General features: G+C 63.7%; 50 protein-coding genes and 1 pseudogene (1 of these 51 running past the window's edge). 23 read left to right on the top strand and 28 right to left on the bottom strand.

Annotated features, from left to right (window positions below; translation table 11 throughout):
- Positions 1-211 carry the 3' end of a UDP-glucuronic acid decarboxylase family protein gene (locus LB515_RS25430; protein ID WP_224709346.1) on the top strand. The gene continues 728 nt to the left of window position 1, outside the view, so 211 of the gene's 939 nt are visible here — the last part of the coding sequence; the start codon falls outside the window, past its left edge; it ends in the stop codon at positions 209-211.
- 80 nt (positions 212-291) lie between these two features.
- On the opposite strand, the gene lpxK is transcribed toward LB515_RS25430, so the two are convergent.
- The 6 genes from lpxK to LB515_RS25400 all read right to left on the bottom strand — a co-directional run bounded on the left by lpxK (position 292) and on the right by LB515_RS25400 (position 5,956).
- Positions 292-1,320 carry a tetraacyldisaccharide 4'-kinase gene (lpxK, locus tag LB515_RS25425; protein ID WP_224709357.1) on the bottom strand — a complete coding sequence of 343 codons (1,029 nt, stop codon included), beginning with the start codon at positions 1,318-1,320 and terminating at the stop codon, positions 292-294.
- Positions 1,321-1,394: 74 nt separating this feature from the next.
- The gene (gene waaA, locus LB515_RS25420; protein WP_095767820.1) at positions 1,395-2,711 is read right to left on the bottom strand and encodes a lipid IV(A) 3-deoxy-D-manno-octulosonic acid transferase; all 1,317 of its coding nucleotides are present in this window, start codon (positions 2,709-2,711) and stop codon (positions 1,395-1,397) included.
- Entirely contained in the window at positions 2,708-3,487 is a 780-nt protein-coding gene (locus LB515_RS25415; RefSeq protein WP_095767821.1) for a lysophospholipid acyltransferase family protein, read from the bottom strand. The genes waaA and LB515_RS25415 overlap by 4 nt, the downstream gene beginning before the upstream one ends.
- Positions 3,488-3,492: 5 nt before the next feature.
- Positions 3,493-3,738: a DUF4170 domain-containing protein gene (locus LB515_RS25410; protein WP_041002569.1), complete on the bottom strand. Its 246-nt coding sequence runs from the start codon at positions 3,736-3,738 to the stop codon at positions 3,493-3,495.
- Between the two features lie 75 nt (positions 3,739-3,813).
- The gene (locus LB515_RS25405) at positions 3,814-4,623 is read right to left on the bottom strand and encodes a 3'(2'),5'-bisphosphate nucleotidase CysQ (protein ID WP_140840939.1); all 810 of its coding nucleotides are present in this window, start codon (positions 4,621-4,623) and stop codon (positions 3,814-3,816) included.
- Positions 4,610-5,956, bottom strand: coding sequence for a TldD/PmbA family protein (locus LB515_RS25400; protein WP_224544757.1), 1,347 nt, complete (start codon positions 5,954-5,956; stop codon positions 4,610-4,612). The genes LB515_RS25405 and LB515_RS25400 overlap by 14 nt, the downstream gene beginning before the upstream one ends.
- Positions 5,957-6,240: 284 nt before the next feature.
- Between LB515_RS25400 and LB515_RS25395 the strand changes: the two genes are divergently transcribed.
- Positions 6,241-8,061 carry a glycosyltransferase gene (locus tag LB515_RS25395; RefSeq protein ID WP_224709345.1) on the top strand — a complete coding sequence of 607 codons (1,821 nt, stop codon included), beginning with the start codon at positions 6,241-6,243 and terminating at the stop codon, positions 8,059-8,061.
- The gene (locus tag LB515_RS25390) at positions 8,058-9,164 is read left to right on the top strand and encodes a glycosyltransferase family 2 protein (protein WP_224709344.1); all 1,107 of its coding nucleotides are present in this window, start codon (positions 8,058-8,060) and stop codon (positions 9,162-9,164) included. The genes LB515_RS25395 and LB515_RS25390 overlap by 4 nt, the downstream gene beginning before the upstream one ends.
- Before the next feature lie 2 nt (positions 9,165-9,166).
- Here the strand turns inward: LB515_RS25390 and epmA are convergent, their stop codons facing one another.
- On the bottom strand, positions 9,167-10,207 hold the full coding sequence (gene epmA / locus LB515_RS25385) for an EF-P lysine aminoacylase EpmA (RefSeq protein WP_224709343.1): 1,041 nt from the start codon (positions 10,205-10,207) through the stop codon (positions 9,167-9,169).
- Between the two features lie 129 nt (positions 10,208-10,336).
- Between epmA and efp the strand changes: the two genes are divergently transcribed.
- From efp to LB515_RS28295, 7 genes and pseudogenes are all read left to right on the top strand, one after another.
- Positions 10,337-10,906, top strand: a complete 570-nt coding sequence (gene efp, locus LB515_RS25380; RefSeq protein ID WP_095767917.1) for an elongation factor P — start codon at positions 10,337-10,339, stop codon at positions 10,904-10,906.
- Between the two features lie 413 nt (positions 10,907-11,319).
- Positions 11,320-13,023 (top strand): type I secretion system permease/ATPase, encoded by a 1,704-nt coding sequence (locus tag LB515_RS25375; protein WP_224709342.1) that lies wholly within the window; start codon positions 11,320-11,322, stop codon positions 13,021-13,023.
- Positions 13,024-13,049: 26 nt separating this feature from the next.
- A complete protein-coding gene (locus tag LB515_RS25370) occupies positions 13,050-14,381 on the top strand; it encodes an HlyD family type I secretion periplasmic adaptor subunit (RefSeq protein WP_224529346.1) in 1,332 nt (443 codons plus the stop codon).
- A gap of 238 nt (positions 14,382-14,619) precedes the next feature.
- Complete coding sequence (locus LB515_RS25365) at positions 14,620-15,801, top strand: hypothetical protein (protein WP_224529169.1); 1,182 nt, start codon at positions 14,620-14,622, stop codon at positions 15,799-15,801.
- A 448-nt stretch (positions 15,802-16,249) separates the two neighbouring features.
- Positions 16,250-17,458 (top strand): calcium-binding protein, encoded by a 1,209-nt coding sequence (locus tag LB515_RS25360; RefSeq protein WP_224709341.1) that lies wholly within the window; start codon positions 16,250-16,252, stop codon positions 17,456-17,458.
- Positions 17,459-17,783: 325 nt separating this feature from the next.
- Positions 17,784-18,167 carry a VOC family protein gene (locus LB515_RS25355; protein ID WP_224529348.1) on the top strand — a complete coding sequence of 128 codons (384 nt, stop codon included), beginning with the start codon at positions 17,784-17,786 and terminating at the stop codon, positions 18,165-18,167.
- A gap of 59 nt (positions 18,168-18,226) precedes the next feature.
- Positions 18,227-18,352: pseudogene (locus LB515_RS28295) on the top strand (DUF899 domain-containing protein); the annotation flags it as partial.
- 169 nt (positions 18,353-18,521) lie between these two features.
- Here LB515_RS28295 and LB515_RS25350 read toward each other — a convergent pair.
- On the bottom strand, positions 18,522-19,187 hold the full coding sequence (locus LB515_RS25350) for an ArsR/SmtB family transcription factor (RefSeq protein WP_224709340.1): 666 nt from the start codon (positions 19,185-19,187) through the stop codon (positions 18,522-18,524).
- Between the two features lie 105 nt (positions 19,188-19,292).
- Here LB515_RS25350 and LB515_RS25345 point away from each other — a divergent pair, with 105 nt between their 5' ends.
- The 3 genes from LB515_RS25345 (at position 19,293) to LB515_RS25335 (ending at position 22,479) form a co-directional block, all read left to right on the top strand.
- On the top strand, positions 19,293-20,024 hold the full coding sequence (locus LB515_RS25345) for an MBL fold metallo-hydrolase (protein WP_224709339.1): 732 nt from the start codon (positions 19,293-19,295) through the stop codon (positions 20,022-20,024).
- A complete protein-coding gene (locus LB515_RS25340) occupies positions 20,021-21,283 on the top strand; it encodes an MFS transporter (RefSeq protein ID WP_224709338.1) in 1,263 nt (420 codons plus the stop codon). Before LB515_RS25345 ends, LB515_RS25340 begins: the two co-directional genes overlap by 4 nt.
- Positions 21,284-21,390: 107 nt before the next feature.
- Entirely contained in the window at positions 21,391-22,479 is a 1,089-nt protein-coding gene (locus LB515_RS25335; protein ID WP_224709337.1) for an acyltransferase family protein, read from the top strand.
- Positions 22,480-22,504: 25 nt separating this feature from the next.
- Here LB515_RS25335 and LB515_RS25330 read toward each other — a convergent pair whose 3' ends face one another.
- The 3 genes from LB515_RS25330 to LB515_RS25320 form a co-directional block, all read right to left on the bottom strand.
- The gene (locus LB515_RS25330; protein ID WP_224709336.1) at positions 22,505-23,146 is read right to left on the bottom strand and encodes a DUF5074 domain-containing protein; all 642 of its coding nucleotides are present in this window, start codon (positions 23,144-23,146) and stop codon (positions 22,505-22,507) included.
- 96 nt (positions 23,147-23,242) lie between these two features.
- Entirely contained in the window at positions 23,243-24,247 is a 1,005-nt protein-coding gene (locus tag LB515_RS25325) for a zinc-dependent alcohol dehydrogenase family protein (RefSeq protein WP_224709335.1), read from the bottom strand.
- Positions 24,248-24,280: 33 nt separating this feature from the next.
- Complete coding sequence (locus LB515_RS25320) at positions 24,281-25,501, bottom strand: helix-turn-helix domain-containing protein (protein WP_224709334.1); 1,221 nt, start codon at positions 25,499-25,501, stop codon at positions 24,281-24,283.
- A gap of 120 nt (positions 25,502-25,621) precedes the next feature.
- Between LB515_RS25320 and LB515_RS25315 the strand changes: the two genes are divergently transcribed.
- The 4 genes from LB515_RS25315 to LB515_RS25300 all read left to right on the top strand — a co-directional run bounded on the left by LB515_RS25315 (position 25,622) and on the right by LB515_RS25300 (position 28,579).
- Positions 25,622-26,371 (top strand): DUF899 domain-containing protein, encoded by a 750-nt coding sequence (locus LB515_RS25315; RefSeq protein ID WP_224601632.1) that lies wholly within the window; start codon positions 25,622-25,624, stop codon positions 26,369-26,371.
- Positions 26,372-26,474: 103 nt separating this feature from the next.
- Positions 26,475-26,717, top strand: coding sequence for a hypothetical protein (locus tag LB515_RS25310; RefSeq protein ID WP_224601630.1), 243 nt, complete (start codon positions 26,475-26,477; stop codon positions 26,715-26,717).
- A 117-nt stretch (positions 26,718-26,834) separates the two neighbouring features.
- Positions 26,835-27,893: an aminopeptidase gene (locus LB515_RS25305; protein WP_224709333.1), complete on the top strand. Its 1,059-nt coding sequence runs from the start codon at positions 26,835-26,837 to the stop codon at positions 27,891-27,893.
- A 38-nt stretch (positions 27,894-27,931) separates the two neighbouring features.
- Positions 27,932-28,579: a class I SAM-dependent methyltransferase gene (locus tag LB515_RS25300; protein WP_224709332.1), complete on the top strand. Its 648-nt coding sequence runs from the start codon at positions 27,932-27,934 to the stop codon at positions 28,577-28,579.
- Positions 28,580-28,649: 70 nt separating this feature from the next.
- Here LB515_RS25300 and LB515_RS25295 read toward each other — a convergent pair whose 3' ends face one another.
- Positions 28,650-29,582, bottom strand: coding sequence for an AraC family transcriptional regulator (locus LB515_RS25295; protein WP_224709331.1), 933 nt, complete (start codon positions 29,580-29,582; stop codon positions 28,650-28,652).
- Positions 29,583-29,657: 75 nt separating this feature from the next.
- Between LB515_RS25295 and LB515_RS25290 the strand changes: the two genes are divergently transcribed.
- The 3 genes from LB515_RS25290 (at position 29,658) to LB515_RS25280 (ending at position 32,924) form a co-directional block, all read left to right on the top strand.
- Positions 29,658-30,485 carry an oxidoreductase gene (locus LB515_RS25290; RefSeq protein WP_224709330.1) on the top strand — a complete coding sequence of 276 codons (828 nt, stop codon included), beginning with the start codon at positions 29,658-29,660 and terminating at the stop codon, positions 30,483-30,485.
- A gap of 147 nt (positions 30,486-30,632) precedes the next feature.
- Entirely contained in the window at positions 30,633-32,093 is a 1,461-nt protein-coding gene (locus LB515_RS25285) for a phospholipase D-like domain-containing protein (RefSeq protein WP_224709329.1), read from the top strand.
- A 24-nt stretch (positions 32,094-32,117) separates the two neighbouring features.
- Positions 32,118-32,924: an endonuclease/exonuclease/phosphatase family protein gene (locus LB515_RS25280; RefSeq protein WP_224709328.1), complete on the top strand. Its 807-nt coding sequence runs from the start codon at positions 32,118-32,120 to the stop codon at positions 32,922-32,924.
- 12 nt (positions 32,925-32,936) lie between these two features.
- Here the strand turns inward: LB515_RS25280 and LB515_RS25275 are convergent, their stop codons facing one another.
- The 7 genes from LB515_RS25275 to LB515_RS25245 all read right to left on the bottom strand — a co-directional run bounded on the left by LB515_RS25275 (position 32,937) and on the right by LB515_RS25245 (position 42,712).
- Complete coding sequence (locus LB515_RS25275; RefSeq protein ID WP_224709327.1) at positions 32,937-34,895, bottom strand: glycoside hydrolase family 127 protein; 1,959 nt, start codon at positions 34,893-34,895, stop codon at positions 32,937-32,939.
- An 18-nt stretch (positions 34,896-34,913) separates the two neighbouring features.
- On the bottom strand, positions 34,914-35,771 hold the full coding sequence (locus LB515_RS25270) for a carbohydrate ABC transporter permease (RefSeq protein WP_224709326.1): 858 nt from the start codon (positions 35,769-35,771) through the stop codon (positions 34,914-34,916).
- Positions 35,771-36,691, bottom strand: coding sequence for a carbohydrate ABC transporter permease (locus LB515_RS25265; RefSeq protein ID WP_140840882.1), 921 nt, complete (start codon positions 36,689-36,691; stop codon positions 35,771-35,773). Before LB515_RS25265 ends, LB515_RS25270 begins: the two co-directional genes overlap by 1 nt.
- Positions 36,692-37,021: 330 nt before the next feature.
- A complete protein-coding gene (locus LB515_RS25260) occupies positions 37,022-38,269 on the bottom strand; it encodes an ABC transporter substrate-binding protein (RefSeq protein ID WP_095767848.1) in 1,248 nt (415 codons plus the stop codon).
- A gap of 75 nt (positions 38,270-38,344) precedes the next feature.
- The gene (locus LB515_RS25255; protein ID WP_224709325.1) at positions 38,345-39,394 is read right to left on the bottom strand and encodes a LacI family DNA-binding transcriptional regulator; all 1,050 of its coding nucleotides are present in this window, start codon (positions 39,392-39,394) and stop codon (positions 38,345-38,347) included.
- Positions 39,395-39,699: 305 nt separating this feature from the next.
- Positions 39,700-42,285, bottom strand: a complete 2,586-nt coding sequence (locus tag LB515_RS25250) for a tetratricopeptide repeat protein (protein WP_224709324.1) — start codon at positions 42,283-42,285, stop codon at positions 39,700-39,702.
- Between the two features lie 106 nt (positions 42,286-42,391).
- Positions 42,392-42,712 (bottom strand): hypothetical protein, encoded by a 321-nt coding sequence (locus tag LB515_RS25245; RefSeq protein WP_224601610.1) that lies wholly within the window; start codon positions 42,710-42,712, stop codon positions 42,392-42,394.
- Between LB515_RS25245 and LB515_RS25240 the strand changes: the two genes are divergently transcribed.
- The gene (locus LB515_RS25240) at positions 42,647-42,865 is read left to right on the top strand and encodes an Hpt domain-containing protein (RefSeq protein ID WP_224601805.1); all 219 of its coding nucleotides are present in this window, start codon (positions 42,647-42,649) and stop codon (positions 42,863-42,865) included. The genes LB515_RS25245 and LB515_RS25240 overlap by 66 nt on opposite strands.
- A gap of 50 nt (positions 42,866-42,915) precedes the next feature.
- Here the strand turns inward: LB515_RS25240 and LB515_RS25235 are convergent, their stop codons facing one another.
- The 6 genes from LB515_RS25235 to LB515_RS25210 all read right to left on the bottom strand — a co-directional run bounded on the left by LB515_RS25235 (position 42,916) and on the right by LB515_RS25210 (position 50,608).
- A complete protein-coding gene (locus tag LB515_RS25235) occupies positions 42,916-44,343 on the bottom strand; it encodes a glycosyltransferase family 2 protein (RefSeq protein WP_224544730.1) in 1,428 nt (475 codons plus the stop codon).
- Positions 44,340-45,377: a HEAT repeat domain-containing protein gene (locus LB515_RS25230; protein WP_224544729.1), complete on the bottom strand. Its 1,038-nt coding sequence runs from the start codon at positions 45,375-45,377 to the stop codon at positions 44,340-44,342. Before LB515_RS25230 ends, LB515_RS25235 begins: the two co-directional genes overlap by 4 nt.
- 2 nt (positions 45,378-45,379) lie before the next feature.
- Positions 45,380-47,134: a YaiO family outer membrane beta-barrel protein gene (locus LB515_RS25225; protein WP_224709323.1), complete on the bottom strand. Its 1,755-nt coding sequence runs from the start codon at positions 47,132-47,134 to the stop codon at positions 45,380-45,382.
- Positions 47,134-47,526 carry a response regulator transcription factor gene (locus tag LB515_RS25220; RefSeq protein WP_224709322.1) on the bottom strand — a complete coding sequence of 131 codons (393 nt, stop codon included), beginning with the start codon at positions 47,524-47,526 and terminating at the stop codon, positions 47,134-47,136. The genes LB515_RS25225 and LB515_RS25220 overlap by 1 nt, the downstream gene beginning before the upstream one ends.
- Before the next feature lie 248 nt (positions 47,527-47,774).
- Entirely contained in the window at positions 47,775-48,161 is a 387-nt protein-coding gene (locus LB515_RS25215) for a response regulator (protein WP_224544726.1), read from the bottom strand.
- Positions 48,162-48,166: 5 nt separating this feature from the next.
- Positions 48,167-50,608, bottom strand: a complete 2,442-nt coding sequence (locus LB515_RS25210; protein ID WP_224709321.1) for an ATP-binding protein — start codon at positions 50,606-50,608, stop codon at positions 48,167-48,169.
- A 234-nt stretch (positions 50,609-50,842) separates the two neighbouring features.
- Here LB515_RS25210 and LB515_RS25205 point away from each other — a divergent pair, with 234 nt between their 5' ends.
- Together LB515_RS25205 and LB515_RS25200 are read left to right on the top strand one after the other, a co-directional pair.
- Complete coding sequence (locus LB515_RS25205; protein ID WP_224709320.1) at positions 50,843-52,150, top strand: outer membrane protein; 1,308 nt, start codon at positions 50,843-50,845, stop codon at positions 52,148-52,150.
- Positions 52,151-52,267: 117 nt separating this feature from the next.
- Positions 52,268-52,807, top strand: a complete 540-nt coding sequence (locus LB515_RS25200; RefSeq protein ID WP_224709319.1) for a dihydrofolate reductase family protein — start codon at positions 52,268-52,270, stop codon at positions 52,805-52,807.
- 192 nt (positions 52,808-52,999) lie between these two features.
- On the opposite strand, the gene LB515_RS25195 is transcribed toward LB515_RS25200, so the two are convergent.
- The 3 genes from LB515_RS25195 to LB515_RS25185 form a co-directional block, all read right to left on the bottom strand.
- Positions 53,000-54,301: an HlyD family type I secretion periplasmic adaptor subunit gene (locus LB515_RS25195; protein WP_224709318.1), complete on the bottom strand. Its 1,302-nt coding sequence runs from the start codon at positions 54,299-54,301 to the stop codon at positions 53,000-53,002.
- A gap of 1 nt (position 54,302) precedes the next feature.
- Positions 54,303-56,315 (bottom strand): type I secretion system permease/ATPase, encoded by a 2,013-nt coding sequence (locus LB515_RS25190; RefSeq protein WP_224709317.1) that lies wholly within the window; start codon positions 56,313-56,315, stop codon positions 54,303-54,305.
- 31 nt (positions 56,316-56,346) lie between these two features.
- On the bottom strand, positions 56,347-57,671 hold a 1,325-nt coding region (locus LB515_RS25185; protein WP_224709316.1), incomplete at its 5' end, for a hypothetical protein.

The raw sequence follows: 57,671 nt of genomic DNA, 5'->3' as shown, positions 1-57,671 counted from the left end.
CACGATCCTGGAACTGGCCGAACTTGTATTGAGCCTTGTCGGCGGCAAGTCCAAAATCGAGTTCAAGGCCCTGCCGCAGGACGATCCCCGCCAGCGCCAACCCGACATAGGTCTGGCGCGGTCGACGCTGGGTTGGTCTCCTCGCGTCGCTCTCGAGGATGGGCTCACCGAAACGGTTCGCTACTTCCGCCGCCTCATCAACGGCAATTGACGGCGGGCGCGCCCCTTTAAGTCTTTGTCTTCATGCATGTCGTTATCGCAAAACCGCTGCACACTTTTGCGCGACATGCATTAGCCCCGCATCTTGCGCAGGCGCCAGGCATCGAGCGTCTCGTCGACGATGCGTTCGGGCACATGATCGAGCTCGAACACGGCCTCGATGTCGAGCACGTCCAGCTGGGCGAGGAAACCGGCAGGCGTCTCGCCATGGCGCAGCCGCGCGGCGTCCTTTGCGGTGGTGACGAGGCGCAGCCCCTCCTGCCGCGCTAGCGCCAGCAGGTCGGCAAGCTCGTCCTGGGCGTAGAAATGATGATCCGGAAAAGCGCGCGACTGAGCCACTTCGCCGCCCGCGCCGCGCACCGTGTCGAAGAATTTCTCCGGATGACCGATGCCGGCAAAGGCCAGGAAGCGGCCGCCGGCGAAACGCGACGGGTCGGCCGGCTCGACATGCGCCAGGAAGATCGGCCTCCCGGCGCGCGCCGCCTGGCGCACGACGCCGTCGGCGGCGGTCCCCTCGCCCATCTTCAGCAAGCCGCTGGTGAAGACGAGTTGGTCGACGACCTTGGCGCGGAGAGGCCCGCCCGGGATGACGCGGCCGTTGCCGATGCCGAAGCGGGCGTCGACCACGACCAGCGCATAGTCGATATGGACGCGCGCCGACTGGAACCCGTCATCCATGATCAGGAAATCGCAGCCACGTTCTTCGATGAGCACCTTCGCACCGGCGGCGCGGTTGGCCGTCACCGCGACGGGCGCATGCTCGGCCAGGAGCAGCGGCTCGTCACCGACATGCTTGGCGGCGTCGTGATGCGCATCGACGACATGAGGCCTGGCGAACGAGCCGCCATGGCCGCGCGACAGGAAGCCTGGCGTGAGCTGCATGCGCTTGGCCTGCTTGGCCAAAGCGATGGCGACCGGTGTCTTGCCGCTGCCGCCGACGGTAAGGTTGCCGACGCACAGGACCGGCGCTGCGACCTTCTCGCGCGGCGCGTGGCGCATGCGACGGCCGGCGACCAGCCCGTAGATCGCCGATGCGGGCGACAGCGCAAGCACGCGCCAGTCCGGCTTTTCCCACCAGAAGGGTGGCGCTTCGCTGGTCATCGCGCCTGCCCCATGCGTCTCGGCTTCGCGCATGGACTTTTCCAAAAATCGGATCCGATTTCTGGGGTCATGATCTAGCGCCCGTTTGCGCCTTTCAGGCGCGCCTTGACGACCAGAGGCTGGATATAGGGCTCCAGCGATTTCAGCGTGCGGGCAAGCGCGCCGCGCATTTCGTCGACGGTGGCGGCACCCGCCGCCATCATCTCGTGGCGCGCCACTTCGTTGGTCAAAAGGAAATTGACGGCGCCGGCCAGCATGTCACGGTCGCGCACCAACTTGGCGCCGCCGCTGTCGAGCAGGCGCTGATAGGCCTCGCGGAAATTCTGCACGTTACGCCCGGCCAGCACGGCGGTTTCGAGCATCGCCGGCTCGAGCGGGTTCTGGCCGCCTTGCGAAGTCAGCGAGCGGCCGACAAAAGCGATCTCGGTCAGCCTCAGATAAAGGCCCATCTCGCCGATCGTGTCGCCGAGCAGGATGTCGGTATCGTGGGAGATGCGGTCGCCCTTGCCGCGCCTTGCCACGGACAGGCCCATGCCGGAAATCTGCGCGGCCAGCGCATCGGCGCGATCGGGGTGACGCGGCACGACGATGGTCAAGAGCCCGTGATGGCGCCTGTGCAGGCTTGCGTGGACCTCCGCGGCCACGACCTCCTCGCCATCATGAGTCGAGATCGCAGCCCAGGTCGGACGGCCGCCGATCTGGCGCTGCAGGGTGGCTAAGGCCCGCTCGTCGACCGGCGGCGGGTTGGTATCCACCTTGAGGTTGCCGGAAACGGTGACCGGCCGGGCGCCCAGCGCGCGGAACCGCTCGCCGTCGACATCCGACTGGGCGATGACGTGGGCAAGATTCTCGAACAGCGCCTCGGCAACGCCGGCGCGCTTCTTCCAGGACATGAAGGAGCGGTCCGACAGCCGGCCGTTGACCAGAACCTGCGGCACGTTGCGGGCGCCAAGCTCCAGGATGGTCATCGGCCAGATTTCCGATTCGGCGATGATCGCCAGTTCCGGCCGCCAGTGATCAAGAAAACGGCTTACCGCGGGCTTGAGATCGAGCGGCACATATTGGTGGATGATGCGGCTGCCGAGGCGCTCTTCGGCGACCTTGGCCGAGGTCACGGTGCCCGTGGTCAAAACGATGTTGACGCCATAGTCGAGGATGCTCTCGACCAGCGGCACCACCGCGATCGTCTCGCCCACGCTTGCGGCATGGATCCAGATCACCGGTCCTTCCGGACGGGGACGGCCGGCGATGCCATAGCGTTCTCGGCGGCGGACACGATCCTCCTTGCCGCGCGAGGCGCGCCAGGCGACATAGGGGCCAATCAGCGGATAGGCGGCCGCCCCCGCATAGCGATAGGCAGTCAGGGCCGCACGCGCCCAGCGCTCGCTCATTTGCCGCCGTCCACGAGGCGATAAGCCTCAGCCGTCGCGGCGTTGAGGGAGGCCGTGACCTCCTGGCGCTTGCGCTCCATCTCGGCGTCATCGGCATCGGCGGGCACGAAAACAGGCTGGCCCACGATGACCGCGGAGCGGCCGAACGGCAGGTTGATGGTGGTCTTGTCCCAGCTCTTCTCCAGCACCTTGCGGCGGCTGGTGGCGATGGCCGATGGCAGGATCGGCCGGCCGGAAAGCCTTGCCAGGAGAACGATGCCAAGCCCAGCGTCGCGCGGCGTGCCATTCGGAATATCGGCGATCATGGCGACGTTTTTGCCGGTGGCAAGCGCCTTCCTCAGCGCGATCAAGGCCTTGGCGCCGCCCTTGTCCAAATGCCTCGAATTGTCGCGGCCGCCGGAGCCGCGCACTGCCTCGATGCCGAATTTCTCGATCATCAGCGCCTGGAGCTCGGCGTCGGCGCTGCGCGAAACCATGGCGACCAGCGGCCGGCCCTCGGGGTAATAGGCAGGGGTCAAAAGGTGCTGGCCGTGCCAGAGCGCGATGATGCCCGGCTCAAGATGCGCATAAGCGCCGCCGGCTACCCGGGTCGAGCCTTCGACGAGCGGGCTGGTGACGCGAATCAACCGCAAGAACCAGGCGAACAGGCTGGCGATGAAGTTCTTGACGAAACTCGACTGCGCCAAAGGCTCGCGGATGCGCCGCCACAGCGTGCGCGTTCCGCCGCGTCTGGCGGCGCGCGGCCGAGTCGCCCCTTTCACCGCTTCATGCTCCATCGACGTCAACCGCCGACCTTCGATTCTGGATCGAGCAAGCGGTGCAGATGAACAACGAAATAGCGCATATGAGCATTGTCGACACTTGCCTGCGCCTTCGCCTTCCAGGCGGCGTGCGCCGATTGATAGTCGGGATAGATGCCGACAATGTCGAGCGCGTCCAGGTCGCGAAACTCGGTTCCACCCAGCTTTTTCAGCTCGCCACCGAACACCAGGTGCAAAAGCTGCTTCTTTCCGTCTTCCACGGCCATGCCGATCCTTCGCAGATTCATGAATTTTGTGAAACGTTTAGCCCAAAGCAGCCGATTTTGGAACTGCGGGCCGACTCACCCTTGGTCAATCCCAGCGATCACCCTGGCGAGCACGCCGAGCAGCTCGCCGCTGCCCGCGGCGAGCGCACCATGGTTGATCACCTCGCCGGCATAGCGCGGCGGCTTGCCGGTGCGGTCGAGCAATGCTCCGCCCGCCTCGGCAAGGATGAGGTCTGCGGCGGCGATGTCCCAGTCATGCGCGCTCGGCTTGACGAAGGTCGCATCGAGCTTTCCGGCGGCGATCATCGCCAGCCGATAGGCAAGCGAAGGGATGTAGGCCGTCCGCCGCAGCCTGTCCTGCCATGCCGGCGGCATCAAGTCGACCAGCGGCTTGGGTCCGCCGATATCGACGCTTTCGCCCAGCGGGCGCACATAGATACGCTTGTCGTTGAGATAGGCGCCCTCGCCCGGCAGCGCCCAATAGGTCTCGCGTTTGGCCGGGCATTCGAGCACGCCGGCGAGCGAGCGCCCGTTCTCGACCACTGCGACGCTGACACACCAGGAATGCAGGCCGTCGAGAAAGCCGCGCGTGCCGTCGATCGGGTCGACCACGAAGGTGCGGCGGGCCGACAGTCTGGCATGGTCATCGGCGGTCTCCTCCGACAGCCAGCCATAATCCGGACGCAGCCGGAGCAAGGTCTCGCGCAGGTAGGTATCGGCGGCGTGATCGGCCTCGCTCACCGGCGAGGTGCCGCCCTTCATCCACACCTGCGGGTTCTTGCCGAAATAGCCCATGGCGATTGCGCCGGCTTCGCGGGCGGCGTCGCGCAGCAAAGCAAGATCGTCGCGGGCCTCGCTCGAGGTCAATTGGTCAAGCGCCGGCAAGGGTCATCCCTTCGATCAGGAGCGTCGGCGCCGCGGTGCCGAAATTACGGTCGAGATCGTTCGCCGGAACCATGTTGAGGAACATGGCCTTCAGGTTCGAGGCTATCGTGACCTCGGCGACCGGATAGGCCAATGCGCCGTTCTCGATCCAGTAGCCGGAAGCGCCGCGGCTGTATTCGCCGGTCACCATGTCGACGCCCTGGCCGAATACCTCGGTGACATAGAAGCCGCTCTTCAACGACGCGATCAGATCTTCCGGCGAGCGCTCGCCGGGCTCGATGGCAAGGTTGGTCGAGGACGGCGAAACCGACGAGCCGCTGCGCGAGCCGCGCCCGTTGGTGACAAGGCCGAGCTCGCGCGCGGCCGAGGTGGACAGGAACCAGTGATTCAAGATGCCCTTCTCGACCATCAGCAGCTTCTCGCCCTCGATGCCCTCGCCATCGAAGGGGCGCGAGGCCTGGCCGCGCCGCCGCAAAGGCTCGTCGGTGACGGTGATCGCGGCCGACGCCACCTGCTTGCCCATCATGTCGCGCAGGAAGCTGGTCTTGCGGGCGACCGCGGCGCCGTTGATGGCGCCGGCGAGATGGCCGGCAATGCCGCGCGCGACGCGCGGATCGAACACTACGTCGACTGGGCCGGTCTTCGCCTTGCGGGCGCCGAGGCGGCGAACGGTACGTTCGCCCGCCTTGCGGCCGATCTCTTCCGGCGTGTCGAGGTCGGCGAAATGCTGGCGGGACGAGAATTCGTAGTCGCGTTCCATCGCGGTTCCCTCACCCGCAATGACGCTGGTCGAGCGCGAGAAGCGCGAGGCGACATACTGACCGACAAAGCCATGCGAGGTGGCGAGAACCATACCACCCAGGCCGGCGCCGGCGCTGCTGCCCGAGGAATTGGTGACGCCCTTGACGGCCAACGCCGCCGCTTCGGCGGCAAGTGCAGCTTCCTTCAGCTCGTCTGCCGATACCTCTGTCGGGTCAAAGAGGTCGAGATCGCGCAAATTGCGGGCAAGCAGCGCGGGGTCGGCGAGGCCCTGGAACGGGTCTTCGGGCGAAACCCTGGCCATCGCCACGGCACGCTCGGCGAGCGCCTTCGGGTCGGATGCGGCGGCGGTGGCCGAGACGCTCGCCACACGCTGGCCGATGAAGACGCGCAGCGACACGTCCTCGCTCTCCGACGATTCGGTGCCTTCGACCTTGCCCAGCCGAACCGACACGCCGGCCGAACGGCCGCGCACCGCCACCGCGTCGGCCGCATCGGCGCCGGCGCGCCTGGCGGCCTCGACGAGCGCCGCGACGCGATCGGTCAATTTCGCTGCGTCGAGCTTATCGGTCATGCGTTTGTTCCTGTGTGTTCACGCAGTCTGTCAGGTCGGGATCACGCCCGCACCCATCCATTGATGCTCACGCACCGTCTGCGGATGCTCACGCACTATCTGCTGGATGCTCATGCACCATCTATTGTTCCATTGCCGCTTGTGCAATGGGCTCAGGACAATCAGGATACCGCGGCCAAACCGTCCAAAGCGACCGGAAGGGGTTCCGATCGCTGGAACAGTGTCTCGTTCTGACGAAATGGGCTTGGCCGCGCGCGCTTCGCCGCCGGGCTAATGGGGGAAGGATGGATTATTTTGTCGACGGAGAGTTTACCCATGACTGGACCTCCCATCACCTGAAGCTTTGGGAGGAGCTTCTCGGCGACAAGGCCGGCACGGCGACGGCTGTGCTCGAAATCGGCTCGTTCGAGGGGCGTTCCGCGCTTTTTTTCCTGCAATTCCTGCCAAAATCCCGCATTACCTGCGTGGATAGCTTCCAGGGCAGCGAAGAGCATCTCGAGCCTGGCTCGAAGCATGAATCTGATATGGCCGAGGTCGAACGACGCTTCGACCGCAACCTCAAGCGCTTCGCCGGCCGGGTCGAGAAACGCAAAGGCCATTCGTTGACGATCCTGCCAGGCCTTGCCGGCGAAGGACGGCTGTATGACGTGGTCTATGTCGATGGCGACCATTCCGCCACCTCCGTTTACAGCGATGCCCGACTGGCCTGGGACGTGCTTGACAATGACGGTGTCATGATCCTGGACGATTACCGGTGGGGGCCGGATCTGCCGATGGCCAGGCGTCCCCAGGCAGGGATAGAAGCCTTCCTGAGCCAGGTCGCCGGGGAATACGAGCTGTTGCACCGGGGCCAGCAGATCGTCATTCGCAAGAGCGAGATCGTCGCGGCCAAGTCATTCACGATCGCCGGCCGCGACATTGACGGGCTCGCCGGCGGCGCGCTGTCGCCGCCGCTGGTCAGCTTCGTCGTCATCAACTGGAATTACGGCGGCTATGTCGGCGCGACGATCGATTCCATACGCAGACAGGACTATCCGCATTTCGAGTGCATCGTCATCAACAACGGCTCGACCGATGACAGCGCGCAGGTGATTGCCCGGCATGTCGAAGGCGATCCGCGTTTCCGGGTGGAGACGCTGGCGCAGAACCACGGCCAGCTCGGCGCCGCGCTGTGGGCTCTGGACAAGGTGAACGGCGGATTCGTCACCTTCGTGGACGCGGACGACGTGCTGTTCGACAACTACGCTTCAACGCACATTCAGGTGCATATGGCATTGCAACGAAGCGTCGGTTTCACTTCGGCCAACGTCGCAGAGATGGACTCGACAGGCAAAGCCCTGACGGCCTCGTACCAGCAACTCCGGCTGAACAGACCGGGCGCGCAGCGAGGCCTCCGAGGTGAGCGGACCGTGCTGCGACTGCCGACCGTCTCCCCGTCGCAATACCGGCTCCTCGACGCCAGCACGGCGACCATACCGCGTGCGCACGTCGGCTGGTTCTGGGCGCCGGGCAGCGCCAACATGTTCCGCACCTCGGTCCTGCATCTGCTGCGGTTGGACGATGGCAGCAAACCCTTGATGACGTCGGCCGACGGCTATTTCAATACAATATGCCATGCGGTTGCCGGCAGCGCGTTGATCGACATGCCCTTGTCCGGCTATCGCCTGCATTCAAGCAATTATTTCGCCACCGGCGAAAGCGTGGAGGGCATTCGCACCGGGACCAGGGAATACGCGGCCAAATTGCGGAAATTCACATATGAAAGCGTCAAGTATCTGATCGAAGGAAGCGAAAGGTTCGACTGGCTTTTAGGGGACGAGTTCTGGCCGGTCGTGGACCGGGTCACACGAGAAAACCCCGACAGGTTGCGCGACTATTTCAGCGACGAGATCGCGGTCGAGATATTCAAGCGCAACGCGCTGCAATTGAGGTCTGTTTTCGGTGCCAGGAGGTTCAGCAGAGAGGTGCTGGCCCGGTTTTCTGGAGCCCAGGCAAGATCCATCCTCAGAGCCGGTTTCGGAGGCCGAATTCCAATGCGCGTCCTCTCGAAGTCGCTGTTGCGCGATGTCCGCATCTCTCTGAGGATCGGACGGAAGCGACAATGACCGCGCCGAAGATCAGCTTCGTCATCATCAACCACAATTACGGCCAGTATGTCGGCCAGGCGATATCGAGCGTTCTGTCGCAGGATTACGCCGAGTTCGAATGCGTTGTCCTCGACAACGCCTCGACCGACGACAGCCGCGATGTCATCGCGCGATTCGAGAATACCGACCCCAGGCTGGCGTTTGAATATCTGGATGACAACCTGCACCAGATGGGCGCGTTCCTTCACGTTCTGGATCGCCTGGCGGGCGAATTGGTCTGTATCGTTGACGCCGACGATTTCCTGTTCGCGAACTTCGCGGCCTTTCACGCTCAGCTTCATTGCGATTGCCCGACGATCGGCGCCACGTCGGGCGGCGTTCTTGAAACCGATCATGCCGGGCGGCCGCTGTCTTCTGGTTTCGCATGGTTGCTGCACCGCAGAGTGGGCAGCCCCCTTGATCCCGACCGTTCACACTCAGATCACATGATTCTGGGACGACGGGAGCGCGAGCTGCTCTGGCAACAGTCCACGGTGATAGAGCCTCACGAAGCCGGCTGGCACTGGTCGCCTGGTACGGCGAACGTGTACAAGCGGCATTATCTCGTCCGATGCAAGCCATCCCTGGCTGTGGTCGGCAATGCCGCGACCGACAATTATTTCATGCCGTTCGTGCATGCCTTGGCTGGTTCGGCCTGCATAGACCTTCCGCTTTCGGCCTACCGAATTCACGGAGGCAACGTGCATGGCGCGCAGCCCTCCTTGCCGAACTTGAGGACATTCAGCAAAGCCGCCCATCAGCGTTCGCGCGTGCGGCGAAATGCTATGGTGCGCGAACTGGCCTCACGTGCCCGGGATTTTGTGTCGACACACGGACATGCTTTCTGGACCCTGATGGATGCTCCCAGCGTGCCGGACGGGATTTCGTTGAAGGCATATTTCAACGACCCTGCAATTCAGGATATTTTGGCTGATCACTTCGACGAGATCCTGGCAGCATGCGGAGAGGCCGAGACGCGCGAGGCGTTACGCGCTCGCATGGGGCGCAAAGGCTATAAGCAATTCCTGGCCTTGCAGGGTCAGAGAAAATCCCGACCTGACTCGAGTGCCGACGGCGGCTAAAATCACGCCACCGGCGCCCAGATCACGTCGTCGACCCTTGCTGCCCCCGTCGCCAGCATCACCAGCCGATCGAAGCCGAGCGCCGAGCCGCTGGCTTGCGGAATGATGGCCAAAGCGGCGAGGAAATCCTCGTCCAGCGGATAGCGCTCGCCATAGACGCGCTCTTTCTCATCCATCTCGGCGGCGAAGCGGCGGCGCTGTTCGGCTGCGTCGGTCAGCTCGCCGAAGGCGTTGGCAAGCTCGACGCCGCAGCAATAGAGCTCGAAGCGCTCGGCGATGCGCGGATCTTCAGCGCTCGGCCGGGCGAGCGCCGCTTCCGAAATCGGATAGCCGTATAAGATGGTGGCCCGCCCCTGCCCAAGCACCGGCTCGACTTTTTCGACCATCACCCGGCTGAACAGGTCGGCCCAGTTGTCGTCGGGCGCAGTGCGCAGGCCGGCGCGGACCAGTGCATCGTGAAGGGCGTCGCGGTCGGTGCTGCCGTCGGCCGATACGGTCGCGAGCAGGTCGATGCCGGCATGGCGCAGGAAAGCCTCCGCCACGCTCAGCCGCTCCGGCTCGGCGAACGGATCGGCCTCGCGGCCGCGAAAACGGAAACTCTTGGCGCCGGCTTTTTCCGCGGCGAGCGCCAGGAATTCGGCGCAGTCGGCCATCAGACGCTCAACTGTATCGCCGACGCGGTACCATTCAAGCATGGTGAATTCGGGGTGATGCAGCGGCCCGCGCTCGCGGTTGCGCCAGACCGGGCCGAGGCTGAAGATGCGTTCCTCGCCGGCGGCGAGCAGCTTCTTGCAGGCGAATTCCGGCGAGGTGTGGAGATAGAGCTGCCGGCGCGATGCGTCGGGCCCGATCGCCTCGGTGACGAAGGCGGCGAGATGCGCCTCGTTGCCCGGCGAAACTTGCAGGGCCGAGGTCGTCACCTCGACGAAATCGCGCTGCGCGAACCAGCCGCGCAGGGCGGCGGCGATGGCATTGCGCGCCATCAGCCGGGGCCGGCGGTCGGCATGAATATGCGGCGTCCACCAGGGCGAAGCGGCGGTCATGGGCAGGAAAATCGCCCGACAGGCTGGCGGTTCGGCGCAAGATGCGCTAGGGCGCACGCGATGGCCGCCGTCGCCGCTTCGCGGAAATCGACGCTTGCAGGCCGAAAAACTCGAACGGGATCGAATATCGTGGTCAAGGTCATCGCCAGTTCCTTACGCAAAGGCAACGTCGTCGATAAGGACGGCAAGCTTTATGTCATCCTCTTTGCCGAAAACATCCACCCTGGCAAGGGCACGCCGGTGACCCAGCTCGACATGCGCCGCATCGGCGACGGGGTGAAGGTCTCGGAGCGCTACCGTACGACCGAAATGGTCGAGCGCGCCTATGTCGAAGAGCGCGAGCACACCTTCCTCTATTCCGACGGCGAAGGTTTTCACTTCATGAACCCGGAAAGCTACGACCAGGTCGTGGCCTCGGAAGCCGTGGTCGGCGACATGGCGCCCTATCTGCAGGAAGGCATGGCCGTGCAGCTCGCGCAGTTCAACGGCGTGCCGATCTCGCTGGTGCTGCCGCAGCGCGCCACCTTCGAGGTGGTCGACACCGAGCCGGTCACCAAGGGCCAGACGGCGTCTTCGTCCTATAAGCCGGCGATACTCTCCAACGGCGTGCGCACGGCCGTGCCGCCACATATCTCGGCCGGCACGCGCGTGGTGGTGATGACCGCCGACGGTTCTTACGTCGAGCGCGCCAAGGACTGAGATTTTAGGGCGATTTGAAATGGCTCGCCTGAGCACAGGCGGGCCTGCAATCACCATAGTTGGCTTTTTTGAACCGTATCCGCCAGTTTCGCCTGCTGACGATCGCTTTACGCCTCACTTCAGCCGCGCGAACCACGAATGCCGACACCCGAAAGCTGAAATAGTGTTGGCACCAAAGGCCCGCGCCGCCTCATGTGCATCTGCTGATTGCCCAAATACCCAGCGCACGCTGCGTTTGTAAAAGGCAGTTACACCCCGAACGTTTAGCGAAAGGCGAGGCACGCTTGTATCGCCGCATCATTCCTTTGATGGATTTCAGAGGCCAAAAAGCAAGATAGCGTGCGGCGCGCGGAACGGGCGCGGTCGCCGTCATGCAAATAACCAACAAACAGGCTCCTGCTCTGCAGGCAGTGATGAAAGAGGCCAAACGCGCCATAACGCCGCTCATCTGGTTCAGCGGCGGCATCAATATATTGATGCTCACCAGCTCGTTCTACATGCTTCAAGTCTACCACCGGGTGCTATCCAGCCACAGCGTGGAAACTTTAGCAGCGCTGTCGTTGATGGCTTGCGCGGCGATCCTGACAATGGCAGGGCTCGAAATGGTACGCGCCCGCCTGCTGTCAACCGTAGGCGCCTGGATGAACTCGAGGCTGGCCCCAGTCCTGTTGACCGCGTCAGTAGAGCAGTCGGCCGCCACGCCGGGTCAAGGCAGCACACGGTCTCTGCGCGATCTCGACCAAGTGCGGAATTTCTTCACCAGCCCGAGCATCTACCCAATCCTCGACGCACCGTGGGCGCCAATCTTCTTCATCGCCATCTTCTTCATGCATCCGTGGCTCGGCTGGTTGGCGCTGGCCGGCGGGTGCGTGTTGTTTGCGCTGGCATTGCTCAACGAACTCACCACCCGCAAACCGCTGACAGAGGCCGGCAACGCGCAGGCACGGGCTTTCACCCAAGCCGAGTCGGCAGTCCGCAACGCCGAGGTCGTCCAGGCCATGGGCATGCTGCGGCCGTTGCTCGACAGTTGGCAAGATCAGCAGGATGAAGTGAGCGCCGGACAAGTCGCCGCCGGTAACCGCGCCAGCGCCATCGCGTCTGTCGCACGTTTCTGGCGGATGGCCTTGCAAATGGCGGTGCTCGGCCTCGGCTCTTACCTGGTGCTGCAAAACGAGGCCTCTCCCGGCATCATGATCTCATCCTCAATCTTGATGGGTCGCGCGCTGGCCCCCGTAGAGCAAGCGATCAGCACGTGGAAGGCGACGCTCGGGGCACGCGCCGCTTACAAGCGTCTTACCGCGTTTGTCGGCCAACGCCCTGAGGCCAAAGCAGTGTGGTCTTTGCCACGCCCACAAGGAAAGGTCGAGGCAGAGAGTATTGTCCTCGCCCGGCAGGGTGGCGGCGAGCCTGTCTTGAAAGGCGTGAGTTTCCAACTCAAGCCCGGTGAAGTGATGGCGCTCATCGGCCCGAGCGCATCCGGCAAGACAAGCCTGGCCCGCGTTCTCGCCGGCGCTTGGCGCCCATCAGCCGGTCGCGCTTTGCTCGACGGCATGGACGTCGCCGAGTGGCCCGCCGAGGACCGTGGTCGGCACGTCGGGTATTTGCCGCAGGACATCGAGTTGTTCGCCGGCACGATCACCGAGAACATCGCCCGCTTCGCGAAGCTCAGTCCCGCGGTCTTCAACAGCGTGATCAAGGCCGCGCAACTGGCGGGCGTTCACGAATTGATCAAGGGCTTGCCGAAAGGCTACGAAACTCAAGTAGGGGATTCAGGCGCATCGCTGTCAGGCGGACAGCGCCAACGAATCGGGCTGGCGCGGGCACTCTACGGCGATCCGACACTCATCATCCTGGACGAGCCGAATTCCAACCTCGATCGCGAGGGCGAAGACGCCCTGATGGCCGTGATCGGCGCGGTCAAGGCGACGGGCACTACGATGATCCTAATCGCACACCGCCCAAGCATCATGGAGAAAGTCGACAAGGTGCTGGTGCTCAATCAGGGCAGACAAGAATTATTCGGGGCGCGTGACACGGTCTTCAACGAACTCGCCGCCCGCGCCAGGAGAGTGGCTCAGCTGCCCAACACCACTCACGTCACGGCGGTCACGTCATGACCCGCGCAAACCCAGCAGACAACGATATGAACATAGTCGCTCTCCCCCAGCCACTGCCACCCCCGCCGACGTTGCAACCGCTCCGTCTCAGAGCCGTCACGAACGCCGGTTTCTCAATCATGTTCCTGTTCTTCGGCGTGGCCGGCGGCTGGGCGGCCCTGGCACCGCTCGACAGCGCGGCGGTGACGACCGGAGTGGTCAAGGTCGACGGCGACCGCAAACTCATCCAGCACCTCGAGGGCGGCATTATCGCCGAACTGGACGCCGTCAACGGCGATGTCGTCAAGAAAGGCAAAGTCCTCGTCCGCCTCGACCACACGCAAGCCAAGGCTCAACTGGACTCGATTCAAAACAAGATCGCCACACGAGAGGCGCTCGTCGCCCGTCTCCGGGCCGAACGCGACGGCAAGGACACGATCGAGTTCGACCAGGCATTGCTCGACAACCCGGACCCTGCCGTCAAGGACGCGGTGGCCACCCAACGTGACGTCTTCAACGCGAAGCACCGCAACCTGAAGGACGAGAAGGCAATCCTCGACGAACGCCGCCAGCAGGCCGCCGAGCAAATTACCGGACTGCAACAGCTTATCGCGACCGAGGACAAGCGGATCGCGGCATTCGCGAATGAGAACAAAGACCTCGAGACTTTGCTCAGCAAGGGGCTCACCACCCGCGAACGCAACCTGACGCTCACCCAGGAACAACGCCAGACCGAGGGAGAACGCGCCACGAATGTCGCATCGATCGCCCGCGCCCGCAGCTCTATCGCCGAGATCGACATGCAAATCCTCAACCTTACAACTCAACAACTGAACGAATCAGTTGACGAATTGAGCAAGGTCGAAGCGGAGCTGTTCGACTTCCGGCAGCAAGCGCGCGCGGCCGAGGATGTCCTCAAGCGCACCGACATCACCGCGCCCGTCGACGGAATCGTAATGGACGTGAAAGTCCACACGGCGGGCGGAGTGGTGAAACCCGGCGACACGCTGATGACGGTCGTGCCGCTCGGCGAGAAGCTGGTCATCGAGACCATGGTCAAGCCCGAGGACGTCGAGACGATCGCCCCCGGCCAGACAGCCTATGTCAGCTTCCCGGCCTTCGCCAAATACAACCTGCCGCAGCTAGACGGCATCGTGGAAACGGTGTCGGCCGACCGGTTGGTGGACGAGCGCACCAACGCTGCTTACTTCGCCGCGACGGTGGTGATCGACAAGAGCGAACTGGCCAAGCTCGACGGTCGCAAGCTGCTGCCCGGCATGTCGAGCGAGGCCATGATCAAGACCGGCACCCGCACCGTGCTGGCTTATCTCGCCGAACCGCTCACGCAAAACATCCGTCGCTCATTGCGTGAGAAATAATGCAAACATCAGTGGCTCACATGCGTATCCATGTCATAACAAGGGAGGATCCAGATTAAAGACAGAAGTTTACACCTCGCTCATTTATGTCCATACCCACACTACAGAGTTATAAATCGCACAATTGCGTGTGCAGTAGGGAGGAAATACCGTGGCGAAAAATCCAGTAATTATAACAATAGGCCCCGATTTCTCACTGTCAGCGGCCAGCGTCGACCTTAACTTGCATAACCACACAGTGCAGCTCGAAGAGAACCCTCCGAGCGCGGCAGTCGTCGACGAGTCCGCTTACTTCGCCGGCAGTAACGGCATCGCCTACACCACCGACTTCACCAACCCCACCGGGGATTATCTCCGTGTTTACACCGGCTCGGAATTCTCGGACCGAATGATCGGCGACGATCTCCTCAACCATCTTCTCGGCGGCGGCGGCAACGATTTCATGTACGGCGGCGGCGGTGACGATTGGATTGAAGGCGGTGACGGTAGCGATTCTATTGCCGGTGACGCCGGCGACGATTCCCTCTACGGCAACGCCGGCGACGACACCATCAAAGGTGGTGACGGTAACGACTTTATCAGAGCCGGTGACGGCAACGATATCATCAACGGCGGGGCCGGTGATGACGCCATCTATACCAGTGACGACAGCCAAGCCCACTACTCCCCCGGTGTCGACATAGTCAATGGCGGTGGCGGCAACGATTTTATCAGGGCCGGCCGTGACGGCGGCATATTCAATGGCGACGCTGGCAACGACACCATCACCGGCAGCGAGGGCCAGGACACTATCAACGGCGGGGCCGGCAACGACACCCTCTACGGCGACAACGGCGCTATGAATCGCAACAGCACCGACACCATCCACGGCGGTGCCGGTGATGATTATATCGAAGGTGACGTCATGTTTCTCCCGTCCGGCAGAGCTAACTTCCTGTACGGTGACGGGGGCAACGACACCATCGTCGGGTTTATCGGTGACGACACCATCAACGGTGGGGCCGGCAACGACACTATCGAAGGGGGTAGGGCAAATTTCTCGATCAATTCCGGCAGCGACACCCTGACGGGCGGCGGGGGTAGCGACACCTTCGTCTTCCACAGCCACACCTTCGTCGCCGGCCAACATGACGTCATCACCGATTTCAAACACGGTGACGATAAGTTCGACCTGAGGGACACTCACGACACCGCGTTCCTGCAAGGCCCCAACTTTGACTCGGCACAGTCGGCTATCGATTATCTCCACGCGCACAATCTCTCTGCCGAGAGTACAGTAGTAAAGGTCATCGACGGTTCTGCCGTCGACCTCGTCAGTTTTAGCGACGACGCCGGCACTCTCGACCTCAACGTGTCGGTAAGCGCATCGGCGGCGGCGCATATCACACAGGCGGACTTCCTCTTCGGCGCTCTGGTGTAACCTACAGTGAGGGGCGGCGCACAAGTCGCCCCCCAACACCTGATAGTGAGACACACGTATGCGGACAGAGGTAGGGAGTGCGCGGTTTAGAGGGTGCCCGAAGCGGTATCAGAGCCGACCTGGCCGCCTCCATACACCTCGGCCTCGGGCGGCGATAATACAGACGGCTTCCAAATCTCCGACGGGCTCGGCGGCGTGGACAAAGTCTGCTGCCGGGTATGTCAAGCGAGGCCATGATCAAGACCGGCACCCGTACCGTGCTGGCTTATCTCGCCGAACCGCTCACGCAAAACATCCGTCGCTCATTGCGCGAGAAATGAAATCTTCGACAGCTCCGTACGCATCCTTTTCACAACCAAGGAGAACCCAGACCAAAGACACATATTTCATATCCGCAGTGTAGCGCCACAACGCGCACAATCTTGTGCACAACAGGGAGATGAATACCATGACTAAAAAGCCAGTCTTAGTATCAGTCGGCCCGGATTTCTCGCAGTCGACGGCGAGTGTCGATCTGAATCTGCACACCCAAACAGTCCAACTCGAAGAGAACATCCCGCCGAGCGCGACAGTCACCAACGAGGCAGCTTATTTCGCCGGCGGGACCGCATACACCACCGACTTCACATACACCGGCACCTGGTTCGGTTCGGCTTTCTCCGACCGAATGATCGGTGATGATCTCACCAACCTATTTTCCGGTGGCCCCGGCAACGATTTCCTCCACGGCGGCGCCAGTGCCGACGCCCTCAACGGCGATGACGGCAACGACTTTATCACCGGCGGGGCCGGGGATGATCTTCTCGACGGCGGTGCCGGCAACGACACGATCAATGGCGGCGCTGACAACGACACACTCCGAGGCGGGATCGACAGCGACGTGATTTACGGCGGCACCGGGGACGACACTATCTACGGCGGCAGCGGGATTCGCCCGAGCGACGGTCAGGATCACACTCCCGGCGACACGAACGACACACTCTACGGCGGTGCCGGCAACGACACGATCTTCGGCAACGCCGGGGACGACTATATCGAGGGCGGTGCCGGCAACGATACCCTCTACGGCGACGACACCGCCACCTCCCCCACCAGCGGTAACGACACTATCCACGGCGGTGCAGGCGATGACGTGGTAGAAGATAGTCGCGGTACCAACACCCTGTACGGCGATGCCGGGAATGACTTGATATTGGGTGGAGACCAGAACGACACCATCTATGGCGGCAAAGGCGCCGACATCATCCTCGGCGGCGCAGGCGCGGACTGGATGTCGGCGAACAACGGCGTCACCACGGGGGACGGCGCCCGGGACACCTTTGTCTTCTTCTCGGGCGAATCATCGGCGACCGTGCAGGACACCATCCAGGGATTCAAGCATGGCGAGGATAAAATCGATCTGCATGAATCGCGGCACGTCGCTTTGATCCTTAACGACGCTCCCGGTAGTAGCGGAACTTTCGCCTCGTCTCAGGCAGCTCTCGACTATCTTCACGCACACAACATATCCGCCGAGGGAGCAGTGGTGAAAGTCGACACCGGCAGCAGCGGGCTCATTGTCGGTTTCAGCGACGACGCCGGTACAATCGACCTAAACGTGGCGGTGGGCGAGACGGCGGCAGCTCACATTACCGAATCAGACTTCCTCTTCGCGTAGAAAGTTGCGCCTGTAAAACTTGCAGTGGAGTACGAGCGCCAATTTTCGGTTACTGAGGTCAGGCCTTTTGGAGCGCGGCGCTCCGGCGGGGCAGCTGCGTAATGCCGATAACAGAGAGCTTCCCGACGCCGATCGAGAAGGCTGGCTGGCTGGCTGCGCGATTATCCCGCCGCGGTAGACGTGCAGGGTGGACAATGAAACGCGAGGATAGGCACTGCAGAACTAAGCGGGCAACGGTCAGCACGGTCGTCCGCCGTCTGTCAGCGACGACAGCAACAAAGTGGTGACCTTGGCCCCAAAGCCCAGCTTGGCTAGAGTTCGAAAGATGCTGGACGCCATTCACCACGTCGCGCTTATCTGCACCGACTACGATCGGTCGCGACGGTTCTATGTCGAGCTCCTCGGCCTGGACCTGATCCGCGAGGTCTATCGGGAGGAGCGGCAGTCCTGGAAGGCCGACCTGCGGATCGGATCCGCCCAGCTGGAATTATTTTCCTTCCCGGCCCCAGCGCCGCGGCCGTCTTATCCAGAGGCGACAGGGCTGCGGCACTTGGCATTTGCTGTGGGGAACCTCGACCTCGTAGTTGCGCGCCTGGAGGCCGCCGGCGTTGCCGTAGAGCCAATCCGGATCGACCCATATACGGATCGGCGCTTCACCTTCTTTAGCGACCCGGATGGATTGCCGTTGGAACTCTACGAAGCGCAATAAAGTGCCGTCTATACGACAGTCTGGGTATCGCACGACGGAACCATTCGGCGGCGGAGCTGGGTTTCGAGTCAGCCGATCCAGGCAAAGACCCGACAACCGAGCCGGACCTGATGATGCTGTGGAACGTCCTGGACTGGACGCCGGAAGGTCGCGGGACCGACTGGTACCCGAAGGTCACCCACTAAGCGGTCGAGATGGTTGGCCAGGAGTCTGGCGTTGCGGAAAAGGGTGGAGACCTGCCAATCCGCTCACGGCTCCGCTTAAGGCATTCGCGATGTTGTCATCAAGCGTCTGCAACTGGCGCTCAGTGGCACGTCGACGCGCGAGCGTTCGGCGCTGTCCAACTGGCCACGATCAGGTAACCACTTCCACCGGCAGGCCGGCGGCTTTCCATTCCGGCATGCCGTCCTCCAGCCGGCGCGCCGAATGGCCGAGCGCGCGCAGCGCAGCGACCGCCTCGAAGGACATCACGCACCACGGGCCGCGGCAATAGGCGACGATTTCGCGGCCGATAGCGGCGTCGGCTGACCAGGCCCTGACTTTCCCCAGCGGGACATTGATGGCGCCCGGCACATGGCCGAGCGCGAACTCGTCTGCCGGGCGGACGTCGATCAGCGTCACTAGTCCGTCGCGCATCAGCCTCTCAAGCTCGTCGCGCGTGACCGGCCGCATGTCGTCGCGCGCGTCGAAATAGCCGCGCACGATGCGGTCGACCTCGGCGAGCTGCCGCTCGGCAACGCCGCGCACGGCGGCGAAGGCGGAAAGCACGCTGTCATCGGCGAGCGAATAATGCACGAACTTGCCGTCGCGCTCGGCCGAGACGATGCCGGCGCGGCGCAGCGCCTGCAGATGCTGCGAGATGTTGGCGACGGGCCGGCCGAGCTTCGCCGCGAGCGCCTCGACGCTGCGCGCGCCTTGCGCCAGATGCTCGATCAATTCCAGGCGCAGCGGATGCCCGAGCGCCTTGGCGACGATCGCGAACTGCTCGTACAACGCCTGTTTCGGATTGCGGATTGACATCGACCTTTCTGCCGTCATTCAATGGAATAATTGAATGACGGTTTCGACCATTGCTGTCAAGCAGAGCGGCTCCCCGGGGCGCAGCCGCTCGTTCGGAGGAAAGCGATGATTGTCAGGCAGTTCCTGCACACGGACCCGGTTGCGGCCTCCTATCTGTTCGGCTGCGGCGGCAAGGCGTCCGCGGCGGTCGTCGATCCTGTCGGCGACATCGCGCCCTATGTCGAAGCGGCGCGCGCGACGGGCATGCGCATCCTCTATGTCGTCGACACGCACATCCATGCCGACCACATCTCGGCGGGGCGCGCGCTCGCCGAGGCGACCGGCGCGGAATACGTGCTGTTCGAGGGTGCCGAGGCAGACTTCCTGTTCCGGCGCGTCAAGGACGGCGAGATGCTGGAGCTCGGCAATGTGACGGCGACGGTGATGCATACGCCCGGCCATACGCCGGAGCATTTGAGCCTTCTGGTCACCGACCGGACGCGGGCGAGCGAACCTTGGTTCGTGCTCACCGGGCATACGCTGATGGTCGGCGATCTCGGCCGCACAGAGCTTGCCTCGAGCGCTGAAGACGGGGCGCGCGCGCTGTTCTCCTCCGTGCGCCGGCTGAAAGAATTGCCCGACCATATCGAGGTGCTGCCCGGCGCCTATTCGGGTTCGGTCTGCGGGAGATCGCTGAGCGGCAAGCCGACATCGACCATCGGCTTCGAGCGGCGCTTCAACAAGGCGTTCCGCATCGAGGACGAGGATGAGTTCATCGCCGCCATGACCGCCGATATCCCTCCCTCGCCGCCGGAGGCCGCCCGGACCCGGGCGCTCAACGCCGGAGCAAAATCTTGAGCGCAGCGGCGTCGGCCGTCGCGCTCGGCCTCAAGGCCAACTGGAAGCAGTTTTCGCTCCTGGTGCTGATCAACGCCTTCGTCGGCGGCATGGTCGGCATCGAGCGAACCGTCGTGCCGCTGATCGGCGCGGAGGAATTCGGCGTCGCATCGACCACGCTCGTCACGTCCTTCATCGTCAGCTTCGGCGTGGTCAAGGCCTGCGCCAACCTCGTCTCCGGCCCGCTTGCCGACACATGGGGCCGCAAGCGCGTGCTGATCCTCGGCTGGCTGTTCGGCCTGCCGGTACCCTTCATCATCATCTGGGCCCCGAGCTGGGCCTGGATCGTCGCCGCAAACGCGCTGCTCGGCATCAACCAGGGGCTCGCCTGGTCGATGACGGTGATCATGAAGGTCGACCTGGTCGGGCCGAAGTCGCGCGGGCTCGCCGTCGGTCTCAACGAGTTCGCCGGCTATCTCGCCGTCGGCGTCACGGCCTTCCTCACCGGCTATCTCGCCAGCCGCTACGGGCTGCGTCCAGTGCCGATCTATCTCGGCGTCGGCCACGCGGTCCTCGGCGCGGCGCTGTCGATCCTGCTCGTGCGCGACACCCGCGAGCATGTGCGGCTGGAGCTGGCCAACCATCCAAAACAGGCTTCGCCGCTGAGCTTCCGCGAGATCTTCATGCTGACTTCGTTCGGCGACCGCAATCTGTTCGCGGCCTCGCAGGCCGGCCTGGTCAACAACCTGAATGACGGCATGAGCTGGGGGCTGTTTCCGCTCTTCTTCGTCGCCAACGGGCTCGGCGTCGAGCGCATCGGCATCCTCAAGGCGGTCTATCCGGCGGTGTGGGGCATCCTTCAGGTCGCCACCGGGCCGTTGAGCGACCGATGGGGCCGCAAGGGGCTGATCGTCGCCGGCATGTGGGTGCAGGCGGCGGGGCTTCTCTTGACCGCCCTGACGCGCGATTTCGGCTGGTGGCTGCTGGCAAGCCTTTTGCTCGGCCTCGGCACCGCGATGGTCTATCCGAGCCTGATCGCGGCGGTGTCGGACGCATCGCACCCTTCCTGGCGGGCGCGCTCGCTCAGCGTCTATCGCTTCTGGCGCGACCTCGGCTATGCGATCGGGGCGCTGTCCGCCGGCCTGATCGTCGACTTCTTCGGCTTCGTCGCGGCGATCGCGGCCATTGCCGCATTGACCTTCCTGTCGGGCGCGATCGTCGCGGTGACGATGCGCGAGCCGCGTTCCGCCACCGTGGTTCCGACATCGGGCGATCGTTGAGACCGCCTCGGAAACGAAGGCCGTGTTTACGTTAATGGAAGCTTGATGCTGCGCGGGATGTGCCTGTCCGCTACAATCTGAACAGGTACATTTCCTCGAGATCGATCATGAGCAACCCGAACCGCATGCCGTGGGTGGATACGGCAAAAGGTCTTTCCATCATCCTGGTGGTGATGATGTATGCCGCCTACAACACCGGTGAATACACCGGCGGCGTCGGCTTCCTGCATTATGTCATCGGCTTTGCGACACCGTTCCGCATGCCGGAATTCTTCCTGATCTCGGGCCTGTTCCTGTCGCAGGTGATCGACCGGCCATGGCGGCGCTATATCGACCGCCGCGTCGTCCACTACTTCTATTTCTACGTGCTTTGGGCGATCATCTCTATCGGGCTGAAGATCGGCATCTTCAGCCGCGACCCCGCCGGCATGCTGCATGATCTCGCGATGGCCGCCGTCCAGCCATACGGCGTGTTGTGGTTCATCTACATGCTGGCGGTGTTCGGGATCGTCATCCGCGTGCTGCGCGAGCTTCGCGTGCCGCACTGGGTCGTCATCTTGGCTGCGGCTGCGCTGCAGATGTGGGCGCCGAAGCCGGACAGCTACGCGCTTGAGCAGTTCGCGGCCTATTTCGTGTTCTTCTATCTCGGCTTCGTGCTCGCGCCGCTGATATTCCGGCTGGTGGAGTGGACGCAGGCACGGCCGGCGATCGCCGTTCTCGGCCTGCTCGCCTGGGCGATCGTCAACGGCCTGCTCGTCTATTCGCCGGGCTATGCGATGCAGCCGGTCGGCATGCAGATGGGACTGGCGGCATGGCCGCCGCTGCATCTGTCGCTTGCCGTCGCCGGCGCCGTGGCGCTCTGCGTTGCCGGCGATTTCCTGTCGAAATTCGCTTCCATGGAATGGCTGCGCTGGCTCGGCGAGCATTCGCTGGTCGTCTATGTCGCCTTCACCATCCCGATGTCGATCTTCCGGGGCGTCATGCTGGCGAGCGGTCTCCTGACTGATACCGGCATGCTGAGCCTGGCGGTGCTGCTGGTCTCGGTCATAAGTCCGGTGGTGCTCTACTTCATCGTCCAGCGCGTCGGCTTCGGCACCTTCCTGTTCGAGCGGCCGGCCTGGGCGCATTTCGACAGGCCGACAGCTGCCAAGGCCTCCAGCAAGCCCATGACCCGGCCGGCACGCGAGGCGGCCTGACCGGGCCGCCCGTTCCGGCCATCCGTTATTTGCTAGCGTCGTATCCCGGCCGGCGCACGGCCCTGATCTTGCCGCTGCTGCCGCCGCCGCAGAAGAAGCAGCCGTCGCCATCGGATTCCAGTCCCGACACACCGGAGGGCATTGCTACCTCCTGCAGCACGTCACCCGTCTCGGGATCGATGCGCAGCAGATCGCCCTCCTCACCTTCCCAAGTGGCATGCCAGAGTTCGCCGTCGATCCAGGTGACGCCGGTGACGACGCGTTTCGACTCGATGCTACGGATCACCTCGCCCGTTTCAGGATCGATCTGGTGGATCTTATGGGCCCTGTATTCGCCGACCCAGAGCGAACCTTCGGCCCAGGCCATACCTGAATCGCCGCCATTGCCCGGCGCGGGAATGGTGGCGACGACCTCGCCGGTCTTTGGGTCGACCTTGTGAATGCGATCCTCGGCGATCTGGTAGAGGTGCTCGCCGTCGAAAGCGGTTCCGGCATGCGAGGCGACGTCGATCGATTGCACGATGGTGCCACTCTCCGGGTCGAGGGCCTTCAACTTGTCGCCGGTGGCAAACCAGACATTCTTGCCATCGTAGGTGACGCCATTGACGCGCTCGGCGTCCGGAAAGGGTCCATATTCGCGCAGGATTTCGGCAGCGGCTCTTTTCATCTTCCAATCCTCATCGGTCTCTTGTGTCAGCTTCGACTTTAGCCGCTCTGCTGCAACCCGGGGAGCAACAACACAGTCGGGAATTTATGAACCGCCTCAAAGCTCGATGCAGACCTTGCCGAAATGCTTCTGGCTCCCATACGCCCGGAAAGCCGAGGCAATATCGCGCAGCGGAAAGCTGCGGCCGATAACAGGCCTCAGGCCGTTGGCCGTTATCGCCCGGATCATATCTTCCTGGTCAGCTCTGCTGCCGATGGAAATTCCTTTGATGCGGATCTGATTGGAAAACAGCGCCGGAATCGACACTTCTGCGGCAAAGCCGGTCAACACGCCGATCAGCGCGATGTGGCCGCCCATCCTGCAGGCCTTTATCGACTGCGCCAGCGTGCCGGGGCCGCCGACCTCGACCACGTGATCGACACCGCGTCCATCGGTCAGGTCCCTGGCCTTCCGCCCCCAGTCCGGCACGGCCTTGTAATTGATAAGATGATCGGCGCCGAGCCGCCTGAGCTTTTCGAGCTTGTCATCGGAGGAAGATGTCGCGATGACACGGGCGCCCGCCATCTTGGCAAACTGCAGCGCGAACAACGACACGCTGCCCGCGCCGAGGACCAGCACCGTATCGCCAGCCCTCACCTGACCGCACACCACCAGTGCCCTCCAGGCGGTTACCCCGGCGCAACTGAGTGTAGCCGCCTCCACATGGGTGTAACCCGCCGGCGCTTTCGTGAAAGCATGCCACGGCATCGAGGCATATTCCCTTGCATAGCCATCGACATCATCGCCCAGTTCGCCCTGCTTGGTGGCGGGCGTAGCCTCGCCACCCAGCCAATTGGGCCAATAGCAGCTGACAACGGCATCGCCGGTCTCGAATGCGTCGACGCCCTCTCCGACGGCAATCACCTCGCCAGCACCATCGGACAGCGGAATGCGGCCGTCGGCGCAGGGCTTCTTGCCCGTTGCAACCATGCTGTCGTGGAAGTTCAGCGAGCATGCCCGGATTCGGACCAGCAACTCGCCCGGTCCGGGCTCGGGCCGATCCTCCTCGACCAGCGTGAGTTGTTCCAGGCCGCCGGGCGCTCTTAATCTGATCAGTTTCATGACGTCTCTCCCTCGATGCCGAGTACCGGCAAACTAGTCGCTCGGCAGCGGACCGGGGAGTAACAAGACAGTCGGGAATCCGGTGACCGGCGGCATCATCCAGCGGCGCGCCCGGCCGCGACCCACCGTCTGCACCTTATGCTCGGCCGACAACTGCTCCAGCGCCCGCTGCACGGTGCGCGCGCTGGCGCCAAGCGCGATCGCCAGCGCCGAGCTCGACCAGGCCTCGCCATCGGTCAGGAAGGCAAGCACCGCGCCATGCTCATCCTCGACAGGCGGCGCCAGCACGACGATCTCGGCGGCGTTCAGCGGCGTCAACGCAAAGCCGCCGGCGGTCGCATTGATCTCGGCCATCCCGGCGAGCTCGGCGCGGAGCCGCCCCATCTCGACCCTCAGCCGTGCGCGATGCGATTCATCGACATGCCTCGCCCGGAAGGCGCGCCTCAGCAATGTCTCACGCGAGGCATCCGCCGGCCAGGTTTCGGCGAGCGTGCGCGCCAGCGCAAACAGCACCGGCCGGGTCGCCAGCGAGACCACGGCGCCGCCTTCGCGCACGACGTTGCGGCAAGCATCGATGACCAGCGCGCCGGACCCCAGCAGCGCCTCGACCTCGTCGAGCAGCAACTCTTTCTCCGCGCCGCGCGCGATCAGCCGGCCCACCGGCGTGTTCAGCACCAGGGACGCCGCTTCGACTTCGGCCTTCAATGCCGGGATGTTGGCTTGATAGGCGGCAAGCGATGCCCGGCCGAATGCCGAGCGCGCCGCCTTTGTTCTCAGGCGCCGGACGGCGATGCCAGCCGCGGCCAGTTCATGCGCGACGCGCGCCACCGGCGGCAGCGGCGTCGGATCGAAGTCCGCAAGCAGGCGCTCGGCCTCGTCGAGGCGGCCGACCAGGATGAGGCGGCGCGCCTCGAGGCTGCCGGCATAGGCGGCGTTCAGCCGGTCGCCATGCGCGGCGAGCGTCGCGCGGGCGGACCGCAGCGCCTTCTCCGGCCAGCCGAGGTCGCGCGAGACCAGCGCGATCTCGGCCTCGGCGACGACGCAGCGGGCGCGCGCCACCGCCTCCCTCGGACTGAAGGCGCGGGCGGCGTCCTTCAGCAGTGCCTTGGCCTTGGCGAAATCGCCGAGCTGCGCCATCGCGATGCCGCGCAGGGCCAGCGCCGGCGCGTCGTCGCGCAGCGCAACGCGCTTCAAGGCGCCGAGCGGATCGCCCGCGGCAAGCGCGCGGCCGGCGGCATTGATCAGCGAATCCATGCCACCGTCTCAGCGCCCGCCGCAGCAAATCGCGTCACACTTGTAACTCTCACCATCGCAGTGCGCTGTCCTATGTCTGTCCTCGTCACCCCAACCAAACCCAAGAACGGGACAAGAGCAATGACCCAACATATGAAGACACCGCCGGTCGTTTCGCAGGAAGCGTGGGAAGGCGCCTATGAAGAGATGCTCGTGAAGGAAAAGGCGCTCACCCGCGCCCGCGACGCTTTGGCCGCCGAACGCCGCCGCATGCCGTGGATGGAAGTCAAGAAGGACTATGTGTTCGAAGGTCCGAACGGCAAGATGAGCCTGCTCGACCTCTTCGAAGGCCGCCGCCAGCTCGTCGTCTACCGCGCCTTCTTCGAGCCCGGCGTCTATGGCTGGCCCGAACATGCGTGCCGCGGCTGCTCGCTCGGCGCCGACATGGTCGGCAACCTTGCCCATCTCAACGCCCGCGACACCACGCTTGCCTATGCCTCGCGCGCGCCGCAGGCCGACATCCAGCGGCTGAAGCAGCGCATGGACTGGAAGATGCCCTGGTACACCATCACCGATAGCTGGGATAAGGATTTCGGCGTCGACGAATGGCATGGCCACAACGTCTTCATCCATGACGGCAAGCGCATCTTCCGCACTTATTTCGTCAACAACCGCGGCGACGAAGCCTTTGGCACCGTCTGGAGCTATCTCGACGTCACCCCGCTCGGCCGCCAGGAGGTATGGGAGGATTCGCCCGAGGGCTATCCGCAGACCCAGACCTACAAATGGTGGAACTGGCACGACAATTACGAGGAAGGCGCCGCCCCCGACCAGAGATGGGTCGAGGTCTCGGATGCCGGCGAAGCGGCGTTCCGCAACAAGAACGCCTGAGCGTGAAGCGGTTCCGGCGGCGCAAACCGCGCGCCGCCGGAGCCGATCGCCTCGTGCTTGTTCCAACGGGCTCGAACCCTGTCCGCATCAGAAGGTGGATATCATGAGCATCGACAATCCTGCCCCTCGCCCAAACGGCCTGAGCGGCTTCGGCCTCGCCGACTGGCTTTGCCTCGCCGCGACTCCTACCTTCGCCATGATGGCGCTGCTCACGGCGGCCTATGGGGGCCAGGACATGATGTGCATGTCGGGCGCCTCGGCGCTCAGCGGCATGGTGCCGATGTATCTGTTGATGGCAGCGTTCCATCTGGCGCCGTGGCTGCGGCTGGCGGCGCGGCGGAGGTGATGGCCGCTGAGCAATCTAAAGTCCGACCTGCCCTCCAGGTCTTGACGAAAATAGGCGCGCCTGAGACACGGGAGCAGACATTTGCTCCATGGGAGACGGGCGGGCGGTGGGCAGGCTGTGAAGCGCGTTTTTCGATTGCTTGCCGCGGCGATCCTGGCGTCCGGCGTGACTGGATGCACCAGCATTTCCTACTACGCGCAGTCGTTGGAGGGCCATGTCGAGATCATGGCCGCGCGCAAGAATGTTGGAAGACTGATCCGCGATCCGTCGACGCCACAGGCGTTGCGCGCCAAATTGACCTCCGCCAGCGCCATACGCCGCTTTGCCACGGAAGAGCTGGCGCTGCCCGATAACAACAGCTACCGCAGTTATGTCGACGTCGGTCGAAACAATGTGACCTTGGCCGTGTTTGCTGCGCCGCAATTCTCGCTTGCGCCGATAACTTGGTGCTTTCCAGTCTTCGGCTGCGTTCCCTACAAGGGTTATTTTTCGCGCAAAGACGCGCTCGAAAGTGCCGCTGAACTGCAGCGGCAGGGGCTGGACGTCTATGTGTCGGGCGTCACCGCATATTCCACGCTGGGCTGGTTCAGCGATCCGCTGCTCAGCACCATGCTGCGTCAGGACGACACCTATCTCGCAAGCCTTATTTTCCATGAGTTGGCGCATCAGAAAGTCTATGTGAACGGCGACTCCGCATTCAACGAGGCTTTCGCGGTTTCCGTCGAAACCACCGGTACGAGGAAATGGCTTCGCGCCACCGGCAATCGCGCCGGATTGCGCAGCTACGAAATCGACCGCAAGCGCAAGGCCGATTTTCTCGGACTGATATCGAAAACCCGGGAAGAGCTGAGGCAGGTCTATGGAAGTCCCCGCAGCCCGCAGCAGATGGCGGCCGCCAAAGCAGCCGCCATCGACAGGCTGCGGATGCGCTACCGGCAAATGCGCGACAGGCGATGGGCTGGATCCCGGGGATATGATGCCTGGTTCGATAGCCCTATCAACAACGCAAAGCTTGCCGCGACCGCTGTCTACGGCGAACAGGTTCCGGCGTTTCTTCGCTTGTTCGACTTGTGCTCCGGCGACTACCCGAGGTTCTACGCTTCTGTTCGACGGATCGGAAATTTGCCCGCACCTTCCCGAGCCGAAGCGCTTAGAACCGTGGCTGCGTGCAATTGATCTTATAAGGAATTAGGCACCCGGAGGCCGCGCGGACAATGTTGGACAATTATGAGCTGGACGGGTTCGGCGTGATCCACCAGATCGACTTCACACCGATCAAATACGACAAGAAATACATCTCCTATTATGAAGACCTGAGCGAGCGGACCATCAAGCTCGGTTATCAGCGGCTTGGCTGGGTGCTTGGCATCACCGGCGAGATTCCTCATTCCGTGCTGGAAATCGGATATGGCACGGGCACGTTCATCGAAGCCGCGAAGATAACCGGCGTCGCCGATTGCGCCGGCTGCGATATCGCTGAATTCCCACTGCCCAAGGGTGTCCGGTTCGTCGATTGGGATGAGGCGCTCGCCGGCGCCTGGGACCTCGTAGCCATGTTCGACGTGCTGGAGCACATCCCCGATCTCGGCTTCCTTTCCCGGCTTCAGGCCCGCCACCTGGCTGTCGCCGTCCCCTATTGCCGCTGGCGCGAGCTCGGCGCCGAGGGCGACGCGTGGTTCGCCAAATGGCGCATGCGTCTGCCCAACGAGCACCTGCATCATTTCGACCGCGACTCGCTGGTGGCGCTCCTCGCGGCCAACGGTTTCGAATGCGTGACGCTGAACTGCTTCGAGGACGGGATCAGGCTGCGGCCAGGAGAAGCAGGTCCGAACATTCTGTCGGGTTTTTTCAGGAAGCTTTAGGCCGGCGGCCTTGCCGACCGGCACTAGCGCGCCGCGTGCCGATCCGTGACCGCTGAGCGGCAATAGGGAACTACTCTTCCGAGGCGAGTTCGCCCAGATGGCGACGGACCCAGCTCATCTCTTCGGAAGCCGTGCGTCCAAAATGCCGCTTGAAGTCGCGGCTGAACTGAGCTGCGCTCGCATATCCGACCAAAGCCGCGACCTGAGCGATCGTTGTCTTGCGTGCGATCATCAGTCTTGCCTCGTGCAGCCGCATGGCTTTCACGTACTGCATCGGGCTGCTTCCGGTCATTTCCTTGAAATGGACGTGGTAAGAAGGCACGCTCATGCCTGCTTGTCCCGCGAGATCGGCGACCGAGATTTCAGCGCTGTAGTTTTCCCGCAGCCATGCGAGGCTCCGCACGATCCTTCCCGACCTGCCTCTTTGCCGCAAGGCAGCGATCATCGCGCCGCCCTGCGGGCCAATCAGGACCCGGTAATGCAGCTCGCGCAGAAGGCTCGATCCAAGAATGGCGGTCTCGGCGGGATTGCGAAGCGCCGTCAGCAGGCGCAGCAGGACATCCTCGATGTCGGACCCCATCCTGCTCGATACGAGACTTCGCGGCCGGTCGCTTCCCACAGCCGAATGCATCTCCAGCTGCGCGGCAATCTCGGCCGCAATCCGCATGTCGAACTCGACATAGACCGCAAGCAGCGGGCGATCGGGGCTGGCCGTGGACTCCATTCGAAACGGAACAGGAACCGACACCGCCAGATAATGGTCTTCATCGTAGAGGTAGACCTCCCGTTCGAGGACGCCTCGCTTGCTTCCCTGCAGGACGAACACCGCGCCCGGTTCATAAAGTACCGGAACGTCGTGAAGCACCGCCTCGGTACGGAGCACGCGCACACCCTCGAGCGCGGTCGCATTATATCCAACGCGCTCGGCGATAGCTCCGGCCAACTCGACCAGCTTTCGTCTTAGCCCAACGTCCGCTCTGATAGGATTTGGCAATCTATTCATAGAAACCGCAATCGTGGACGCTATCGCACCATACTATTTGTCAAGCTGCACTCCATCAATGAAGGACCGCAGGCCATGGCAACAAAGACATTCTTCATCACCGGCGCCAATTCGGGCTTCGGCCTCGCCATCGCTTCCGCCGCTGTCCAGATGGGCCATACGGTCATTGGCACCATCCGCTCCGAGACGTCACGCGCGGCGCTTGCCGGATCCCTCCCAGCGATCCGCACCGTCATCTGCGATGTCACGGAGTTCGACCGCGTGCCGGACGTCGTCGCGCAGGCGGAGGAAGAGCACGGGCCCGTCGACGTCCTGATCAACAATGCCGGCTATGGCCACGAGGGGGTGCTTGAAGAGTCGTCACTGGAAGAGATGCGGCGTCAGTTCGATGTGAACGTCTTCGGCGCCGTGGCGGTCGCCAAGGCATTTCTTCCCAAGTTCCGCGAGCGACGCCGCGGCTTCATTGTCAACGTCACGTCGATGGGCGGCATGATAACAATGCCGGGCATCGCTTACTATTGCGGCAGCAAGTTCGCACTCCAGGGCATATCGGAAGTGATGCGTTCCGAAATGGCCCCATTCGGCGTTCGCGTTGCCGCCGTCTGCCCAGGCTCCTTCCGGACAGACTGGGCCGGACGCTCCATGGTCCGGGCCGGGAGGTCCATCAGCGACTACGATGCGCTGTTCGATCCGATCCGGGAGGCCCGACAGGCGAAAAGCGGCAAGCAACTTGGCGATCCGGACAAGCTTGCGACGGCCGTATTGGCCCTGGTCGAAACCGAAGCCCCGCCGCCGCAGCTTCTGCTTGGCAGCGACGCCCTCAAGCTCGTCTCCGAGCGAATCCAGCGGCTGCAGCAAGAGATCGATGCCTGGAAGGCCGTAACCGTCTCGACCGATGGCTGACCGCGTGGCGGCAAGGGCAAACGCGGGCACACCTGGCAAGCCTGACCTTGCCGGGTGTGCGGCGGGGGGGCCATCGACGGGGCGAGTTTCGGACCAGCCTCACCGTCCGCATTGCCTTCCGCGCCGGCTCGCACAATAGTCGGGCCGATGTTCGAGGCGATTGCGAGTCACTGGTCGACGCTTATCCTGATCCTGTCGCTGGCGATGGCGGCGGTGGGCATCGTGCATGCCATCATGACGAAGGAAGACGTGCGCGCTGCCACCGGCTGGGTGGGCGTGATGCTTTTGTCGCCCTTCCTCGGCGCGATCATCTACGCCATCGCCGGCATCAACCGCATCCGCCGCGCGACGATCAGCGCCATGCGGCCGGTCTCGCCCGAGGCCGCTGCCGCCAGGCATGACCGGGACGTCGCGCTGGAAGCCTTGATCAACGCCGAATTCGGCCAGCGTTTCACCGGGCTGAAGACGCTTGGCGACAGGGTGGCGCGGCGCCCGCTCACCTCGGGAAACACCATCGCCGTGCTCAAGACAGGCGACGAAGCCTATACGGCGATGTGCCGGGCGATCGATGCGGCGCAACGAAGCGTGCTTCTGGAAACCTATATTTTCGACAATGACGCGGTCGGGGCGCTTTTCGTCCAGTCGCTCGGCAACGCCGTCAAGCGCGGCGTCACGGTGCGCGTGCTGATCGACGCCGTGGGCGTGCGCTACTCGGTGCCCAGCATCCTGAAGCAGCTCAGGGAGGCCGACGTCACCGTCGACCTCTTCAACGGCAACATCGTCATGGGCCTGAGACTTCCTTATGCGAACCTCCGGACCCATAGGAAGATATTGATCGTCGACGGCACGGTGGCGTTCACGGGAGGCATGAACATCCGCAAAGGATTCTCGGCCGAGCTCGCCGGTTCCGGCAGTTCGCGGGACACGCATTTCGAGGTCACCGGGCCGGTGGTGGCGGATCTGTTCTCGGTGGCCGCCGAGGACTGGCGCTTCGCCGGCAACGAGGCCCTGAAGGACGGGCCCTGGCAGGTCGAGCGTGTCGTGCCGCCGCCAGGGCAGCCGATGCTGGTGCGCGCGGTCGCGACCGGGCCGGACGCGTCCAACGAAACCAATCTCAAGTTGCTGATGGGAGCGTTTTCGGTCGCCCGCAAGTCGATCCGCATCATGTCGCCCTATTTCCTGCCGGACCGGGAGTTCATCAGCGCGCTGACCACGGCCGGCCGGCGCGGCGTCGAAATCGACATCGTCGTGCCGGCGGTGAACAACCTCTTTCTCGTCGACCACGCGATGACGGCGCAGTTCGACCAGGTTTTGAAGCACTATTGCCGCGTCTGGCGCCACGAAGGCGCGTTCGATCATTCGAAGCTGATGGCGATCGACGGCGTGTGGGCCTATATCGGCTCTTCCAATCTGGACGCCCGCTCGCTGAGGCTGAATTTCGAGATCGACTTGGAAGTGCTGGATAAAAATTTCGCCGCCGAGATCGACGCCCGTATCGCGGCCGCCATCTCGACCGCCCAGCCGGTGACGCTGCAGACGCTGAGGGCAAGGCCGTTTGCAATCCGCGTCTTCGACCGTTTGCTGTGGCTGGGATCGCCCTATCTTTAGAGCAGGAATTCGAGCATCGGGATCATGGAGATAGACGACATCAAAGGACGCAGCCTGCCCGAGACCGTGCTGCTCTCGATCCGCAGCAGAAGCGCGCGCAAGGCGAAGGCGACGCCGCGCAAGCGCGTCAACGACACGGAAATCGTCGTCGCCTCCTACAACGTCCACAAATGCATCGGCACCGACCGCAGATTCGACCCCGAACGGACGGCGCGCGTCATCCGCGAAATGAGCCCCGACGTGATCGCGCTGCAGGAGGCCGACAACCGCTTCGGCGACAGGGCCGGGCTGCTCGACCTGGCCCGCCTGGAGCTGGAAACGGGGCTGGTGCCAGTGCCGGTCAGCGGCAACGGCAAGGGGCATGGCTGGCGCGGCAATGTGCTGTTGTTCAAGCGCGGCACCGTGCGCGACGTCCACCAGCTCAAGCTGCCCGGACTGGAGCCGCGCGGCGCGCTGGTCGCCGAGATCGATATCGACGAGAAACGGTCGCTGCGCGTCATTGCCGCCCATCTCGGCCTGCTGCGCCGCTCGCGCTCGGAACAGGCCCGCGTCGTGCTCGACATCATGAGCAGCGCCGACGAGAGGCCGACGCTGCTTCTGGGCGACCTCAACGAATGGCGGCTCGGCAACCGCTCGGCGTTGAACACGCTGCACACGACCTTCGGCCCGACGCCGGCGGTGCCGACTTTCCCATCCGGCCTGCCGGTGCTGGCGCTCGACCGCATCATGGGCAACCGGCACGACCTCGTTTCGGGCGTCGAGGCGCATGATACGCCGCTGTCGCGCGTCGCCTCCGACCACCTGCCGCTGACGGCCTTCGTGCATCTTTGAGAGAAGCCGCTTTCAGCCTTCCCTCAGCCAGACCAGCATCTCGCCGGGATCCCGATTATCCCAAGCGAAATAGGGAATGGCCTTGAGCTTCGTTTCCTGCGTCACCGGCGGTTCGGGGCGGTAGAGATCGGCGCCCCAGTTCTCGGTCTCGGCCCTGCTGCCGATGGCCGAAAGGGTGACGACGCCGCCGAGCAGGTTCGGCTCCTTGTGCGCCTCGATCCTGGCCGTGCGCGATAGCGCTATGCGATGCAGCCCGCCGCCATTGTCGGTTTCCTCGACGCAGTAGATCAGCGGGCCGCGCGCGAGCGCCACGCGGCCGATGTCCTGGCGCACCTGCGGGTTGGCGAAGAGGCGGGCCATCGACATTTCGAGGTCGAGCTCAACCTTGTCGCCCTGGCGCCATTCGCGGCGGATCGCGGCATAGCCGTCGACCGTCGCCGCTTCCAGATCGACGAGCTTGCCGTTGACACGCAAAGCCGCCTTGCGGCACCAGGCGGGTATGCGCAAGTGAAGCGTGAACTCTACGGGCGCCTCCGGCCCGATCTCGATCGCAATCGCGCCGTCCCAGGGATAGCTGCTGGTCTGGACGAGCGTCACCTGCCGGCCGGCGATCTCGAAGCGCGCAGTCGAATCGCCATAGAGGTGCACCGCCAGCGCATCGTCGGCTAGGCCGTAGAAATAGCTGCCGATGGACGCCACCATGCGGCCGATATTGGGCGGGCAGCACGGGCAGCGGTGCCATTTCCAGCGGTGATGGCCGCCGCGGCTCTCCAGCGGGTTCTCGTAGAAGAACAGCGAGCCGTCGAGCGACAGGCCGGAGATCGAGCCGTTGTAAAGCGCCCGTTCCATCATGTCGGCGTAGCGGGCGTTCGGCCCCATGCCCAGCATGCGGCTCGCCCAGAACACCAGGCCGACCGAAGCGCAGGTCTCGGCATAGGCGGTCTCGTTGGGCAGGTCGTAGTCGTTGGTGAAGCCTTCATTGTCGGCCGACGGACCGAGACCGCCGGTGACGTAGAGGCTCTTCGTCGTGAGATCGTCCCAGAGCCGCTCGAGCGCGACCCTAAGCGTGTCGTCACCATATTCGGTGGCGATGTCGGCCATGCCGGAATAGAGATACATCGCCCTCACCGCATGGCCGACGACCTTGTCCTGCTCGCGCACCGGCTTGTGCGACTGGTTGTATTCATAGGTCTTGAAGTGGAAGTCCTTGGGGTCGGCGCCGCGCGCCAGCGCCTCCTCATCGAAATAATGCGGCTGCTGGCCGCGCTGGTCGATGAAATACTTAGCCAGCTTCATATATTTGTCGTTGCCTGTCGCGCGCGCGAGCCTGACCAGCGCCAGCTCGATCTCCTCATGGCCGCAATAGCCCTTCCGCTTGCCGGGCTCGGGCCCGAAAGTGTCGGCGATGTGGTCGGCATAGCGGCTCATGATGTCGAGCAGCTTGCGCTTACCGGTCGCCTGAAAGTAGGCGACGGCGCCCTCGATCAGATGCCCGGCGCAGTAAAGCTCGTGGCAGTCGCGCAGGTTGGTCCAGCGCAGGCCGGGCTGGATGCGCTGGTACCAGCTCGAGAGATAGCCGTCCTCCTGCTGCAGCTTGCCGTACATGTCGATGACGGCATCGATCTTCTTTTCCAGATCGGGGTTACGGCGCCGGTAGAGCGAATAGGCCGCGGTCTCGATGGTCTTACCCCAATCGGAATCCCAGAACATCTGCGTCGTCACGGTGCGCGCGGTAAAACCGTCGCTGACGTGGAAGGGGATGACGACGCCCGGCGACGGCACGTCTGGATCGATCTGCTCCAGCATGCGCGCCTCGACGCAGCGGTCGTAGAGGATGCCGGCGGTCTTGGCGGCGACCGCGTCGACACGGTCGCCCCAGAAACCGCGGACATCGACCTGCGGCACTGGCAACGGCCGAAAGGCGAGCTTCGGCCTGGCGGAGGGCTGCGCGGCGGGCTGCGATGCGGTCATGAGTTCACTCCATTCGAATTACTTGACGGCCCCGGCCATGAGGCCGCGGATGTAGAAGCGCTGCAGCGCCAGGAACAGGATCAGGCAAGGCACCATCATCACCGTGACGCCGGCCTGCACCGCACCCCAGTCGATGGCGCCGAAGCGGCCGGACTGAAGCGCTGTCATCATCACCGGCAGAGTGAATTTGGACTGGTCGGTCATCAGCACCAGGGCTGCCAGGAACTCGTTCCAGGCGCCGAGGAAGGCGAACAGCGCGATGGTGACGACGCCCGGCCAGACGAGCGGCAGCATGACTTTGATCAGCATGGTGACGTTGTTGGCGCCATCCATGCGCGCGGCCTCCTCGATCTCCCGCGGCACGGCGTCGAAGGCGTTGCGCATCATGAAGATCGAGAACGGCAGCTGCAGCGTGACATAGACGCAGACCAGGCCGGTCAGCGTGTTGTGCAGGCCAAGCTTCGTCAACACCAGGAAGATCGGCGTCAGGATCGACTGGAACGGGATCATGATCGTCGACAGGATGAGGACGAAGAAGAAATCCCGCAACGGGAACCGGAAGCGCGAGAAACCGTAGCCGGCGAGCACGCTGACCAGCACCGAGAGCAGCACCGTCATAACCGAGACATAGATGCTGTTCTGCGCCGAGACCCAGAGCCCGTCGCCGAAGGAGTTCAGCGTCTGATAATTCTCGATCGAGAAACCGGTGGTCGGCCAGGGCGGCAGCGGCGGCTGGCGCGCTTCCTGCGCCGGCTTGAAGGTCGACAGCACCGTCCAGACGATCGGCGCCAGGAACAACACCGAGGCGATGATGCCGGTGGAATGCCTGGCGAGGCTGAAGCCGACTCTCCGCTTTTGCGACATCGCCTCGGCCATTAATCGAGCCCCTCGGGCTTGCGCAACAGCCAGAGCTGGATGAGGCTGAGCGCCACCAGGATAACCAGCAGCACCATCGAGAGCGCGGCGCCGTAGCCGAGCTTGAACGAGACGAAGGACTGGTTGAAGATCCAGTAGACCGCCGTCAGCGTCTGGTTGCGCGGGCCGCCGCGCAGGATGATGTAGAACTGGTCGAAGGCGAGGATCGAACCCGCGACCGAGAGGATCAGCGCCAGCGCCAGCGTGCGGCGCATCAGCGGCAAGGTGATGGCCCGGAACCTTGCGAACGGCCCTGCCCCGTCGATGACCGCCGCCTCCTGCAGATCCTGCGGGATCGACTGCAGCCCGGTCATCAGGATGATCATGGTGAAGCCGGCGACCTTCCACACCACCATGGCGATGATCGACCAGAAGGCCGGCTGGAACGTGGCGAGAAGATTGACCTTCTTCGCGGTCAGGCCGAGATCGAAGGCGGCCGGACTGAACAGGCCAGAATCGACGTTGAGCAACCAGGACCAGAGCAGGCTCGCCGAAGCGAAGCCGACCACCGCCGGCATGAAGAAGGCGGTGCGGTAGAGATTGGTGAGCGGGCGCGGCTTTTCGATGAAGATCGCCAGCGGGAAGGCGACGGCGAAGATCGCGATGGTGACGATCACCGTGTAGTAGAAGGTGAATTTCAGCGCATTCCAGAAGCGCGTGTCGCGCAGGATCGCGAAATAATTGTCGAGGCCGATGAAGGCATGCTCGCCCATCAGCGGCCAATTGTGCAGCGACATCCAGGCCGTCATGCCGAGCGGAATGACGAAGAAGACGGTGACCAGGGCGACGGCCGGCAGGACATAGAGCAGGCCCACCCATTGCCGACGGCTGACGCCGATGCGTGAGCGGGCGGGAGCGGAAGTTGCGGTGATGGCGGTCATGGCCGGGCTCCCCCTTCTCCCCTTGTGGGGGAAGGTGGATCGGCGCGTAGCGCCGAGACGGATGAGGGGTGTTCCAGGGAACGCCAACGCCTCACTCCGCTGGAACACCCCTCATCCGTCGCCTTCGGCGACACCTTCTCCCACAAGGGGGGAAGGGGGAGCGAACCTCGCGGCGCCACAAATTGGTGAGCGTGCTTTCTCAACGCGATAAAACCCTGCCATTCAGCGATGCAGTCCCCGGCCGCCCGGCCAGGGAGACGGGGCGGGCGGCCGGTCAGAGCCTTGGCAGCGAGGCGTTGCGCTATCCTCGCCGCCTATAGGCCCTGGTGTCTACTTGTTCGGCGCCTGGTCGATGATCGACTGCATCGTCTCCTGCGCGTTCTTGATGGCGCCGTCGACATCGTCGCCGAAGAACACCTCGTTGATCATCTGCGTCCACGGCCCGTTGGCGGAGTTGATCAGGTCGTTGAACACCACCGAATAGGGCGTCCTGCCCTTGGCCATCGCCTCGGCCGCCACCTGATAGCGCGGGTCGAGGTCCTTCAGCGCGTCCTTGGCGATGTCGTTTCGCACCGGCAGACTGCCATATTTGGCAAGGATCGTCTGGCCCTCCAGCGAATAGGCGAAGTCCAGGAACTCCTTCACCACGGCGATCTTCTTGGTGCCCTTGGTGACGACGAAATTGTCGCCGCCGGCAAAGGACGACCAGCCGCCATCCTTGCCCGGCAGGAAGGTGATGCCGTAGTCGACGTCCGGGTACTGTGTGTTGAGCGCGCCGATGGCGAAGGCGCCGGACGGCGAGATGCCGATCTTGCCGCCGGCGAAGGCGGCGAAGAAATTGGCGCCGGTGTCGGTCTGCGCGCCCTCGGGCACCAGCCCCTTCTTGACCATCGAGCGATAGAGGTCGATCGCGCCGCGCAGCTGCGGGCTGTCGAGCGTCGCCTTCGAGCCGTCCTCGGACAGGATGTCGCCGCCCGAGGCCCAGATCAGCGGAGTGAAGGTGAAGATGTTGCAGCCGCCGCAATTGCCGGAGAAATAAAAGCCCTTGATGTCGCCGCCGAGCGCGTTGACCTTTTCGGCATCGGCCTCGATCTCGGCCCAGTTGGTCGGGCCCTTCTCAGGATCGAGCCCAGCCTGCTTGAACAGCTTCTTGTTCCAGATCAGCACCGAGGCGTCGGCCGAGAACGGCAGGCCGTAGATGCGGTCCTTGTAGGTGCCGGTCTTCACATGCGCCGGCGACAGACTGGCGAAATAGGGCAAGGATTTCGCCCAGTCGGTAATGTCCTCCAACTGGCCGGCGGCGGCGAAGGACGGCGTGTAGATCAGGTCGAGCGAGAGCGCGTCGGGCGCGGTGCCGCCGGCGGCGGCGGCGCCATATTTCGGGATGATCTCGGCGTTGGGAATGATATCGAGCTTGATCTGGTCCTTGTTGGCCTTGTTGAAGGCGTCAACGATGCGCGGCATGAAGTTCGAGCCGTCGGCGCGCACCCAGATGTTGGCGGTCTCGGCGGACGCCGCCTGCAGGCCGCCGCCGATGACGGCCGCGGCTAAAGCCAGCTTGGCAAACATGGTCTTCATTTTACTCCTCCTCATGGTTCTCCTCCCTGTTCTGGCCATGCCGCCCGGTCTAACCGGGCGCGTAGCCTTGTTGCTTCATTGCGACGGACTGCCGCATGACTGACGCACCACCAGCCGGCACGGCAGTTTCCTGATGCCCGGCGCGGCCGGCTGGCCGTCGACGAGCGAAAGCAGGGCAAGTCCGGCCTCGCGGCCGAGGCTCGCCAGGTTCATGTCGATGGAAGTCAGCGGCGGGCGCGTCGCCTCGGCCACGATCTCCCAATTGTCGAAGCCGATGACGCCGACATCCTCGGGCACGCGGATACCGCGCTCGCGCAGCGCATCGATGACGCCGCGGGCAATCTGGTCGTTGCCGCAGAAGACGGCGTCCGGCCATCCTTCCCTGCCCGCCTTGCCGAACAGTCTTGCCACCGCATCGCGGCCCCAGGCCTCCGACCAGGCGCCGAGCAGCGGCTCGGCTGTGGGCAAGCCGTTCTCCCTCAGGACGTCGCGATAAGCCTCGGCCCGCGCGTGCACCACGGCGAAGCTCGCCGGTCCACTGACATGGGCGATGCGGCGGCGGCCGAGCCGCAAGAACTGCTCGACCGCCAGCCGCGCGCCGCCGGCATCGTCGGAGACGAGGCCGACCGCGCCGGGATCCGGCTGGGTGAAGGCGTAGACGACCGGAATGCGCAGGTTGGAGAGATCGACCGGCAGATGGCGGTCGATGCGTTTTCCGGTGGCGACGATGCCGTCGACGCGCTTGTCGAGCATGGCCTCGACATGCAGCTGGCCGAGCCGCGGGTCGTCCTCGACATTGCACAGGAACACCGAGACGCCCTTGTCGACCAGCGCATCCGAAACGCCGGCCATCAGCGGCAGCGAGAAGCGGCCATAGGTATCGTTGGTGAGCAGGCCGACGGTGAAGGAGCGCTTTCGCAACAGGCTCTGCGCCAGGCTGTTCGGCCGAAAGCCGAGCAGCCGCGCCGTCTCGCGGATGCGCTCACGCGTCTCCGCCGTCATCCGCCCCTGCCCGTTCAGCGCCTTCGACGCCGTCGCAACGCTGACGCCGGCCGCAGCGGCGACCTCGCGCAGCGTGACCGGCGGCTTGGCGGAAACTGGCGCAGGCTCGGCGTCTGAAGGCATGGGCGCGGCGGATTCCCTTAGCTGGGAAAAGGTTTTCTCTTACTGCCCTGCGCGGTGACGACGGGTGAGGTCAGCGAGCGCGGAGCGGGTTGGGAAAAGGTTTTCTCAGCGATGGAGAGTAGGGGAAGGTGGCGGGGTTGGCAAGGGGGAACACTAATCGCCGCCCTCGCGCCAAATTTCAACACCACGGATTCTTAATGACCACAGCGAGGGCCGCTTGCGGTCAGACCGCTTTGTGGCGGTGGAGCTTCAGTAGCTGCCGTTTGCGAATCTCAGGTTATGACGGAGGAAGCGTCATGATGCATTCAAAGTAGCCCGTAGGTTTCGATCCCACCAATAGTGTAGAGAGCGCTGAAGGCGCCTCCAGCAGGCGCTCCCTCCAGGAGAAGCAAGGCGGCTTCCCTGCCAGGAGATGAAGGAGCAAGCTGCACTAGGGACTTGGCATCCGAAGTCGGAAGATCGCGCAGGCGAGCGCTTGCGCGAGACAGGGCCACGGACGGCAAAAGTTCCTCCTTCAGGCCTTGTGCAACCAGCACGAGATGGAGGTAGCTGATGGTATCGCCGATGCGCCAAGATGCCGCGCTCACCACCGAGCATCGGTTCAACAGCAGCAGCGCTGGATAGCTAGCTGAATCGTGGGTTCGTAATCGCCTTTCATCGCCGGTGTAGGTGGACCCAGCATGGCACGCGTTGAGCATGACAAGCCTGTATGGGAAGTCAACGAAGTCTGACTGGATCGCCTTCACGTTGATGGCGTGCGCTCCAGCACCCCCGAGCGAGCCTAGGAACGGATCTGAGAAACTGGAAATCGAAACTCCATGTGTTGAGACCACGAGCAAATCTGCATCCGTCATCTGCGCCACGAGGCCCGCCTCATCGTCGACCTCTGCTGTACTGACGACGCGTGCCTCGACCGTGACCGCTGCAACTTCGGCTTCTATCCGCGCGAGCTCGAGATTGTCCCCACTATTGATCAGCGCGACAAGCTTAGGTTGGATCAAGGCGGATTGCGGGCAGGCCGGGTACAGCGCTGGCACAATCCGAGCCTCAAGTTTACCTTCGGCCATGCGGGCTCGCAAACCGTCATGGCCCAGAACGGCCGCAGTAATAGGAAGTATGTTATCGTGATCCTGGAGGCTGAGAATACCTGGACAAGCGGCGGGCAGCATATCAAACACTGTTTTTAGTGCGTCCCGGCTCTGTGCGGCGAAGCAATCGAGCTGCTTGGCGAAGTCCACCTTCGAGACAGAACCTTGGGCAAAAGACCTGCGTGCAAGGTGCCATTGCCCTATCGACCGAAGCGGGAGGGTGTATCGAGCGTAGCAGTTGCCCTGGAAAACCCAGATCGGAACCGGATCACTTCCGAAGGTCGGCAGGATGATGCACCACCCCTCAGCCAATCGAGTTTCCAGGAGCGAAGTTGCCGCAGCCATCGAAACCGCCTCAAACGGCGATGGGAAGCCTTGACCGACTATCCGGGAAATGGTCTCGCCGAGGTCGTCCCACGGTTTGCCGGTTAGCATGGGATCCCAGGGACTATCTCTATACTCGTCAACCCTGAGTGCGAACGGGGCGCCAAACGCCTGGACGGATAAGATGCGGTCGCGCAGATCGGCGAACTCGGTTTCCATCCCATCCGGCCGCGCGACGAGGCTATCGGCCCAATCCAGCAGCGCGAGCCAATCAGCAACGACGCTGCCGTAGAGAACTGCTATAATTGGAAGAACGTCGACGGTAAGTCCGTCCGCCGGAAGTTGGGCGAGACGGCTCTCAATCTGGCGAATGTATTGGTCGCGAAGGCCCCGTCGATGATGGAGACGCAGGACACCACGTAGTCCGTTGTCGAGCATAACGGCTGCGGCTCTCAGCCGCCCGGCAGCGGCCGGGCGATCTCCCGACTCAAGCGCAATCGACGCGTCAATTATCTCCAACTCCAGCAGGCTCTCATAGGAGGTATCTGCGTTGAATTCGCTTCGCGCCCGAGCGATGTGAGCGCGGGCCTCCGGTAAGCAGCCCTGCCGCCGGCAGCAGGAAGCCAGATTGGCAAAGAGGTGTCCTGTTATGTCGCCGCTGGTCGACGAGTTGATCATTGACTTCAAAATATCGGCCGCTTCTTCCAGCTGCCCGAGCTCCATCTGGGCCGTGGCAAGGTTGAGGCGCAGTCGTTCCGGAAGGGAGTTCCCGTTCGCCTCGTTTAGCGTGAGCGCGGCTTTTCCAGCAGCCACCGACCCGGCGGCATCACCTCGTTCAAAGGCCAGTACTGCTTCCTGTTCATACGTCTGAGCAACAAGCAGTGTGAGATTTGCTTCTTTCGCGATCGACCTAGCATGCTGGACGGCGCCCATGGCGGCCTCATGCGCTCCGTGTTGCGCATACAGGGCCGACGCTTGGAGGTAAGCCCTCACCAACCCTTCGTCATCGCCCAGCCGCTTGAAGACCCGGGCAATGCTGGCGAACAGTAAGGGCTGGAGGTCGGATCCAAAAATGCCTCGTTCGGCATAGCTCCACATATCGCCCGCCAGTTCAATGACGTCTCTGCGTTGATATTCCTCAGTATGAATCTCAGCCATGCGTTCGAACGCTGCCAGCCCTTTTGAGAGTTTACCGGCGGACATGGCCACACGCGACAATAGCTCCAGAAACATGACTTCATACATCGGCTGGTTCTCGCCATTGAAAAAGGCGATGACCACCTCGACGCGATCGATAATGTCGAGGCTTGAAGCTACCCCTTCGCTAACAAGGTGATTGTAATAGTCGAAGAGTTCCCAAAAGAGATCGGAGCCAACACTCTCTCTGCATAAGCGCACTAATACGTTAGGCAGATCGACGGCGCTCGACGCCCACCATGCTGGAGGCAAAGGCGAATCATCTGATTTGGCGGCATCCATTGATGTATGGCAACTGAGTTCATTCGATTGTTGCAAGGACTATTGTATCGTCGCGCTCGCAAACATCCGGCGCATGCCGGTTGGCTCCCGACAGGTTTCGCGACAATCAATGGACCTCGCACCGGCCGACATTATCCTGATTCAGGATCTTCTCGGATCGCGGTGGACGCAATGATGAAGCCGGCTGATAGCGTTGAGAATTAAACATGTAAGAAAACCGTAGACCCAACACCATTCCACTCCACCCCTCCTTCTGCTTCAATACCGCCTCCACCACGCCGGAGCACTGCCCATCCCAACCGACCCCTTCGCTCCCCTCCGCCAACGTTTCCTCACCCGCTGCGCCGATCAACTCGCCGAGCTGAAGGCCATCGCGCATCAGGCCGCTCGCCTGTCCGGCAACGACCCGCTGATCCGTCTCGCTCACTCCCTCGCCGGCGCCGCGGGCACGTTCGGCTTTGCGGAGATCAGCGCGCGGGCTTCCACGCTGGAGACGCTGCTTATCGAGCAGGCGGATGGCGCAAGCATGCGCGCGGCGCTCGATGCACTTATCGCTGAGATCGAGCGAACGCTGGCCTGAGCTCCCGACCGGGGCTCACCTCCTTGCAGCGCTGTCGCCGCCCGCCACGCCTATTTCTTGGCGCCGCCGAGGCCGGTCCTAGTCATCTCGCCCCAGCCCTGATTGCCGCGCAAAAATTGCCAACAGCCTTTCACGCGCCAGAAATTGTTGAGCTGGCGGTAGCCGAAATTCTCGATCACGGCGGCGGCCGTCAGCACGGCGAGGTCCCTGGCGCGGGGGAAGCGCTGCAGCTCGGCCTCTTCGAGGATCAGCGAGCAGACGCTGACGCAGACGCCATAGGTGAAAATGAGCGCGGTGAAGGCCAGAAGATATTCGGCCGACAGGATGCCGAGCAGCCAGAAGGCCGGGATCAGGACATAGCCCAGCACCTCGGCAACCGGTCCCAGCACGTCGACGATCAATATGTGGCCGAAGCCGAGGAAGCCGACTCGGCCATAGCGCGGGTTGAACAGCATCGAGCGGTAGCGGAAGAAGCATTCGAGCGCGCCGCGCTGCCAGCGCGAGCGCTGGCGGGCGAGCACGCTCAGCGTTTCCGGCGCCTCGGTCCAGCACACCGGCTCGGGAATGAACTGGATGCGGTATTTGCGCTTCCTGTCGCGCATATAGCGGTGCAGCTTGATGACGAGGTCGAGGTCCTCGCCCATCGAGCCCTTGGTGAAGCCGCCCACCGCCACCACTTCGGCGCGGCGGAACATGCCGAAGGCGCCGGACACCAGCATTAGCGTGTTGATGCTGCTCCAGGCCAGCCGCGCCATGAGGAAGGCGCGCAGATATTCGACCACCTGGAACAAAGGCAGTAGGCGGCGCGGAAGGTGGATCTCGCGCACCCTGCCCGCCTCGATCCTCGAGCCGTTGGCGATGCGGATCGTGCCGCCCACGGCGATGGTGCGCTCGGGGTCGTCGATGAAGGGCTGGGCGGCGCGCATCAGTGCGTCGGGCTCGAGGATGGAATCGCCATCGATGACGCAGAAGAGCGGCGCGCGGCAGACATTGATGCCGGCGTTCTGGGCATCGGCCTTGCCGCCATTTTCCTTGTCGACCACGAACAGCCGCTCGGTCATCGGCGAGGAATAGAGGCCGCGGATCGGCTGGTGCGCCAGCGCCTCCTCATAAGGGCGGTGGAACTTCACCAGCTTGAAAGCCTCGATCAGTCGCTGCAGCGTGTCGTCCTTCGAGCCGTCATTGATGACGACCACCTCGAAATTCGGATATTCGAGCGCCAGCATCGAATGGACGCTCTCGACCACGTTCAACGCCTCGTTATAGGCGGGCACCAAGAGCGCGATCGGCGGCGCGACGTCGCCATAGCGCTGCCACAGCAGCGCCGAGCGCGCCACCGGCGGGCGCTGGGACAGGGCGTAGCCGGCGACGACGAGCTGCAAAAGATAGATCGTCGTCTGCGCCAGCCCCGCCCCGATGATGAACCAGGACAGGATGGTGGCGGCAAGAACGACCTCGTGGCTCCAGTCGGCGATCATAGGGCCGGCCCCTCGGCAAGAATGAGCGAGGCGGTGCGCTGGCTGCGCGACACCTCGGCGGAAGCGATCTCGCGCAGCAGCCGCTCTCCCGGCTGCCCGAAGGAGCGCAGCGCGTTGGCGGCGGCATAGCGCACGGTCCAGACCTCGTCGTCCAACAGCGTGGACAGCGGCGCGGCAAGCTCGGGCAGGCCGAGACGGCCCGCGGATTCGGCGGCGGCGGCGCGCACGTCCCAGTCGTCGTTGGCCATGCCGCGCTTGAGGATGGCCGAGGCCTCGGCGTGCCCCGTCAGGCCCAGCGCCCGCAGCGCGGCGGCGGCAACCTCGGGCGCGCCATCGCCGGTCAGCCCGGCGAAGAAATCGGCGAAGCCGAAACCGCCGGCCCGCGCCAGCGCGTCGATCGCGGCCGCCCGGATGAAGGGCGAGGCGTCGACCCGCGACGCGTGTACCGCAAGCTCGTTGAAGCGCGAGCGCGGAAAGCGCCGGAACAGCTCGATCAGCCGCCGCGAGCGCTGCCCCGCCACGCCGATGAAGTCCAGCGCGGTGCCGAGCAGAGGCAGGCTGCCGAGATCGCAAAGCGCGATGGCGGCCGCGATCCTGACTTCGCGCGCGCGATCCTGGGCGAGTGCTGAAAGCAGGTTTGCCGACGCATCGTCCGAACCCAGCGCCGCCAGCATCTCGGCGGCGTGGATGCGTTCGGCGACGTTGCCTTTCCGCAGCTGCCTTGCGACACGGGCCGGCAGGCCGCATTCGTTGAAGGCGACAAGCACATCGTCCCTCTCCTCGCCGCGCAGCAGTGAAATGAACTCGAAGCCGGCGTCGATCGCCACGCCGGCCGGCACGCCAAGCACCGTCGCCTTCAACGCCTCGCGATCGCGGTTTTCAGTGAACGCGATCAGCGCGGTCAGAATCTGGCGCCGCTGCTCGGCCGCCGCCCTGCCCCGGCGCTCCTGCAGCACGCGGCGCGCGATCAGCAGCAGCATGATCACCAGGGACATCGCGCTGAGCAGTATCGACAGGTCCCAGATGTACCACATGGTCAGAACCGCGCCGTCACGCCGAGGCCGAATATGTTGCGGTCGAATGTCGGGCGTTCTTCATGCGCGATACTGGCGCGCAGCGTCAGCGGATCGCTGACGTCGAAGGAAAGACCGCCGAACACGGTGCGCGTCGGGATCAATGCGCCGTCGTCGATCTCCGGGGCGTCGGCATAGCCGGCGAAGACGTTGAAACGCTCCGTCACCGCAAGGTCGGCGCGAAGCACATAGCCGTCGGCGCGCGTGCCAATATCGTCCTCGGCATGCACCCAGCGGGCCGAGAGCCCCAGGCGGCCGTCGAAGACATAGCCTTGGATCCAGGGCTGGATGCTGGTGACGCCGGTATCGGCGAAATCGTCGTAGCGGGCGTCGATGTTGAGCGAGAGTGGACCGAACGCCTTTGCCGGCGCCACCACCTTCCAGGACGTGCCGGCGCCGACGGAATAGCGCGCCAGAAAATCGGCATCCGGGGTCGCCGCGGCGAGCACATAAGCGGAGAAGGCCGGCGTGAAGGCCTGGTCGATGCGGCCCTCGAGCTGGACGTCGCTGCGGCCGAAACGGGTCGCCAGCCGGGTGTGGCCGGAAATGGTCGTGCGCGGCGAAAGCCGATAGGCAAGACCGGCCGAGCTGTCGGTCCAGTCGCCGAGACCATTGGTGAGATCGCTCACCTCGCTGCCGATATCGAGCCGCCATTCGCGCGGCGGCGGTACGGAGAGCCTCTGCTCGATGTCGGCGGAGCCCGGCTCGATGGCGAGCGCCTGGGTGTACGCCTGGCGCGCGGCCTCGTCATCGCCCTCGCCGCGGCGCACATCGCCGATCCCCACCAGCGCCTCGGCATTGCGCGGTTCAAGCGCCAGTACGCGCTGGAACGACTGTTCGGCCCGCCGATAGTCGCCTTCGAGCAGGGCGATCCTGCCATCGAGGTCGAGCGCCTCGGCATTGTCCGGCGCGCTGGCCAGCGCCTCGTCGACCAGCGCACGGGCGCGCGGCGTGTCGCCCTGCCAGATCGCCAGGCGCACCTTGCCGAGACGCGCATCGAGAAGACCGGGCTTGATGGCCAGCGCCTGGTCGAAAAACTGACCGGCTTCGTCGAAGCGCTGGCTGGAGCCGACGACAAAGCCAAGCGCGACCAGGATGTCGGTGTTCTTCGGCGCCAGCTTCAGGGCGCGGCGATAGGCCTTCTCCGCCTCGGGCAGCTTGCCTGCCTGGCGTAGGCGCCTGCCCTCTTCCATCAAGCCGGGGACGGAATCGGGCCGGTGATGCGGTGGTTTCTTCGCCGCCGCCGGGGCTGCGCGAACCGGCTTCGGCTTGCTGATCACCCCCTGTTTCGCCTTGCGGATGTTTTCGACCAGCTTTGCTGCGTCGGCATTGCTGGGGTCGGCCTGCGCGACCTGCTCGGCAAGCGGTAGTGCCGCGTCCAGATTGCCGGACCTGAACTCGACCTCGGCCATGCCGAAAGAGGCATCGCGATAGGTCGGAGCAATGGAAAGGGCTTTGGAGAAGGCGTCGCGCGCCGCCTGAAGGTCGTTGCGGCCAAGCTCGGCGAAGCCAAGCTGGACCAGCGCGTCGGCATTGTCGGGCTTGAGCGCCAGCGCGCGCTTGAGCAGGTCGGCAGCCTCGTCGAAATGCTGGGCCCGCCTCGCCTTCACGGCAGACGCGTAGAGTGCGTCGGCCGTCTGCGCCAGCGCTGCGTACGGAGCGGTCGCGACAGCCAGGATCAGGCAGGCGGCGAGGCTCAAGCGCCGGCCGCCCCGCATCAGCGCTTCCCGCTCTTGCGAGCGATCAGCCGCGCGAGCCTGGCCAGAAGTTCCTCGGGGATGAACGGCTTCACCAGATAGTCGTCGGCGCCCTTTTCCAAGGCCGAGACGATGTCCTTTTCGCCCTTGCGGGCAGTCAGCATGACAACTGGCGTTCCAGACAGATCCGGGTCGCCCTTGATGCGCGCCAGCACTTCTAGGCCGTCGACCTTCGGCATCATCGCGTCGAGCACGATGATGTCGGGTTCGTCCTGCTGCGCCTTGGCCAGCGCTTCGGCGCCGTCAGCGGCCTTGATGACCTCGTATCCCTTCGCCTTCAACCTGAATTCCATCAGCTCGAGCAACAAGGGATCATCGTCGCAGATCAGAACTTTTGCCTTCTCTCCATTCACCAGTCCCGCTCCGGTTCCGTCGCCCCCCGGAGTGATCGCCCATGAACCCACATCCGCCAATGCGGTTCATGCCAAGGTCCACAAGGGCAATCCCAAGCAGGACCATTCCGCGCAAATCATAGATAAGCCGATTCGCGACGATCGCATTTCGATGCAATCAGTAGATGAATATCGGCGTATGGTATAGGAGGCGTAAACGGCAAACAGAGCTTGCCGACAACCTTCTGCCACCGACCTGTGTCGGCGCGTCAGGCCAGGCCGCCGGCCGACGAAAGCAGCTTCCTGACTTCACCGGCAAGCGCCAGCGGGTCGAAGGGCTTCGCGATGACGCCGACCGCGCCCATGTTCAGATAGCGATCGACCTCGTGCGTCTGGGTGCGCGCCGTGATGAACACCACGGGTATCGACGCCGTCGGCTGCGATGCAGCCAGACGCCTCAGCGTCTCCGGCCCGTCCATGTCCGGCATCATCACGTCGAGCAGGATGAGGTCGGGCCGCCATTCCGCCGCATCAGCCAGCGCCTGGACGCCCGAAGCGCAGGACCGCACCTCGAATTCCGGCTCGAGCTCGAGCGACATCTGGGCGATTTCGCGGATGTCGTCCTCGTCGTCCACATAAAGGATTCTTGCCGGCATAACCGTCACTCCTTGGCTTGCGCGGAGGCTCCCGCGCCGTCGCGGGCCGAAGTCAACATGTTTCTGACCAGCCTTGCGACATCGATCTCCGACGACTTGGTCTTGGTCATGATTGCCTGGATCCGATCGCCCAGCTTGTCGTCCAGCTCCGCCGCGGAAAACACGATGACTGCTGTTTCGAGCGGCAGATCGGCAAGCAGGTCCAATCCCGATCCGTCTGGGAGCGCGATGTCCAGGATGACAAGATCGAAACGATGGTTCGCGACCGCGGCCTGGGCGTCCTTGAGCGTTTTCGCCGAGGTGATCGAGACGCCCGACCCTAGGCCCTCCGACATCACGGCGAGCACGCCCTCGTCGTCCTCGACATGCAGAATCCGCGGCTTCGGCTCGACCTTGCGACCGACGATCTTGGCGAGAGCGGCGTGAAGACGTTTCGAATCCACCGGTTTCTCCAGCCAGTCGACGATGCCGACCGCGGTGCCGTTCAGGGAGCGCCTGGCCTCGTCGGCGACCGCGGAGATGACGATCACCGAAATGTCGGAATTCACCGGCGAGGCCCTGATATCGTGAAAGAGCTTGATGCCGGATTCCCCCGCCAGCTTGATGTCGAGCGTCAGCGCCACGTAATCGCGGGAGGCCAGCAGAGCCTTGGCGGTGCCGATGTCAGGGGCGACGTCGCTGGAAAAGCCTTCGGCGTCGAGAAGTGCGGCGATCACCGCGGCGACGTCGGGCTCGTCCTCGCAAATCAGGACACGCAGGCGGCTATCGCGCTTGCGCGACCGGCGCTCGACAAAGACCGGTTTTTCCTCCTGCCTGTGCGCTTCGGCCAGGTCGACGTGAAACGACGTTCCCTTGCCTTCCTCTGTTTCGAAGGAAACGGCCCCGCCCAGCTTTTCGACAATGGTCTTGACGATGTTCAAGCCGAGGCCCGTGCCTCCCTTCCTGCGTGTGCTTGACGCGTCGGCCTGCTCGAACTTGCCGAATATGCGGCTGCGGAACGCTTCGGGAATGCCGGCGCCCTCGTCGATCACGGAGATGCGCAGCACGTCGCTGTCACGGCGCTGCAACTTCACCATCACGGTGCCGCCGTGGTCGGAGAACTTGATCGCGTTCGACAGGAGGTTCGCCATCACCTGGTGCAGGCGGTCGGGGTCGATATTGGCCTCGGCGCGCGGCGCATCATCGACCAGGACGATGCGGATCCTGCTCTCGGCCATGTAATTGGAACTGGCGGCGATGGCCTGCTCCAGGACCGGGCGCAGGGGCATCTGCTTGATCTTGAAGCTGATCATGCCCGATTCGATCTTCTCTATGTCGAGGATGTCGTTGATGAGAAGAACCAGCCTCTCGCTGTTGTTGTGGGCAATGTTGACGAGATTAGCCGCCTTGGGAGGCAATTCGCCCGCGACGCCCGCCGCGATCAGGCCGAGCGAACCGCGGATCGACGTCAGCGGTGTGCGCAGCTCGTGGCTGACCGTCGAGATGAAGTCGTTCTTGAGCTGGGCGTTTTTCTTCTGCTCGGTGATGTCGCGATTATAGGTAATGACGCCGACGATCTTGCCGGTCTCGTCGCGAAGGGGAGCCTTCAAGGTGTAAAGCCAGCCCTGGCTGCCATCTGGGAAAAGCGCGGGCTGGTCGATGCGCGATGTCAGCCCGGTCTCCAGCGCGCCCATTTCATCCTGCCTGAAACGCTCGGCCACGTCCTTCGGATAGAAATCGAAATCCGTCTTGCCGATAAGGTTCTCGGCCGAGGCGGCGCGCATCATTTCGGCGGTGGCCGGGTTTGCAACCACAAAGCGGCCGTCGGCATCCTTCACGTTGAGGCAATCCGGCAGCTCGCGGACCATGGCGCGGTAGATCATGTTGGACATAGCGAGATCGCGACGCCGTTGCTGCCGGTCGAGCAGCACGCCGATGATGAAGGTGCCGAGGAATCGGAATACCAAGGACGGCAGCGTGCTCTGCTGAACGAAGGTGGCGAGGACCTGCTGGGGAATGGCCACAAGCGTGATCAGCCCGGCGAGCGCGACCGTCACGCCCAGACCGAGTATATCGAGCATAGTGCGCGAGCGGACCGCGACGACGTGGTGCCACGCCAGCCCGACGATGGCCGTGATCAGGATGCTCATGATGCCGACACTCGCGCCCTGCCCGCCAAGATAGGCGCGATAGGCAATGGAGCCTGCGGTTGCGACGAACATCGCCGGCCATCCGCCGAAGAAGGCGGCCGCGCCGATAAAGGCGGCACGCAGGTCGACCGCAAAACCGGAGACGTTCAGGGCCGTCGCCATGGAAATGATCGAACCCGCGCACATGACAGCGCCCAGAATCAGCGACTGCATCAACCGCGGCAGGCGCCCGGTGAAATCCGCCACGAGGTCCCAGGCGACGACTAGGATCGAGACGAGGGCAAGATTGCCCAGGAGTGAGCGCCAGATCTCGGTCATGACTTTCCAACTCCTTTTTGCCGATAGATACCGGCAAAACCTATCCGAGGTCTAAAGAGCCCTGCGCATCGCCCGCGCTGGAGTGATTACCGCCTCGGGCTGGCCATTTTGGGAACATCGCCTGCTTGCACCTGTCGTAACGGCAGTTTGCCCATAGGTGTGGTATTTTTGCCACCCCAAATTCCCGCAACCCCTGCTAGAACCTCGTCGGGTTTTAACTTGGGGTTATGGGCTATGCTTCTTCGTATTTCTGCGAAATCCGTTTTGCTGGGCGCCGTTTCGGCCGTCGCTTTGATGTCGGCCGCGCAGGCCGCCGACGTGGTCCAAGAGCAGGCGGCTCCGGGCTTCAACTGGAGCGGCGTCTATGTCGGCTTCGGCGTCGGCGCCGGCGCCAATGTGCACAAGCTCAGCAGCGATTTTGTGCCTGTTTCACTGAACGGCATCGGTGGCGAAGGCGTCTACGGCCAGGTGACTGCCGGCTATGATTACATGGTCTCGCAGCGCTTTCTGCTCGGCGGCCTGATCGACGCGCATGTCGGCACGATCAAGACTTCGCTCGATGCCGGCGGCTTCAACGCCGATATCAAGGAGACCTACGGTTTCGACGTCGGCATGCGCGCCGGTTATCTGCTGACGCCGAGCACGCTGGGCTACGTTCTGGGCGGTTACGCCTGGCAGAAGTACAAGCTCGACAGCAATGCCGGTATTGGATTCGATTGGGATCAGGGCGGCTACTTTGTCGGTGCCGGTGTCGAAACTGCGATCAACAGCAACTGGACGCTGAAGGGCGAGTATCGCTACACCCGCTTCAGCACCAACGACAGCCTGCTCTCGGATGCAGGCCTGCCGGTGCCGGACGGCACGCTCAACCTGGACACCTCGCGCCATACGTTTGAAGTCGCCGCCAGCTATCGCTTCAACGCCAATGACGGCGGCGGCGCCAGCTTCGAGACGCCTTCCTATAACTGGACCGGCTTCTATGTCGGCGGTGGGCTCGGCGCCGGCGCGGTCGTGCACCAGATCGAGATTCCGCCGCTCGCCGGCGCCAAGTTCAATGGCCTCGGCGGCGAAGGCGTGTTCGGCGAAGCCAGCATCGGCTACGACCAGGACATGGGCAGTTGGGTGGTCGGCGGCCTCGTCGACGCTCGTCTCTCCGGCATTAAGTCGAAGCTTGAGCTGGGCGGGTTCCTGGGTGTCGACTCGATCAACCTCAATACCGATTATGGTTTCGACGTGCTCGGCCGCATCGGCATGAAGGTCAACGAGGCGACGCTGGCCTACGCGCTCGCTGGCTACAGCTGGCAGCACTTCAAGCTCGATGCTCCGGCACCGCTCGACGCCGATTGGGGCTCCAGTGGCTTCTCGGTCGGCGCGGGCCTGGAAACTGCCCTGTCGGACAAGATGACCGTCGGCATCGAATACCGTTACTCGCAATTCGAGAAGGAAGACTTCTCGGATGCATTGCCGATCCCGAGCGGTCTCGCGATGGCGACGCCGTCCTTCCACACCGTGCGGATCGACGCCAAGTACAAGTTCAACTAAGCCAAGGCCTCCAGCCAAAGCGAAAGCCCGCCGGTCATTCCGGCGGGCTTTTTATTTTGTCGGGAACGCGCCGGCGTGGCCGTCCTATGGTGCGAGACCTAACCAATAGAGGATGCCATGAGAAAGCTCATCGTCACCGAATTCATCACCATCGACGGAATCGCCGAGCACGAGAGGCTGCCGAACGTCGCCTGGACCGACGAGATGCAGGCCTTCAAGGAGGATGAGCTTGCCGACAGCGGCGCCATGCTTCTCGGACGCGTGACCTACGAAATCTTTGCCGGCCACTGGCCTGCGGAAAAAGGCGACTTCGCCGACCGCTTCAACGCACTGCCGAAATATGTCGCCTCGACGACCTTGAAAGCGGTCGATTGGCATCCGGCCGAATTGCTCGAAGGCCCCGTTACCGATGCGGTCACCCGGCTGAAGCAACGAAGCGGCGGCAACATCTATGTGCATGGCAGCGTGAATCTCGCCCGGCAACTGCTCGGCGTTGGCCTTGTCGATACCCTCAGACTGCTCGTTTATCCGGCAGCCGCAGGCCAGGGCGAACGGCTCTTTCCCTCGGACAAACCGACGGCGCTCGAGCTTGTTTCGGCCGTGCCGTTCAGCAATGGCGTGGTGGCGATGGAATACAGGGCGGTCGCGAAAGCTTAGACTAGATCAGGATGACGTTTCGTTGAATCGCCATCCTGATCTAACTCTTTGTTGGAGCATGATCTTCTCCGAAAACCGGTTCCCACTTTTCGGGATCATGCTCTAGAGCGGCGGTTTTCCGTCCGGAATTGCGTCAAAACAAAGAGATAGGCGTTTCGCCGTTTCCATGAAACGGTGAAACGTACTGATGGCCTACTGTCTAAATGCCCGGCTGATCTGATCCTGCAGCGGCTTGACCAGATAAGACATCACCGAGCGATCCTCGGTCCTGATGAAGGATTCCACCGGCATGCCGGGAACCAGCTTGACCTCGCCGAGCCGCGCGACCTCGGCGGCCGTCGTGGTAATGCGCACCGTGTAATAGCTGACGCCCGTGCGCTGGTCGGTGGTGATGTCGGGCGAGGTTCGCTCGACGACGCCGTTGATCTGCGGCGTGGTGCGCTGGTTGAAGGCCGAAAAGCGCAGCGAAGCGGGCTGGCCGACCCACAGCTGGTCGATGTCGCTCGGCGCGATCTTGGCTTCCACCGCAAGTCTGTCATTGTCGGGCACGACCTGCATGATCGTCTCGCCCGGCTTCACTACGCCGCCGATCGTATAGGCGATCGACTGCTGCACGACGCCGTCCTGCGGCGCGCGGATGTCGACCCGCTTCAACTGGTCCTCGGCGGCGACCTTGCGCTCCAGAAGCTCGCCCATCTGGCCGTCGACGTCGCGCAGGTCCTTGTTCACTTCGGTGCTGAGGTCGAGATCGATCTGGATGATCTGCAGCTTGATCTCGGCGATCCGTCCCTGCGCCTGAGCCTGGGCCGCAATCAGCTGGCCGCGCTCGCCATCGAGGCGCGTGGCCTCTCGCTCGGTCTGGGTCAGCCGGTCGATGGAGATGAGCTTCTTGGCCCAGAGCGTACGCACCGAGGCAAGCTCCTTCTGCACCAGCTCGATCTCCTTGCTCTTGGCCTCAGCCTGCGCCGTGTCGCCGGCGATCTCCTTTTCGAGTTGCGCGATGCGTTCCTCAAGCTGGCTCTTCTGGCCGGCGCGGGACGTGCGCCGTGTCTCGAAATGCTGCTTTTCGCCGGCCACCGCCTCGGCGACGTCAGGATCGGCAATGCGGTCCAAAAGCTCGTTCGGAAAGATGATGGCGTCGCTGCCGCGGCGCTCCGAATCGAGGCGCGCCTTGCGCGCGGCGAGCTGGTCGAGCGCCTTGCTCACCACGCCAAGGTTGGCTGCCGGCACAGTGCGGTCGAGACGGACCAGAAGATCTCCCGCTTTCACGTGGTCGCCGTCCCGGGCATCGATCTCCGCAACGATGCCGCCGGTGGAATGCTGCACGTCCTTGACGTGGGAATCGACGACGAGGGCGCCGGGGGCGATGACCGCGCCGGCGATCTCGGTGACCGATGCCCAGCCACCGACGCCGCCCGCAAGCAGGAGCACCACGCCGACGCCAAGCCGCGTGTAGAAGCGGATGGATAAATGCGAGGCGCTTGATGCAGCCATGTCAGCGCCCTGCCTCGGTTCCGTCGGCAACGGCCAGATGGGGACCGTCGGAAGCCACTCTCAGTTGCGGCGCGCCGGTCGGCACCGGCCGCAGCGTCGGGAACATCTTGGCGAACACCTCGTCCTTCGGGCCGAAGGCATGGACGCGTCCCTGATTCATCGCCAGCACGAAATCGACCGCCGCCAGCACGTTCGGCCGGTGCGCGACGAGCACGACAACCCCGCCCCGTTCGCGGACGCCCAACATGGCCTTGATCAGGGCCTGCTCGCCGTCCATGTCGAGGTTGGAATTCGGCTCGTCCAGGACCACGAGGAAAGGATCGCGATAGAGCGCGCGCGCCAGCGCGATGCGCTGGCGCTGACCGGCCGAGACCGCCTCGCCGTGCTCGCCAATCTCGGTTTCGTAGCCTTCGCGAAAACCGACGATCAGCTCGTGCGCGCCCGCCGCCTTCGCCGCGGCGATGATGGCGCCGGCGTCCGCGTCCGGCTCGAAGCGCGCGATGTTCTCGGCCACGGTGCCGGCGAAGAGCTCGACATCTTGCGGCAGGTATCCGATATGGCGGCCGCGCTCCGCCTGCGACCATTGATCGAGGTCGGCGCCGTCCAGCTTGATGCGGCCGGCGACCGGTTGCCAGGCGCCGACAAGCGCGCGCACCAGCGTGGATTTTCCCGACCCGCTCGGTCCGATGATGCCGACGCCGTGGCCCGCCTCCAGAGCGAAGCTTGCATCGTGAACCAGCAATCTCTGCGTGCCCGGGGCGCCGACCGAGACGTTTTGCATGCCGACATTCGCGCTCGGCGGCGGCAGCAACATCGGCTCGGTCTCAGCCGGCAGCGCCGCCAGCACCCTGTTCAGCCGCTGCCAGCCCTGGCGCGCGGTGACGAAGCCCTTCCAGTTGGCGATCGCAAGATCGACCGGAGCCAGCGCGCGGCCGCTGAGGATCGAGGCGGTGATGATAATACCCGCCGTTGCCTGCCCCTCGATGACCAGCCAGGCGCCGAGACCGAGCATCGACGACTGCAGCAGCATGCGCAGGACCTTCGATATCGCGCCGAAGCCGCCGGCCACGTCGCTCACCTTGCGCTGCTCGGCGATGTAATCGAGGTTGGCGTCTTCCCACCGCGCGGTCAGACCGCCGGCCATGCCCATGGCGGCAACGACTTCTGCGTTGCGATTGGCGGCGCTGACCAGGCCGTTGCGGCGGATGCCGCTCGACGTTCCCGACGAAACCGGCTTTCGCGTCAGCCGTTCGGCCATGATCGTGAGCGCGACCAGCACGATCGCGCCGACCAGCGCCGTCACGCCGAGCAGCCAGTGGAACATGAATATGATAAACAGATAGAGCGGCAGCCATGGCAGGTCGAAAAGCGCCGTTGGCCCGCTGCCCGACAGGAAGACGCGGACGCTGTCGAGGTCGCGCATCGGCTGCAAGCTGTCGCTGTCGCGGCCCGTCCTGAGGGGCAGACGCAGGATTGATTGATAGACTCGGCCGCCGAGCGCCTCGTCAAGAGCCCCGCCGATGCGGACGAGCACGCGTCCGCGCACGAATTCGAGCACTCCCTGTCCGCTATAGAGAATGAGGAGCAGGATGGAGAGGCCAGCCAGCGTCGGCAGGCTGCGGCTCGGCAGCACGCGATCATAGACCTCGAGCATATAGAGCGAGCCGGCGAGCATCAGAACGTTAAGGATGCCGCTGAACAGCCCGACCGCAAGGAAAGCGGAGCGGCAGGCGCGAAGGGCCTCAGCAAGCTCTGAGCCAGGCGGGCGCTTAGTCGGCTTTGCGGCCGGCCGGGTGGACGCGGCAACTTTGGCAGCCGCGTCACGCTCGCCGAAATCAGCAGGACGGGCACGAAACAAAACCAGACCACCGAAACCGGCGATCGCCGTTGCGCCCAACACCGTGCCCCCCGAGAGCGATCCGGCCGCAACAATCGCCACGCCAAGGACGAGAAGGACGAGGCCCGCCAGCCTCGCCCTCGCCTGCCCTGTGCCGAACATGCCGGTTGTTGCCATGTCGGTTTTTCGCCAGGCCTGATTGTTCCGCTCAGCTGATGCCCGTCAGTCCTCCGACTTCGTGCAGGGTCACCCAGAATTGGTCAAGCGTATTCGGGTGCTCGTCGATGATGCTGGTGCCGTTGAACCAGGCGACATGGCCGCCGGGGCCGGAGGTCACCAACTGGCCTTGGTTGAACCACATCAGGGCGTTCTTCAACCCTTCGCCGTCGGCTTCTTTGCCCCCATTCCAGTCCGTGATGCCCGTGCTGGCGTCGGTAACGTCGACATATTTGGTCCAAGCCGTGGAGCTGGTCTTTACAGCACTGCCCCCTAGCGCCGAGCCGTTCTGGTCGACGATGCCGTCGCTATTGGTGTCGACATTGACGCCGAGGTTTGCCCAGGCGCCCTGACCGGTGAGCCACATCACTGCCTCGCCGACCAGATCGTTAGGCTGGGCGACGTGGTTGTCGATATTGAGCTGAGCGGCAATCGCCTGCTGCAGCATGATCACTCTGGCGTCACCGCTGGTCGAGGCCGATTCAATGGATTTCGCCAAGCTTATCGAAATCAGCAGGGTGTGTTCGTTAGCGTCTGTCGTGCCATTGCCGTTACTGTCACCCAGCAGCAGGTAGCCATCGCTGCGCGGATTGATATCAGGCCCGGACAGAACTCCGCTGGCGATGGCGCTCTTGGTGGGCTTACCCTCATTGCCGTCCACATTGTCCCAGGCATCCGAGTGACTTCCCCAGAAGCCCTGCGTCAGGGCCTTGTTGGAGAAACCCTCATAGTCGCTGCTGTCGGTGGCGCTCGGCGTGCGCGAATGGCCGGCGGTGTCCGTATACGCGTCGGTCGTGGCCGTCGCGTTGTTGACGTAGCTGCCCAGTTGCGCCGTGCCGGTAGCCTTGTAGTGCCAAGTCTCGCCGACATCGAGCAGACCGTTGCCGTTGGTGTCGCCGGTATTGAATCCGCCGCTGGTGATTGCCGAAGCATTGAAGTCGTCACTAGGATTGAGCGGAGTACCGTTGTCATCCTTCACGACCACATTGGTGAGCGCGACATTGCCGTCATTGGTGACATCGTAGGTCCAGGTGACCGCCTGACCTTGGAAGATGTTGAGGCCGTGGTCGACGCCGTTCGTCTTCTTGTCGAGCGTAATGTGAGGATCGGCGCCGAAGTAGCTGGAATCATCATGGGCGGTAACCGGCACGCTGTGACCGGCATCGTCCTGATAGGAACTGGTGGCCGTGCCGGTGTTCTCGTAGGCCCCGGCTTGCGAGGTGCCACTGGCCGTGAAGATCCAGGACTCGCCGATGTCGAACACGCCGTCCAGATCGGTGTCGCCGATGTTGTGGGTGGCATCGGCAAGCACCGCGA

Origin of the sequence: Mesorhizobium sp. CA15 (genome assembly GCF_020165215.1) — a bacterium.
Classification (GTDB): domain Bacteria; phylum Pseudomonadota; class Alphaproteobacteria; order Rhizobiales; family Rhizobiaceae; genus Mesorhizobium.
This window is presented reverse-complemented; position numbering and strand designations above follow the sequence as displayed.

What these genes read in the sequence shown, in the direction of transcription:
- lpxK (WP_224709357.1), bottom strand. Translation starts at nt 1,320, where the DNA reads ATGACCAGCGAAGCGCCACCCTTCTGGTGGGAAAAGCCGGACTGGCGC.
- waaA (WP_095767820.1), bottom strand. Translation starts at nt 2,711, where the DNA reads ATGAGCGAGCGCTGGGCGCGTGCGGCCCTGACTGCCTATCGCTATGCG.
- LB515_RS25415 (WP_095767821.1), bottom strand. Translation starts at nt 3,487, where the DNA reads ATGGAGCATGAAGCGGTGAAAGGGGCGACTCGGCCGCGCGCCGCCAGA.
- LB515_RS25410 (WP_041002569.1), bottom strand. Translation starts at nt 3,738, where the DNA reads ATGGCCGTGGAAGACGGAAAGAAGCAGCTTTTGCACCTGGTGTTCGGT.
- LB515_RS25400 (WP_224544757.1), bottom strand. Translation starts at nt 5,956, where the DNA reads ATGACCGATAAGCTCGACGCAGCGAAATTGACCGATCGCGTCGCGGCG.
- LB515_RS25395 (WP_224709345.1), top strand. Translation starts at nt 6,241, where the DNA reads ATGGATTATTTTGTCGACGGAGAGTTTACCCATGACTGGACCTCCCAT.
- LB515_RS25390 (WP_224709344.1), top strand. Translation starts at nt 8,058, where the DNA reads ATGACCGCGCCGAAGATCAGCTTCGTCATCATCAACCACAATTACGGC.
- epmA (WP_224709343.1), bottom strand. Translation starts at nt 10,207, where the DNA reads ATGACCGCCGCTTCGCCCTGGTGGACGCCGCATATTCATGCCGACCGC.
- LB515_RS25375 (WP_224709342.1), top strand. Translation starts at nt 11,320, where the DNA reads ATGAAAGAGGCCAAACGCGCCATAACGCCGCTCATCTGGTTCAGCGGC.
- LB515_RS25370 (WP_224529346.1), top strand. Translation starts at nt 13,050, where the DNA reads ATGAACATAGTCGCTCTCCCCCAGCCACTGCCACCCCCGCCGACGTTG.
- LB515_RS25360 (WP_224709341.1), top strand. Translation starts at nt 16,250, where the DNA reads ATGACTAAAAAGCCAGTCTTAGTATCAGTCGGCCCGGATTTCTCGCAG.
- LB515_RS25355 (WP_224529348.1), top strand. Translation starts at nt 17,784, where the DNA reads ATGCTGGACGCCATTCACCACGTCGCGCTTATCTGCACCGACTACGAT.
- LB515_RS25350 (WP_224709340.1), bottom strand. Translation starts at nt 19,187, where the DNA reads ATGTCAATCCGCAATCCGAAACAGGCGTTGTACGAGCAGTTCGCGATC.
- LB515_RS25345 (WP_224709339.1), top strand. Translation starts at nt 19,293, where the DNA reads ATGATTGTCAGGCAGTTCCTGCACACGGACCCGGTTGCGGCCTCCTAT.
- LB515_RS25335 (WP_224709337.1), top strand. Translation starts at nt 21,391, where the DNA reads ATGAGCAACCCGAACCGCATGCCGTGGGTGGATACGGCAAAAGGTCTT.
- LB515_RS25330 (WP_224709336.1), bottom strand. Translation starts at nt 23,146, where the DNA reads ATGAAAAGAGCCGCTGCCGAAATCCTGCGCGAATATGGACCCTTTCCG.
- LB515_RS25325 (WP_224709335.1), bottom strand. Translation starts at nt 24,247, where the DNA reads ATGAAACTGATCAGATTAAGAGCGCCCGGCGGCCTGGAACAACTCACG.
- LB515_RS25320 (WP_224709334.1), bottom strand. Translation starts at nt 25,501, where the DNA reads ATGGATTCGCTGATCAATGCCGCCGGCCGCGCGCTTGCCGCGGGCGAT.
- LB515_RS25315 (WP_224601632.1), top strand. Translation starts at nt 25,622, where the DNA reads ATGACCCAACATATGAAGACACCGCCGGTCGTTTCGCAGGAAGCGTGG.
- LB515_RS25310 (WP_224601630.1), top strand. Translation starts at nt 26,475, where the DNA reads ATGAGCATCGACAATCCTGCCCCTCGCCCAAACGGCCTGAGCGGCTTC.
- LB515_RS25300 (WP_224709332.1), top strand. Translation starts at nt 27,932, where the DNA reads ATGTTGGACAATTATGAGCTGGACGGGTTCGGCGTGATCCACCAGATC.
- LB515_RS25295 (WP_224709331.1), bottom strand. Translation starts at nt 29,582, where the DNA reads ATGAATAGATTGCCAAATCCTATCAGAGCGGACGTTGGGCTAAGACGA.
- LB515_RS25290 (WP_224709330.1), top strand. Translation starts at nt 29,658, where the DNA reads ATGGCAACAAAGACATTCTTCATCACCGGCGCCAATTCGGGCTTCGGC.
- LB515_RS25285 (WP_224709329.1), top strand. Translation starts at nt 30,633, where the DNA reads ATGTTCGAGGCGATTGCGAGTCACTGGTCGACGCTTATCCTGATCCTG.
- LB515_RS25280 (WP_224709328.1), top strand. Translation starts at nt 32,118, where the DNA reads ATGGAGATAGACGACATCAAAGGACGCAGCCTGCCCGAGACCGTGCTG.
- LB515_RS25275 (WP_224709327.1), bottom strand. Translation starts at nt 34,895, where the DNA reads ATGACCGCATCGCAGCCCGCCGCGCAGCCCTCCGCCAGGCCGAAGCTC.
- LB515_RS25270 (WP_224709326.1), bottom strand. Translation starts at nt 35,771, where the DNA reads ATGGCCGAGGCGATGTCGCAAAAGCGGAGAGTCGGCTTCAGCCTCGCC.
- LB515_RS25265 (WP_140840882.1), bottom strand. Translation starts at nt 36,691, where the DNA reads ATGACCGCCATCACCGCAACTTCCGCTCCCGCCCGCTCACGCATCGGC.
- LB515_RS25260 (WP_095767848.1), bottom strand. Translation starts at nt 38,269, where the DNA reads ATGAAGACCATGTTTGCCAAGCTGGCTTTAGCCGCGGCCGTCATCGGC.
- LB515_RS25255 (WP_224709325.1), bottom strand. Translation starts at nt 39,394, where the DNA reads ATGCCTTCAGACGCCGAGCCTGCGCCAGTTTCCGCCAAGCCGCCGGTC.
- LB515_RS25250 (WP_224709324.1), bottom strand. Translation starts at nt 42,285, where the DNA reads ATGGATGCCGCCAAATCAGATGATTCGCCTTTGCCTCCAGCATGGTGG.
- LB515_RS25235 (WP_224544730.1), bottom strand. Translation starts at nt 44,343, where the DNA reads ATGATCGCCGACTGGAGCCACGAGGTCGTTCTTGCCGCCACCATCCTG.
- LB515_RS25230 (WP_224544729.1), bottom strand. Translation starts at nt 45,377, where the DNA reads ATGTGGTACATCTGGGACCTGTCGATACTGCTCAGCGCGATGTCCCTG.
- LB515_RS25225 (WP_224709323.1), bottom strand. Translation starts at nt 47,134, where the DNA reads ATGCGGGGCGGCCGGCGCTTGAGCCTCGCCGCCTGCCTGATCCTGGCT.
- LB515_RS25215 (WP_224544726.1), bottom strand. Translation starts at nt 48,161, where the DNA reads ATGCCGGCAAGAATCCTTTATGTGGACGACGAGGACGACATCCGCGAA.
- LB515_RS25210 (WP_224709321.1), bottom strand. Translation starts at nt 50,608, where the DNA reads ATGACCGAGATCTGGCGCTCACTCCTGGGCAATCTTGCCCTCGTCTCG.
- LB515_RS25205 (WP_224709320.1), top strand. Translation starts at nt 50,843, where the DNA reads ATGCTTCTTCGTATTTCTGCGAAATCCGTTTTGCTGGGCGCCGTTTCG.
- LB515_RS25200 (WP_224709319.1), top strand. Translation starts at nt 52,268, where the DNA reads ATGAGAAAGCTCATCGTCACCGAATTCATCACCATCGACGGAATCGCC.
- LB515_RS25195 (WP_224709318.1), bottom strand. Translation starts at nt 54,301, where the DNA reads ATGGCTGCATCAAGCGCCTCGCATTTATCCATCCGCTTCTACACGCGG.
- LB515_RS25190 (WP_224709317.1), bottom strand. Translation starts at nt 56,315, where the DNA reads ATGGCAACAACCGGCATGTTCGGCACAGGGCAGGCGAGGGCGAGGCTG.